The organism is Rhodococcus sp. no. 34 (assembly GCF_054589475.1).
Window position 1 is genome coordinate 87909 of record NZ_BAAILK010000026.1, and the last position, 52809, is coordinate 140717.

44 protein-coding genes, 2 pseudogenes and 1 riboswitch are annotated in these 52809 nt (G+C 64.1%); of the genes and pseudogenes, 26 read left to right on the top strand and 20 right to left on the bottom strand.

Features of this window, described 5'->3' with window-relative positions; genetic code table 11:
* Positions 1-822, bottom strand: an 822-nt coding sequence (locus ACYP01_RS09560; RefSeq protein WP_459679647.1) for a sensor histidine kinase, incomplete at its 3' end; no start/stop codon positions are given.
* Positions 823-931: 109 nt separating this feature from the next.
* On the opposite strand from ACYP01_RS09560, the gene ACYP01_RS09565 reads away from it, so the two are divergent.
* From ACYP01_RS09565 to ACYP01_RS09580, 4 genes are all read left to right on the top strand, one after another.
* Positions 932-1714 carry an ABC transporter ATP-binding protein gene (locus ACYP01_RS09565; protein WP_042452563.1) on the top strand — a complete coding sequence of 261 codons (783 nt, stop codon included), beginning with the start codon at positions 932-934 and terminating at the stop codon, positions 1712-1714.
* Complete coding sequence (locus ACYP01_RS09570; protein ID WP_459679650.1) at positions 1714-4197, top strand: FtsX-like permease family protein; 2484 nt, start codon at positions 1714-1716, stop codon at positions 4195-4197. The genes ACYP01_RS09565 and ACYP01_RS09570 overlap by 1 nt, the downstream gene beginning before the upstream one ends.
* Before the next feature lie 21 nt (positions 4198-4218).
* Positions 4219-4851: a methyltransferase domain-containing protein gene (locus ACYP01_RS09575; RefSeq protein WP_459679652.1), complete on the top strand. Its 633-nt coding sequence runs from the start codon at positions 4219-4221 to the stop codon at positions 4849-4851.
* A gap of 89 nt (positions 4852-4940) precedes the next feature.
* A complete protein-coding gene (locus ACYP01_RS09580) occupies positions 4941-6776 on the top strand; it encodes an acyl-CoA dehydrogenase (RefSeq protein ID WP_007734578.1) in 1836 nt (611 codons plus the stop codon).
* 85 nt (positions 6777-6861) lie between these two features.
* On the opposite strand, the gene ACYP01_RS09585 is transcribed toward ACYP01_RS09580, so the two are convergent.
* A complete protein-coding gene (locus ACYP01_RS09585) occupies positions 6862-7491 on the bottom strand; it encodes a hypothetical protein (RefSeq protein WP_232319055.1) in 630 nt (209 codons plus the stop codon).
* Positions 7492-7670: 179 nt separating this feature from the next.
* Here ACYP01_RS09585 and ACYP01_RS09590 point away from each other — a divergent pair, with 179 nt between their 5' ends.
* Together ACYP01_RS09590 and ACYP01_RS09595 are read left to right on the top strand one after the other, a co-directional pair.
* Positions 7671-8393, top strand: a complete 723-nt coding sequence (locus ACYP01_RS09590) for an ATP-binding cassette domain-containing protein (protein ID WP_007734574.1) — start codon at positions 7671-7673, stop codon at positions 8391-8393.
* A gap of 5 nt (positions 8394-8398) precedes the next feature.
* Positions 8399-10411, top strand: a complete 2013-nt coding sequence (locus ACYP01_RS09595) for a YhgE/Pip family protein (protein WP_459679655.1) — start codon at positions 8399-8401, stop codon at positions 10409-10411.
* 2 nt (positions 10412-10413) lie between these two features.
* On the opposite strand, the gene ACYP01_RS09600 is transcribed toward ACYP01_RS09595, so the two are convergent.
* On the bottom strand, positions 10414-10986 hold the full coding sequence (locus tag ACYP01_RS09600; RefSeq protein ID WP_042452576.1) for a nucleotidyltransferase family protein: 573 nt from the start codon (positions 10984-10986) through the stop codon (positions 10414-10416).
* 65 nt (positions 10987-11051) lie between these two features.
* Between ACYP01_RS09600 and ACYP01_RS09605 the strand changes: the two genes are divergently transcribed.
* From ACYP01_RS09605 to ACYP01_RS09615, 3 genes are all read left to right on the top strand, one after another.
* On the top strand, positions 11052-11297 hold the full coding sequence (locus ACYP01_RS09605) for a helix-turn-helix transcriptional regulator (protein WP_007734566.1): 246 nt from the start codon (positions 11052-11054) through the stop codon (positions 11295-11297).
* Positions 11294-11782: a hypothetical protein gene (locus ACYP01_RS09610; RefSeq protein ID WP_459679658.1), complete on the top strand. Its 489-nt coding sequence runs from the start codon at positions 11294-11296 to the stop codon at positions 11780-11782. The genes ACYP01_RS09605 and ACYP01_RS09610 overlap by 4 nt, the downstream gene beginning before the upstream one ends.
* Before the next feature lie 85 nt (positions 11783-11867).
* Positions 11868-12851, top strand: coding sequence for an LLM class F420-dependent oxidoreductase (locus ACYP01_RS09615; RefSeq protein ID WP_007734562.1), 984 nt, complete (start codon positions 11868-11870; stop codon positions 12849-12851).
* 4 nt (positions 12852-12855) lie between these two features.
* On the opposite strand, the gene ACYP01_RS09620 is transcribed toward ACYP01_RS09615, so the two are convergent.
* Entirely contained in the window at positions 12856-15078 is a 2223-nt protein-coding gene (locus tag ACYP01_RS09620; protein WP_459679660.1) for a VanW family protein, read from the bottom strand.
* A gap of 294 nt (positions 15079-15372) precedes the next feature.
* Entirely contained in the window at positions 15373-16728 is a 1356-nt protein-coding gene (locus ACYP01_RS09625; protein ID WP_003945465.1) for an acetyl-CoA C-acetyltransferase, read from the bottom strand.
* Positions 16729-16858: 130 nt separating this feature from the next.
* Here ACYP01_RS09625 and ACYP01_RS09630 point away from each other — a divergent pair, with 130 nt between their 5' ends.
* Both ACYP01_RS09630 and ACYP01_RS09635 read left to right on the top strand, forming a co-directional pair.
* Complete coding sequence (locus tag ACYP01_RS09630; RefSeq protein ID WP_459679663.1) at positions 16859-18205, top strand: 3-oxoacyl-ACP reductase; 1347 nt, start codon at positions 16859-16861, stop codon at positions 18203-18205.
* Positions 18205-19068: a MaoC/PaaZ C-terminal domain-containing protein gene (locus ACYP01_RS09635; protein WP_099696980.1), complete on the top strand. Its 864-nt coding sequence runs from the start codon at positions 18205-18207 to the stop codon at positions 19066-19068. The genes ACYP01_RS09630 and ACYP01_RS09635 overlap by 1 nt, the downstream gene beginning before the upstream one ends.
* A 111-nt stretch (positions 19069-19179) precedes the next feature.
* On the opposite strand, the gene ACYP01_RS09640 is transcribed toward ACYP01_RS09635, so the two are convergent.
* Both ACYP01_RS09640 and ACYP01_RS09645 read right to left on the bottom strand, forming a co-directional pair.
* Positions 19180-19779, bottom strand: a complete 600-nt coding sequence (locus ACYP01_RS09640; protein WP_003945885.1) for a TetR/AcrR family transcriptional regulator — start codon at positions 19777-19779, stop codon at positions 19180-19182.
* Between the two features lie 72 nt (positions 19780-19851).
* Positions 19852-21030: a glycoside hydrolase family 3 N-terminal domain-containing protein gene (locus ACYP01_RS09645; protein ID WP_019747138.1), complete on the bottom strand. Its 1179-nt coding sequence runs from the start codon at positions 21028-21030 to the stop codon at positions 19852-19854.
* Between the two features lie 101 nt (positions 21031-21131).
* Between ACYP01_RS09645 and ACYP01_RS09650 the strand changes: the two genes are divergently transcribed.
* From ACYP01_RS09650 to ACYP01_RS09665, 4 genes are all read left to right on the top strand, one after another.
* Positions 21132-21599 (top strand): universal stress protein, encoded by a 468-nt coding sequence (locus ACYP01_RS09650; RefSeq protein ID WP_003945900.1) that lies wholly within the window; start codon positions 21132-21134, stop codon positions 21597-21599.
* A 45-nt stretch (positions 21600-21644) separates the two neighbouring features.
* Positions 21645-22733: an isochorismate synthase gene (locus tag ACYP01_RS09655; protein ID WP_459679668.1), complete on the top strand. Its 1089-nt coding sequence runs from the start codon at positions 21645-21647 to the stop codon at positions 22731-22733.
* A 129-nt stretch (positions 22734-22862) separates the two neighbouring features.
* Positions 22863-23036: a DUF2613 domain-containing protein gene (locus ACYP01_RS09660; protein WP_003945488.1), complete on the top strand. Its 174-nt coding sequence runs from the start codon at positions 22863-22865 to the stop codon at positions 23034-23036.
* A 43-nt stretch (positions 23037-23079) separates the two neighbouring features.
* Positions 23080-27414 carry an alpha-(1->3)-arabinofuranosyltransferase gene (locus tag ACYP01_RS09665; protein WP_459679671.1) on the top strand — a complete coding sequence of 1445 codons (4335 nt, stop codon included), beginning with the start codon at positions 23080-23082 and terminating at the stop codon, positions 27412-27414.
* A 23-nt stretch (positions 27415-27437) separates the two neighbouring features.
* Here the strand turns inward: ACYP01_RS09665 and ACYP01_RS09670 are convergent.
* Positions 27438-28487 (bottom strand): annotated as a pseudogene (locus ACYP01_RS09670) (acyltransferase family protein); the annotation flags it as partial.
* A 216-nt stretch (positions 28488-28703) separates the two neighbouring features.
* On the opposite strand from ACYP01_RS09670, the gene ACYP01_RS09675 reads away from it, so the two are divergent.
* The gene (locus ACYP01_RS09675) at positions 28704-29837 is read left to right on the top strand and encodes a PorA family protein (RefSeq protein ID WP_064443181.1); all 1134 of its coding nucleotides are present in this window, start codon (positions 28704-28706) and stop codon (positions 29835-29837) included.
* A 169-nt stretch (positions 29838-30006) separates the two neighbouring features.
* Positions 30007-30963, top strand: a complete 957-nt coding sequence (locus ACYP01_RS09680; protein WP_064074119.1) for an ABC transporter substrate-binding protein — start codon at positions 30007-30009, stop codon at positions 30961-30963.
* On the opposite strand, the gene ACYP01_RS09685 is transcribed toward ACYP01_RS09680, so the two are convergent.
* Positions 30944-32170 (bottom strand): lipopolysaccharide biosynthesis protein, encoded by a 1227-nt coding sequence (locus ACYP01_RS09685; protein ID WP_116057169.1) that lies wholly within the window; start codon positions 32168-32170, stop codon positions 30944-30946. The genes ACYP01_RS09680 and ACYP01_RS09685 overlap by 20 nt on opposite strands.
* 33 nt (positions 32171-32203) lie before the next feature.
* On the opposite strand from ACYP01_RS09685, the gene ACYP01_RS09690 reads away from it, so the two are divergent.
* Positions 32204-33943 carry a hypothetical protein gene (locus ACYP01_RS09690; RefSeq protein ID WP_162114339.1) on the top strand — a complete coding sequence of 580 codons (1740 nt, stop codon included), beginning with the start codon at positions 32204-32206 and terminating at the stop codon, positions 33941-33943.
* On the opposite strand, the gene ACYP01_RS09695 is transcribed toward ACYP01_RS09690, so the two are convergent.
* Positions 33890-35104 (bottom strand): glycosyltransferase family 4 protein, encoded by a 1215-nt coding sequence (locus tag ACYP01_RS09695; RefSeq protein WP_058227317.1) that lies wholly within the window; start codon positions 35102-35104, stop codon positions 33890-33892. The two genes, ACYP01_RS09690 and ACYP01_RS09695, sit on opposite strands and share 54 nt — an antisense overlap.
* A gap of 173 nt (positions 35105-35277) precedes the next feature.
* On the opposite strand from ACYP01_RS09695, the gene ACYP01_RS09700 reads away from it, so the two are divergent.
* The 5 genes from ACYP01_RS09700 to ACYP01_RS09720 all read left to right on the top strand — a co-directional run bounded on the left by ACYP01_RS09700 (position 35278) and on the right by ACYP01_RS09720 (position 40888).
* Complete coding sequence (locus tag ACYP01_RS09700; protein ID WP_003945692.1) at positions 35278-36048, top strand: class I SAM-dependent methyltransferase; 771 nt, start codon at positions 35278-35280, stop codon at positions 36046-36048.
* Between the two features lie 4 nt (positions 36049-36052).
* Entirely contained in the window at positions 36053-36940 is an 888-nt protein-coding gene (locus tag ACYP01_RS09705; RefSeq protein WP_459679675.1) for an ROK family protein, read from the top strand.
* A gap of 139 nt (positions 36941-37079) precedes the next feature.
* Positions 37080-38267: a phosphotransferase family protein gene (locus tag ACYP01_RS09710; protein WP_007734522.1), complete on the top strand. Its 1188-nt coding sequence runs from the start codon at positions 37080-37082 to the stop codon at positions 38265-38267.
* Between the two features lies 1 nt (position 38268).
* Positions 38269-39438, top strand: coding sequence for a hypothetical protein (locus tag ACYP01_RS09715; protein ID WP_459679678.1), 1170 nt, complete (start codon positions 38269-38271; stop codon positions 39436-39438).
* Positions 39439-39442: 4 nt separating this feature from the next.
* Positions 39443-40888 carry an aldehyde dehydrogenase gene (locus tag ACYP01_RS09720; RefSeq protein ID WP_459679680.1) on the top strand — a complete coding sequence of 482 codons (1446 nt, stop codon included), beginning with the start codon at positions 39443-39445 and terminating at the stop codon, positions 40886-40888.
* 332 nt (positions 40889-41220) lie between these two features.
* Here ACYP01_RS09720 and ACYP01_RS09725 read toward each other — a convergent pair whose 3' ends face one another.
* The 5 genes from ACYP01_RS09725 to ACYP01_RS09745 form a co-directional block, all read right to left on the bottom strand.
* Positions 41221-41922, bottom strand: coding sequence for a (2Fe-2S) ferredoxin domain-containing protein (locus tag ACYP01_RS09725; protein WP_459679682.1), 702 nt, complete (start codon positions 41920-41922; stop codon positions 41221-41223).
* Positions 41919-42980, bottom strand: coding sequence for an ABC transporter substrate-binding protein (locus ACYP01_RS09730; protein ID WP_459679685.1), 1062 nt, complete (start codon positions 42978-42980; stop codon positions 41919-41921). Before ACYP01_RS09730 ends, ACYP01_RS09725 begins: the two co-directional genes overlap by 4 nt.
* The gene (locus tag ACYP01_RS09735; protein ID WP_042452609.1) at positions 42977-43795 is read right to left on the bottom strand and encodes an ABC transporter ATP-binding protein; all 819 of its coding nucleotides are present in this window, start codon (positions 43793-43795) and stop codon (positions 42977-42979) included. The genes ACYP01_RS09730 and ACYP01_RS09735 overlap by 4 nt, the downstream gene beginning before the upstream one ends.
* Positions 43792-44799 (bottom strand): FecCD family ABC transporter permease, encoded by a 1008-nt coding sequence (locus ACYP01_RS09740; protein WP_459680227.1) that lies wholly within the window; start codon positions 44797-44799, stop codon positions 43792-43794. Before ACYP01_RS09740 ends, ACYP01_RS09735 begins: the two co-directional genes overlap by 4 nt.
* Positions 44800-44916: 117 nt before the next feature.
* Positions 44917-45052, bottom strand: a riboswitch (cobalamin riboswitch).
* Between the two features lie 16 nt (positions 45053-45068).
* Complete coding sequence (locus tag ACYP01_RS09745) at positions 45069-45677, bottom strand: TetR/AcrR family transcriptional regulator (protein ID WP_073511967.1); 609 nt, start codon at positions 45675-45677, stop codon at positions 45069-45071.
* A gap of 52 nt (positions 45678-45729) precedes the next feature.
* Between ACYP01_RS09745 and ACYP01_RS09750 the strand changes: the two genes are divergently transcribed.
* Genes ACYP01_RS09750 through ACYP01_RS09760 form a run of 3 tightly spaced genes read left to right on the top strand, consistent with a single transcriptional unit; the run spans position 45730 to position 47957 of the window.
* Positions 45730-46668: an alpha/beta hydrolase gene (locus ACYP01_RS09750; protein WP_007734503.1), complete on the top strand. Its 939-nt coding sequence runs from the start codon at positions 45730-45732 to the stop codon at positions 46666-46668.
* A gap of 10 nt (positions 46669-46678) precedes the next feature.
* Entirely contained in the window at positions 46679-47626 is a 948-nt protein-coding gene (locus ACYP01_RS09755; protein ID WP_042452614.1) for a cation diffusion facilitator family transporter, read from the top strand.
* A gap of 28 nt (positions 47627-47654) precedes the next feature.
* A complete protein-coding gene (locus tag ACYP01_RS09760) occupies positions 47655-47957 on the top strand; it encodes a hypothetical protein (RefSeq protein ID WP_459679689.1) in 303 nt (100 codons plus the stop codon).
* A 58-nt stretch (positions 47958-48015) separates the two neighbouring features.
* Here ACYP01_RS09760 and epsC read toward each other — a convergent pair whose 3' ends face one another.
* The 5 genes and pseudogenes from epsC to ACYP01_RS09785 form a co-directional block, all read right to left on the bottom strand.
* Positions 48016-48594: a serine O-acetyltransferase EpsC gene (gene epsC, locus ACYP01_RS09765; RefSeq protein ID WP_003945907.1), complete on the bottom strand. Its 579-nt coding sequence runs from the start codon at positions 48592-48594 to the stop codon at positions 48016-48018.
* A gap of 5 nt (positions 48595-48599) precedes the next feature.
* The gene (gene cysK / locus ACYP01_RS09770) at positions 48600-49535 is read right to left on the bottom strand and encodes a cysteine synthase A (RefSeq protein WP_003945916.1); all 936 of its coding nucleotides are present in this window, start codon (positions 49533-49535) and stop codon (positions 48600-48602) included.
* 181 nt (positions 49536-49716) lie between these two features.
* Positions 49717-51546 carry a phosphoenolpyruvate carboxykinase (GTP) gene (locus ACYP01_RS09775; protein WP_003945806.1) on the bottom strand — a complete coding sequence of 610 codons (1830 nt, stop codon included), beginning with the start codon at positions 51544-51546 and terminating at the stop codon, positions 49717-49719.
* A gap of 277 nt (positions 51547-51823) precedes the next feature.
* Positions 51824-52162 (bottom strand): DUF6802 family protein, encoded by a 339-nt coding sequence (locus tag ACYP01_RS09780; protein WP_007734497.1) that lies wholly within the window; start codon positions 52160-52162, stop codon positions 51824-51826.
* Between the two features lie 134 nt (positions 52163-52296).
* Positions 52297-52809: pseudogene (locus ACYP01_RS09785) on the bottom strand (hypothetical protein); the annotation flags it as partial.

Consider the following 52809-nt stretch of genomic DNA (forward strand, 5'->3'; position numbering starts at 1 on the left):
CAACGTCCGGAGTTCGCTCAACGCCTCGGTGGCCGCATCCTGGGCCCGATGCAGTTGTGGCAGAGCCTGGTCCGGATTGTTCTGCAACGACCGCTCGGCCATCCCCAACATCATCACCACCGCGACCAGACGGTTCTGAGCTCCGTCGTGCAGATCCCGCTCGATGCGCTTGAGTTCGGCCGAATGCGCGTCGAGCGCCGCAGCGCGGCTGGCCGTCAGGGCGGTGACGCGCTTCGAGAGGTCCGAACGCGTGTCCGGCGCAAGCAAAGTCGTGGTCGACCAGCTGATCCATTTCGCCATCGCGGGGATCAACCACCACGCGATCAGGAAGTACAGGATGCCGATCAACGGCATTCCGGCAGCGCCCAGCCACGACGTCACGGGGTACGGGTTGTTGACGGGTTCGCCCGCGGGCATCTGCTGCCAGTACAGCGGGACGGCAATCGCATTGAGCGCACCGAGTGGCAGAGCAATGGTCAGCATCGCCGCGACGAAAGCACCCAGACCATGAATCGACAACCAGGCCGCGTCGCGCCTCGTCGACTGATCGGTGAGGAACCGGCTCCAGTCCCCGAATGTCGGATTGCTGGGCATCGGTGGGTATCGCTGCAGAACAGGGCGTCCGGTGTACGCAGCGGTGCGTTTGCGAGCCAGGCCGGCCCACCACCGGAGCACTCGCACGTACGACGGCAACAGCAACCAGCCGACGATCAGAATCGAGAGCGACAACAGAATGAGACCGACCATCAGCAAGAACAGGGAAACCACAGCTGCCGCGCCCTCGACGAGCACGTACACCGCAGCCCTGGTTCTCTTCTTCACTGCCCCAGCATGCCGCACCACACCGCACGATCCACTACAGCTGGCTACACCATTGATTCGGGACTCTGCTGGATGTCGACGAATGCCGAATCTCCATAGCGTTCTTCCCATGAAGAATCGACACTCGGTCCTCGCCTCGCCGGCCCCTGGTGCCACGGGAGCTCGAACATCTGCCGTGCGACTAGAAGGGGTCAGCAAGGTCTACGGCAACGGCCGCGGCGCCGTGACCGCCCTCGACAACGTCAGCCTCACTCTGCCGCGCAGCACCTTCACCGCAGTGATGGGCCCATCCGGCTCGGGCAAGAGCACTTTCCTGCACTGCGCCGCCGGGCTCGACCGACCGAGCAGCGGATCGGTGTGGCTGGGCGATACCGAAATTTCACAGCTGAAGCCGAAGGCCCGCAGCATCTTCCGTCGCGATCACATCGGTTTCGTCTTCCAGGCCTACAACCTGCTCGGCGCTCTCGACGTCGAGCAGAACGTCACGCTCCCCCTACTCCTCGCCGGGCGACGAGCCGACAAGCAGTACCTGACCTTCGTCCTCGAATCCGTCGGACTCGGATCACACCGAAAGCGCAAACCCTCCGAGTTGTCCGGCGGTCAGCAGCAACGCGTCGCCATCGCACGCGCCCTCGTCACCCACCCCGACGCACTCTTTGCCGACGAACCGACCGGCGCCCTCGACTCCCGTAGCGCCAAGCAGGTTCTGGAGTTGTTGCGCCGGACAGCCGCCGAGTTCGACCAGACCATCGTCATGGTCACGCACGACCCGGTGGCCGCGTCGTACGCCGATCGTGTGCTGTTCCTCGCCGACGGGAAACTTGTCGGGCACATCGACCGCCCGACCCCGCAGCAGATCGCCGAGCGCATGACACACCTCGGGGACTGGTGATGATGAAAGCGCACACCTTTGCGCACCTGAAAGCGCATCGCTCCGGTTTCGTCGCCGTGTTCGTCTCCGTATTCTGCGCAGCGCTCCTCACCTGCGGTCTGGGTGTGCTGCTGGAATCGGGAGTGCGAGGCGGTGTCTCACCACATCTCTACGCCGGTGCCGACGCCGTCGTGAGTGCACCACAGGCGCTCGAGGTCAAGGAAGACGCCGATCAGCCCTTTGCCGAGCGAGTTCTCCTCGACGGCGATACGGTCCGCAAGCTCGACACACTCGATGTCACGGTGGTTCCCGACATCTCCGTCCCGGTCAGCACGGCCGAGGGCGTCGTACTCGATGCACATCCTTGGAACACAGCACAATTGGCGCCGTACTCGCTCACCGAGGGGAGCGCTCCGCAGAGCCGCGACGAGGTGGTCTCGACCACGGGCGCCGCGCTCGGCGAGCGAATCACGCTGGCTCACGGCGCGGTAACGGACGAGTACACCGTCGTCGGCACAGCTGATTCGGCTTCGGTGCCGTCACCCGACCGTCCGGCACTCGTCTTCCTCGACGACGCAGAGGCCGAACGGTTGTGGCCGCACCAGAACGCTGTCACCGCAGTCGGATTGATCGCTCCCGAAGGCGTGGATGCTGCCGCTCTCGCCCGCGATGCACTCGCCGGAACCGGTGCGGAGGTCTCGACCGGCACTGCACGCGGAGGCATCGAATTCCTCGACGCCGGTGCTGCGCGGACGCAGTTGATCGTGCTCTGCGCGTCGTTTGCCGGTCTCGCGTTGATGGTCAGTATGTTCGTCGTTTCCAGCACGCTGTCGCTCTCGATCAACGCCAGGCGCCGAGAGTTCGCTCTGTTGCGGGCAATCGGGGCCACCACGCGGCAAGTGCACGTCATGATCGGACGTGAAGTGCTGCTCGTTGCTGCTGCGGCGGCAGCTCTCGGCGCGGTGCCCGGATACCTGCTCGCCCGAGTACTGGGCGCACAGTTCGCCGACGCCGGGGTCATGCCCACCGATTTCGCGCTGGCCTACAGCCCGCTTCCGGCGATCGCAGCTTTCCTGATCTGCGTACTCACTGCCCGCGCGGCAGCGGCGATCGCGGCACGACGACCGGCGAAGCTCGACCCCGTCGAAGCGCTTCGCGAATCCGAAAGCGGCCCGGCGAAACTGAGCCGCGGACGCATCGTCACCGGGCTGATCTTCGGCGCCGCCGGCCTCAGCGCCTGCGTCCTCCCTGCTTTCCTGCCCGGCAGCGTGGCGGCCGCTGGAGCCGGTTCGAGCGCACTGTTGTTGATCTTCTCGGTCGCGCTGCTCGGCCCCTTGTTGGTGCGCGGCATCATCAAGGTGATCGGCGGTCCGCTGCGCCGCAGTGGGTCGGCGTCCAAAGTTCTCGCTGCCGCCAACGCCGAATCCAATTCGAGACGGCTCTCGTCGGCGGTTGTTCCGTTGGCTCTCGCAATCGCGCTCGGCTCGGTGCAGTTCTTCAGCCAGAGCACCGTCGCCGCCGAGGCGACCAACCAGTCGATCAAGGGCGTCACCGCCGACCTGATCGTCGGCGCACCAGCCGGTATCGCTCCCTCGCTCCTCGAGTCGATCGCATCGGTGCCCGGAGTGAGTGCGGCAAACCCGGTGGTCCGCAGTCAAGTCCTCCCGGTACCCAGCGGTGAGGAAGGCGGCTCAGCCGACAGCGCGATCGCGGCCCAGGGCATCGACGCCGCCAGCGCCGACGCGACCCTCGATCTCGCGGTGACCGAGGGCGACCTCAGCGCTCTGACCGGCGATACCGTTGCCGTGAGCGAAGACGGCGCCTTCACCCTCGGAGCCAAGGTAGGCCAGCGCGTCGACCTCTATCTGGGTGACGGAACACTGGTACATCCCATGGTCGTCGCAAAATATGGTCGCGGCCTCGGATTCGGGGACGTGACCATGCCGATCGAGACTTTGCGTCAGCACTCCACCGACGCTCTGATCGACACCGTTCTGGTTGCTGCCGAACCCGGACGGTCGGCCGAAGTCCAGCAGTCGTTGCGCTCGTTCCCCTCGATCGCCGCGATGAACCAGGACCAGTTCGGGGCCGCGGGCGAAGATCAGCGTCGTATGCAGTCGTGGGTCAGCATCCTCGCCGTCCTCGTCCTGCTCGGCTATCTCGCAGTCGCAGTCGTGAACACCCTGGTCGCCGCCACTGCCGAGCGTTCCCGCGAGTTCGCGCTCCTTCAACTGGTGGGCTCGCGGACGAGGCAGGTCCGAGCAATGATGCGGATCGAGTCGTTGATGGTGGTGGGAATCGCCATCGTGGTCGGATCACTGATCGCCCTGCCGCCTCTGATGGGCATTGCCGTAGCGGTGTCCGGGCAGCCGATCCCGGCGATTTCACCGGCGATTTACGGTTCCATCGTCGCGGTGACCGCTGTTCTGGGATTTGTCTCCATCGCGATCCCGACGCGCGCCGCTCTACGCAAGAACCCGATGGACGGAGTGCGTAACCACTGAGTGGCACTACCGTCGTCATCTATGGATGCGGCGGCCTGGGACAAGAAGTACGAAGAAACCGAGCTCGTCTGGGGCGCTCCTCCCAACGAATTGCTGGTGGAATACGCGACGGCCCTCCCCCACGGCCAGGCACTGGACCTGGCGTGCGGCGAGGGCCGTAACGCGTTGTGGCTCGCGACTCGCGGTTGGGAGGTCACCGGCATCGACTACTCGGCCGTCGCGATCGAGAAAGCCCGCACGATCGCGGCCCGCTCACCCCGATCGGTTCTCGACCGGCTCGACTACCGATGCGGCGACGTCACCGTCGCGGATTACGCCTCGAGGAACGGGCAGGGATACGACTTGGCCCTGCTTCTTTACCTTCATCTGCCCGCACCACGACGCACCCTGGTTGTGAACCGTGCCATAAATTCTCTGAAACCTGACGGAATCCTCATGATTTTGGGTCACGACCGAAGCAACATCGACTACGGCGTCGGCGGGCCACAAGATCCCGAAATCCTTTACACACCAGAAGAATTGATGCAGGAGTTCCGCGGAAAGCTCGAGTTCGAGATCGCCGGAAATCCCCACAGGCACACCGAAACGGGAATCGCGGTCGACGCGCTTGTCATCGGACGCAAATCCGGTGTTGGCAATGCAAAGAACGGCTAGTAACATGTATTAAGTTACCGACGAGTAATAAACTTCGGGCGGTACTAGGAGTGCTGGACCGCACCACCTCACTGGGAGAAGCAGAAGACATGGGCCATTACAAGAGCAACGTTCGGGACCTGGAGTTCAACCTCTTCGAGGTTCTCGGACTGGAGAAGCCACTGAGCGAAGGCGCTTGGGGCGACCTGGATGCCGACACTGTCCGCAACATGCTGGCAGAGGTCGCACGCCTGGCCGAGGGACCGCTTGGCGAATCTTTCGCCGATGCGGACCGCAACCCCCCTGTCTTCGATCCCGAGACGCACACCGTTGCACTTCCGGAATCCTTCAAGAAGTCGTTCAAGGCTCTGTGGGATGCCGAGTGGTACCGCATGGGATTGAGCGAAGAGGTCGGCGGCGTGCCGGTTCCCCGCTCCGTCGTGTGGGCCATCGGTGAGCTGATCCTGGGCGCACAGCCTGCAGCGCACATGTACCAGGCCGGACCCGCCTTCGCGGACGTGCTGTTCAACAACGGCACCGAAGAGCAGAAGAAGTGGGCCGCCACCATCGTCGAACGAGGATGGGGCGCCACGATGGTCCTCACCGAGCCCGACGCCGGCTCCGACGTCGGTGCCGGACGCACCAAGGCGATCAAGCAGGACGACGGCTCCTGGCACATCGAGGGCGTCAAGCGCTTCATCACCTCGGCCGACTCGGACGACCTGTTCGAGAACATCTTCCACCTCGTTCTCGCTCGCCCCGAAGGCGCCGGACCGGGCACCAAGGGCCTGAGCCTGTTCTTCGTCCCGAAGACGCACTTCAACTTCGAGACCGAAGAGTTCGGCGAGCGTAACGGTGTCTTCGTCACCAACGTCGAGCACAAGATGGGCCTGAAGGTCTCCGCCACGTGTGAGGTCACCTTCGGCGGACACGGCATCCCCGCACAGGGCTGGCTGGTCGGCGAGGTCCACAACGGCATCGCCCAGATGTTCGACGTCATCGAGCACGCTCGAATGATGGTCGGCACCAAGGCAATCGCCACCCTCTCCACCGGTTACCTCAACGCTCTCGATTACGCCAAGCAGCGCGTGCAGGGCGCAGACCTGACCCAGATGACCAACAAGGCAGCACCGCGCGTGACCATCACGCACCACCCCGACGTGCGTCGTAGCCTGGCAATGCAGAAGGCATACGCCGAAGGCCTGCGCGCGGTGTACCTCTACACCGCAGCTCACCAGGACGAGGTTGTCGCCCAGCTCGTCTCGGGCGCAGACAAGGACACCGCGTTCCGCGTCAACGACCTGCTGCTCCCGATCGTCAAGGGCGTCGGCTCCGAGCGTGCGTACCAGTACCTGACGGACAGCCTGCAGACCCTCGGTGGATCCGGCTTCCTGCAGGACTACCCGATCGAGCAGTACATCCGCGACTCCAAGATCGACTCGCTGTACGAAGGCACGACGGCCATCCAGGCTCAGGACTTCTTCTTCCGCAAGATCGCTCGTGACCGCGGCGTCGCGCTCGCTCACGTTGCCGGACAGATCAAGACCTTCATCGACAGCGAAGCCGGCAACGGTCGTCTGAAGGCGGAGCGCGCACTGCTCGCCACCGCACTCGAAGACGTCCAGGCCATGGCCGCCACGCTCACCGGCTTCCTCATGGGAGCTCAGGAGCAGCCCACCGAGCTGTACAAGGTCGGCCTCGGCTCCGTCCGCTTCCTGATGTCCGTCGGCGACCTGCTCATCGGCTGGCAGCTGCTCCGCCAGTCCGAGATCGCTCTCGCAGCACTCGACAACGGCGCTTCCGACAAGGACAAGGGCTTCTACGAGGGCAAGGTCGCCATCGCTTCCTTCTTCGCCAAGAACGTCCTGCCCGAGCTCACCGCTTCACGCGAGATCATCGCGAACACCGAGAACGACATCATGGAGATCGACGAAGCAGCATTCTGATTCGTTCCTGATTCATGAAAAGTGCCGGTCCCGAGAACGTTTCGGGGCCGGCATTTTCATGCTCAGCAGTCCATGGAATCCGAGGTCATCTGCGCTCGACGGTCGGGCAACTGATCTGTGCGGACAGTACGGACGTCGTCGGTTGTTCGCCGGGCCGTGCCGCCGTTCCCACCAGGGAAAGCGCCACGCGCCTGCGGTCCGGAGAACTGACGATTTCGATGGAATTGTCGACGCCGCCACCGAAGGACACGAACTGTCCGCTCTGATCCGAGAACATCATCGTCGCCCCGGACTGACCTGGTTCCGGTTTTTCGTTCACGTAGACCTGCAACTGGAAATCACGCCCCGGATATTCGCCGCCGCCGTCGTACTCGTAAAAGGAACTGGTGTGCACCTCGTAGGCCCACTGGCGGTGACCGGCGGGCAGCGAATCCGCCCAGTTGTGCTCGAAACACGTGACGGATCCGGGCAGCGAGACATTGGCTGCGCCGCTCCACCCACCGGACAGGGTGATGGCTCCGTACGGCGCTGCTTCGGACTCGTGCCGATCGGAAGGCAAGGGCGGAACGGTCACGGGTCCGACATTGCGACCGGTGAACTCGAAAAGCCTCTCGCTCGACACGAACGGGGGCGACTCGCGCTCACCGGCACAGGAGACAACCGACAGGGTGGCCATGACCAGCACCGCGCACATACCGCGCCTACGAACCGGCACCTCGACTCCCCCGTTCCGTTTCCAACAGAATACATACCGTTCGGTCTTCAAGTTGTCGAACGTGTCCGACACATCCCATTCATGGGACCGCTCGCCCGCTACCGATGTGATTGGGTGAGCACGAACGTCCACTGAACCAGCACTCGGTTCTTTCGCAGGCCGAGTAGATCAACAGACAGGTGATCATCGTGGTCGCACCAGAGCACGCACAACCCGATTACGCCCCTGACCTGGCATTGACCGCCACGGACTTGGCGCTCGACGGCCCATGGGGGCCGGTGTTCGGACCCGTCAATCTCGAGATTCGTGCGGGCGGTGTGACCATCCTCGAAGGCTCGGCCGGTTCAGGACGTACGTCCTTACTTCTGACACTCAGCGGACGAATGAAAGCCAGTTCCGGCTCACTGTCCGTCTTCGGTCGAACGCGTCCCCGCGAGATCTTCGAGATCGCCGGGGTCGCCGGGTTCGAGGACATCGACGAGCTTGCCGAATCCGTCACCGTCCGCGATCTGATCACCGAACAAATTCGCTGGGATGCGCCCTGGTACAAGCTCATCGGACGCGCCGGAGACCGCGAACTCGAAGCGGTGTGCGCTCCCGTCTTCGGCGATCATCCGTTACCTGCGCTCGGCCGGTACGTCAGCGATCTCGGGGAACTCGAGGCGATCCTGCTGCGTATCGCCGTCGCGAACACGAAAAAGCCGGCCCTGCTTGTCGTCGACGATCTCGAACAAGTGCGGCGCGACTCCGAACGCGCATACCTCGTCGAGCGACTCGTCGAGATGGGGAGCTACCAGACCATCATCGCGTCGACCGTCAACCCGCTGCCAGACGGATCACCCATCGATGCCGTCACCCTGCTCCAAGAAGTCACCAATCCCGACCAAGAAGGGGCGAGGTAACCGCGATGCTCGCTGGAATGTCTCTCGGAACCGAACTCAAGCGGTTCTCCCGCGGCGCGATGCCCAGGATCGCACTCGTCACCATCATCTTGATGCCACTGCTGTACGGCGCGATGTACCTGTGGGCGTTCTGGAATCCGTTCGGTGAGGTCAACAAGGTCCCCGTCGCGCTGGTCAACACCGACCGCGGCGCGATGGTGCAGGGTCAGGAGCTCAACGCGGGCGACGAGGTAAGCCAAGCGCTGCTCGATTCCGGTGAGCTCGATCTCCACCTGGTCTCGCAGCAGGAAGCCGCTCAGGGAGTCTCGGACGGCACGTACTACTTCTCTCTCACATTGCCTGAGAATTTCAGCGAGGCCGTCGCCTCCCCGACGACCAAGGACCCCCACAAAGCTCAGTTGCAGTTCACCTTCAACGACGTCAACAACTACCTCGGCACCATCATCGGCCAAAACGCCGCCCAGCAGGTCCTCAGTCAGGTCAGCGACAAGATCGGCGCGCAGTCCGTCGAGACAGTTCTGGTCGGATTGACCGATGCGGGTGCTGGTTTGAAGCAGGCCGCCGACGGAGCGCTCCAGCTCTCGGCCGGAGTGAACACTGCCAACGCCGGAGCCGGCGAATTGGCGTCGGGCTCGAAAACTCTGGCCGACAACATGGTTACCGCACGTGACGGTGCAGCCACTCTTGCCGGCGGTACAGCGCAACTCTCGACTGGCATCAACACCGCCACGGACGGCGTCCTCGCACTGACCGACGGTCTGGGGCAGCTCGATCTCGGAGCCGTCCAACTTGGCGACGGCGCAAGCCAACTCAGTGGTGGCGTCACCCAGGTCGTCGACCAACTGAGTGTCCTCGGGAACACACAAGCAGACGTCGCACAGCTGGTCGGGCAGGCAGTGGCCAGCCTTCGACTTAACCCGGATCCCGTCAGCCAACAGATCGCCAATGCCCTCGCGCCTGCCCAGGACATACTGCGCACTCAGGGTTTCGGTGAAGCGACCATGGGCCAACTGGGCGAACTCAAGAGCGGTGCACAACAACTCGCCTACCAACTCGACGATCCGTCGAGCACCTTCCGAGCCGGGCTCAGCGCCGCGGCCAACGGCGGTGGTGAACTCCGCAACGGCCTGGTACAGCTGCGTGACGGCGGTCAGCAAGTCAACGACGGCGCTCAAACCCTCAGTAGTGGACTGGTTCAACTCACCGACGGAAGCGTTCAACTCTCCGATGGTGCAGCCAAACTCGCAGACGGCACCGAGCAACTCCGTGCCGGGTCTGCCGAACTCGCGACCAAACTCACCGAGGGCGCCGGTCAGGTCCCCAGTTGGAGCGATCAGCAGCGAACCGCAACCGCTCAAACCCTATCCAGCCCGGTCGAACTACAGGAGACGTACGAGAACCGGGCAAGCACGTTCGGTACCGGTTTTGCTCCGTTCTTCCTGCCCCTCGCGCTGTTCGTGGGCGGCATCATCACCTGGATGCTGCTCAAGCCGCTCCAGAACCGGCCCATCGCAAACGGACTCGGCGCGCTGCGAGTGGTCCTCGCCTCGTACTGGCCGGCATTGCTCATCGGCATCTGCCAGGTGATCGTGATGTACCTGGTCGTGCACTTCGCCGTCGGTCTGCACCCCACGCATGCCCTCGGTACCGTCGGGTTCCTGATGCTCATCACCGCCACCTACATGGCGTTGATCCAGGCATTCAACGCCATCTTCGGAGTCTCCGTCGGACGCGTCATCACCCTGGCGTTCCTGATGCTGCAACTGGTTTCGGCCGGCGGCATCTATCCCGTCGAAACCACCGCGAAACCGTTCCAGATCATCCACCCGTTCGACCCGATGACCTACGCGGTGAACGGGCTACGACAACTCACCGTCGGCGGTATCGACTCGAGACTGTGGGTCTCGATCGCCGTCCTCGGCGGCCTTCTCGTCGCCTCACTCGGCGCCAGTTCACTTGCTGCACGCCGAAATCGGCAATGGACCGTGGACAGGTTGCATCCGCCGATCGAGGTCTAGGTTTAGGTCTCAGGCCAAGGCTCCACGGTCAGTGCAGGCCATTCCCTGCGCCACCGTGCCGCCTTGGCCTCGTAAACCTCTCGCGGCGCCAGCACCGGGTTGGGGCGGACGATCATGTCGAAAAGATCGTCGTATCCATGCGGGGCATACACGTCCAAGGTCCCATCCGATCCCTTGGTGATCCCGAAACAGCAAGTTGTGGAAGCGAAGTGGTCGACAGCGTCGCGGCAACTGGTGAACGGAACGCCGGGAATCCCGAAATGCTGCTCGTACCACAGGTGCACGCGGGCTTCGTTGCGTACTTCGACATCGGCATCCACATCGGCGAACAGTTCTGCCGCCGAACGAATCACACGGTCCTCCGCGTCGTAGCTCAGATCGCCGGCGTCGAAGTAGAACAGGTCGTAGTCCTTGATTCCGGCGCCGAGATCACGGCCGTCGATGTGATTCCAGACGGTTTGGAAGAGCCCACCCGCCGTCAGGTACCACTCCGGCAATCCCAGCTTCGGCGCACGATCCACGATCGTTGCGACCACCGGATTGGCCAAGGCGATCTCGAGAAATCGTTCACGCATGCTCTTCAGCCTCTCATATGACAAGCAAACTTGACATCTAGTGACAAGTATTCTTTACTTTTTGCATGACTGGAAAGGCCGGCGACAACAACGTGCGGGAGCACCGACGCCTCGCCGGCCTCACCCAGGCGCAACTGGCCACGGCAGGTCAGGTGAGCAGACAGAGCATCGTCTCCGTCGAACGCGGTGACTATGCACCGAGTGTCTACCTGGCACTTCGCCTGGCCCTGGCGCTGGGGACCACCGTCGAAGCGCTCTTCCCCTTACCCGAATCGGAACTCACCACAGAAATTCCAGAGGAGACGGCATGAGCACCATGATGAAGGCAATGCGGTTCGTCGGAGATCTGGACGACGACTTCTACAAGGACGAGCGTCAGCGCGACGTCTGGAACGAAGCCTCGGCGGTGGGACTCCAGAGTGTCTTCTGGGCAGTATTCGTCAGCTCGGCGATTCTGCCCTGGGTCGCCGGCCGAACAGGGGCGTGGATCTCGCTCGCCCTGCTGATCGTTGCGTTGTTCGGCTCGTTGATCACGATCATCTATGCACTTCGGTGCGACGTCGATGTCTACGTATTGTCCAACTACAACCGCCCCCGGGTCGTGATCGGCATCGCGCTGTACCTCGTCGCCGCAGTCGGCATCATGGCGCGTCTCAAATTCGATTCCTACGAAGAATCGTCTACCTGGGTCGGCGCTCTCGTCGGCGGAATTGTCGGTGGCGGCATCGCAATCGCGGCAGTCAAGCTTCACCAGCAGCGAGCCAAGCGACGCGAAGCGGCCGAAGAACTTCTCTGACTTCCGGAAGTCTGCCCAGCACAACGGAATCCATAGAGTTGGTAAAATCGTGCCAGGTCAACCGATCGCGAGTAACGTCGAAACGGTGAGCACTCGCCTCGGATACCAGATGCCCAACTTCAGCTACGGCGGTCCGGTCAAGGACCTCTTCCCCACCGTCATAGCGCAGGCCCGCGAAGCCGAAGCCGCAGGCTTCGACACTGCATTCGTGATGGATCACTTCTACCAACTCCCCGGAATCGGAGCGCCGGACGCCCCGATGCTCGAGGCCTACTCGGCGCTCTCCGCGCTGGCGACGGCCACCGAGACCATCCAGTTGTCTGCACTGGTCACGGGAAACACCTACCGCAATCCGCCCATGCTCGCCAAGACCGTCACCACCCTCGACGTGGTGAGCGGCGGTCGGGCCATCCTGGGCATCGGCGCCGGTTGGTTCGAACTCGAACACAATTCGTTCGGATACGAGTTCGGAACGTTCACCGAGCGCTTCCAGAAACTCGACGAAGCACTGCAGATCATCGCGCCGATGCTCCGCGGTGATCGCCCCACCTTCGACGGCAAGTGGTACCACGTCAAGGACGCCATCAACGAGCCTCGCGTCCGCGACGACCTGCCGATCCTGCTCGGCGGTGGCGGTGAGAAAAAGACGTTCGGCCTCGCCGCTCGCTTCGCGGATCACCTCAACATCATCTGCGACCCGTCGGAACTGCCGCGCAAGATGGAAGCACTTGCGGCACGCTGCGACGAAGCCGGTCGCGATCCCGCAACCCTCGAGACCAGCTTCCTCACGTTCATGATGATCGACGAGGACGGCGACAAGGCTCGCGCCCATCAGCGAACGTTTCTCGCGGAGCGTGGCCTCGACATCACCACGGCGCCGGAAGACGTGGTCGCCAAGGCCACCGAACGCCATTTCGTCGGCAGCCCGGACGACGTCGCCGAGCAGGTTCAGACGCGCATCCTCGACCACGGCATCGACGGCGTCGTGATCAACCTGATCACCAACGGCGAAGAGCCAGGCATCGTCGACCTCGCGGGCCGCACCCTCGGCCCACTCGTCGGCAAGTAGTTCCCTACTCGCACTTCACGATCGGCACCGGGTCGTACTTGACGGTTCGGGTGTTCGAGGAAATCTCGGCGCCACTCGCGTGGTCGGTGATCACGCGAGTGTCGCTGACCGTGAACCCGGGCGCACCGCTCGAAGCCACACAGCCAGGCCCCTCCGGCAAGGTCACGGTGTTCGGCGACGTCGGCGACGTCCGCGGGCCGGTCGTCGACGTGACATCGACAGTTTTGGTTCCCCAGATCCGAACGGTGATGTTCGACGACGTCGCAATCGTCTCGATCATCACGCCGGTCTTCGCCGGATTACGGAACTGCAGGTCGATCGCACCATCGAAGATGGTCGCCTCACGAGCCTCGGGGTACCGCGAGATGTAGTAACTGTGCTCGGTGTGCGCGACGTCCTCCATACCTGCGAAATACGTCGCGTTGTAGAGCGTCGTCGCGAGCTGGCTGATACCGCCGCCGACAGCCTTGTCCGGGCGACCGTTGTTGATGATCCCCGACTCGATGTATCCCTGCGCCGCACCGCGCGGGCCCGTGTACTCGTTGAGCGAGAACGTGTCACCGGGCTTGATCACGGCCCCGTCGATCTCCGACGCGGCCAGGCCGATGTTCACACCAGACGCGTATTCGAAACCACCGGTAGTGAATTCGCCGATCACCTCGTTGATGCCGAGGGCCTCCGCGGCTTCGGTGGTCAACGCCGGCGGGACCGGTCCGTACACGGCGGGCGTTGCCCGAGAAGCCGTGCTGCCCAACAGAACCGGAAGTTCCTTGACCGTGTCCGGCCAGTTGATCAGATCACCGACGACACCGGGCACAACCGACGGTTTGCCACCGGCGAAGGTGAACGACGCGTCCTTGGGTTGTACTTCCGTCGACGCCAACTGCGGAGTCAGAATCTTGATCGCAGCATCCGTGTTGTACTGCGGAGTCAGCCCACCCGAGCCGTCGGGTGTGAAGGTCAGAACCTCGCCGATCTGATCGACGCCGAGTGTCGCGACCTTGCCGTCACGGCCGTTGACCACTACGTCACCCGAGACAGCTGGAATAGCGATCTCCTGCAGCGCACGATCGACACCGGCCTGAGTGACCGTCACCGGAACCTCGTCGACCGGAAGATCGACGACGCCACCATCGGACCATTCAGCGGCGAAGGTCGAACCCGCCTGCTGCGTTTCGAGCGCCTGACCGGCAGCGGGCGAAACACCAGTCGCCTTCCCGTTCTCGAACACGACTGCACCTTCGACGGGCGCACGATCGCTGTTCGCCGCGAGCTGCGCCATCGACGCATCCAACGCACCCTGGTCGATTGCCGACACCACGGGCACCTCGCGGGAGCCGAAGAACGACGTGATACGGGTGATCGGGTTGATGGGCTGAGCGTTCACGCCCGACAGCGTCGCCGACCAGTCGACGTCCACACCCGCAGACGCGGGAACGATCTCGGAGTCGACGCCGCCTGCATGTACCGCTACCGGTTCGACGAGCCTCGGGCCGAGTTGGGCGCGCAGCGTGGCTTCCGCGTCGGCGGGCGTGAGATCACCGATGTCCACCCCGGCGACCTGAGTGCCGCGTGGTGTCTTCCCGGACGAGGTGAAGATGTCCACTCCGTAGGCAATCGCTGCGACGGCAAAGATGGCGCCGACTGCTATCGCCGGTTTGACCCACTTGCGGGAAGACTGCGAAGCGGGCGCCACCGGTTGTTGCGGCGCCGGGGGTGCAACTACCTCTGCTTCTCGGACAACAGGCTCGTACTGCTGCTGGATGGGTTCGAGTTGCTGGGTGTCGTACTGCTGCACGAACTCGGGACGCGGCGGCTTCGGGGGAACCACCACTGCCGGGGGCTCGAACTGCTCTGTCTGCTCGTCGAAGGCTTCTGTCGCCGGAGCCGAGTTGACTACTTCCGTCGGCGGTGCGTCCTCCGCGGGGACGACAGGGATGACGGTGGTGACCTCGTTTGCCGATTCGTCGACTGTCGCTTCCGTGGAATCGCTTGCTTCTTCGTCGACAGGCCTTGGTGCTTCGGCTGGTTCAGGTTCTACTGATTCAGCCTCGACAACGGCCTCGGTGTCCTCAGGGGCCTCGGGTTCCTCGACCGGCTGGGGTTCCTCGACCGACTCGGTCTCTTCGACCGCCTGAGGTTCCTCGACCGACTCGAGTTCCTGTTCCGGGAGGGACGAGTCCTCGCTGTTCGTCTTCTCGACGGACGGACCCTCTTCGTCACTCACCTGTTGGCTCCTCGCTGCATCAACCGTCGCTGCGGCGCTCACCGACAACTCAATACAGGATATCCGGACATACGAGAGCCCCGCGCTGCTGCCAGGTCGGGGGTCAGGCAGCAACACGGGGCTGTCATGAATATCGGTAGCTATTCTGCAGCGTTACACGCCTGCGCGAAAAAGTTTGCAAAGAGTTCGGGGATCCGGCCACCCCTCGTGGCCGGATCCCCGATTACGCATCCCCTCGCGACGATCACTGCAGGTGAGCGCAGTTTTCAGTCGCATGGGGAGATTGTGGAGCGGTTACCGCTCGATGATCGCCGTGACACCCTGGCCACCGGCCGCACAGATCGAGATCAGGCCGCGGCCCGAACCCTTCTCCGCGAGCATCTTTGCGAGGGAAGCCACAATACGTCCGCCGGTCGCCGCGAACGGGTGACCTGCAGCCAAGGACGATCCGTTGACATTGAGCTTGCTTCGGTCGATCGATCCCAATGCGCCGTCGAGGCCGAGGCGTTCCTTGCAGTACTCGTCCGACTCGAAGGCCTGCAGGGTTGCGAGAACCACCGAAGCGAAGGCTTCGTGGATCTCGTAGTAATCGAAGTCCTGCAAGGTCAGACCGTTGCGGGCCAGCAAACGCGGGATCGCGTACGTGGGAGCCATGAGCAACCCGTCTTTGCCGTGGACGTAGTCGACGGCAGCGGTTTCGGAATCGACGAGGTGCGCCAGAACCGGAAGATTGCGCTCGGCTGCCCACTCGTCGGTGGAGAGGAGCACTGCAGAAGCGCCGTCGGTGAGCGGCGTCGAGTTGCCTGCCGTCATCGTCGCGTCGCCGAGCTTGGTACCGAAGACGGGCTTGAGCGTCGACAGCTTCTCGACGGTCGAACCGGGACGGAGGTTGTCGTCGCGGGTCAGGCCGAGGAACGGGGTGACGAGGTCGTCGAAGAAACCGCGGTCGTAGGCAGCTGCCATGTTCTTGTGGCTGGCAGCGGCAAGTTCGTCCTGGTCCTCGCGCTTGATGCCGAATTCCTTGGCAGTGATCGCAGCGTGGTCACCCATCGACTTGCCGGTGCGAGGCTCGCCGTTGCGCGGAATTTCGAGGCCGAGCATGCCCGCACGGACGTTGCCGAGCAGCTTGATGCGGTCGCCCGTGGACTTCGCGCGATTGAGGGAGAGCAGGAACTCGCGCGCCTGATCGTTGACGCCGATCGGGGCGTCGGACGTGGTGTCCGTGCCGCCGCCGATGCCCGAATCGATGCGGCCGGCCGAAATGGCGTCGCCGACGGCGATGATCGACTGCAGTCCCGTGCCACACGCCTGCTGAAGGTCGTACGCCGACGTGTACGGGCTCAGCGCGCTGCCGAGAACGGACTCGCGAATGAGATTGAAATCACGGCTGTGCTTGAGCACCGCACCGCCGACGACCATGCCGAGCTTCTCGCCCTGCAGATTGAATCGGCTCACCAGACCGTCGAGCGTCGCAGTGAACATGTCCTGGTTGGACGCCTGTGCGTACGCCTTGTCCGAGCGTGCGAACGGAATGCGATTTCCGCCGACGATCGCAACCGGACGGCGCTGACCTGCAGAATTTGCAGCGGCTGCGGCCGGTGCAGTGCGCGGTGCGGCGGGCTTTGCATTTGAACGGGCTTTGCTTGTCACTTGCGTCTCCAAGGATGGTGCGATTACCTGTTGAAGACTATTCTTACTCAGTAGTAAGTTACTTGTCTATCGCCGCATTCTTTCGATTGCCCGGTGAGAGACAACCCGAAACACAACAGAAGGTAGGACCGTGGCAGCCAGCAAGGGAGCTCCCGACCTCTATTCACAGTTCCTCTCGTCCGCCCCCGGCGCATTCATCGCGTCGAAGGCCGGCCTGCCCAGGCCCGAGAACCTGCGTCGCTACAAAGCAGGGGAACCCGCACTCGCCGGACCTGTCCTCATCGGCGGCAAGGGTCGACTCGCAGAACCACTTCGCGCACTGCTCTCCGACTACCCGGCGGCTCAGGCACACGACAGCAGCTTCGGTGGACTCGTGTTCGACGCCACCGGAATCACTCAGGTCAGCGAACTCGAGCAGCTGTTCGAGTTCTTCCAGCCCGTAATCCGCAACCTCGCACCGTCGGCTCGCGTCGTCGTTCTCGGCACGACGCCGGAAGAAACGTCGAGCGTCGACGAGCATGTCGCGCAGCGCGCTCTGGAAGGCTTCACCCGCAGCGTCGGCAAGGAGATCAAGCGCGGCTCCACCGCTCAGCTGGTCTACGTCTCCCCCAAGGCATCCACCGGACTCTCCGGCGTGGAATCGACTCTGCGCTTTCTCCTTTCGGCAAAGTCCGCCTTCGTCGACGGCCAGGTCATCGTCGTCGGCGCTGAAGATTCCGTCGCGCCCGCAAGCTGGGACAAGCCGCTCGAAGGCAAGGTTGCCGTCGTCACCGGCGCAGCCCGCGGTATCGGCGCCACCATCGCCGAGGTCCTGGCCCGCGACGGCGCGCACGTCGTCTGCGCTGACATCCCGGCCGCCGGCGAAGCGCTGTCCGAGACCGCGAACAAGGTCGGCGGCACGTCCCTCGCCCTCGACGTCACGGCAGCCGACGCAGCCGAGGTCCTCGCAGCTCACCTCCTCGAGCGTCACGGCGGAGCGGACATCATCGTCCACAACGCCGGCATCACCCGCGACAAGACCCTCGCCAACATGGACGAGGGCCGTTGGAACATGGTCATGAACGTCAATCTTCTTGCACCGCAGAAGATCACCGAGCACCTCGTCGAGAAGGGCGCTCTCAAGGAAGGCGGCCGCGTCGTCGACGTCTCCTCCATCGCCGGCATCGCGGGCAACCGCGGCCAGACCAACTACGGCACCTCCAAGGCCGGCGTCATCGGTCTCGTACACGCCGAAGCTCCCGTCCTGGCGAAGAAGAACATCACCATCAACGCCGTCGCACCGGGCTTCATCGAGACCGCCATGACCGCAGCCATCCCCTTCGCCACCCGCGAAGCCGGCCGCCGCATGAGCTCGCTCCTGCAGGGCGGCGAGACCGTCGACGTCGCCGAGACCGTCGCATACTTCGCCAGCCCGGCCTCCAATGCCGTTACGGGACAGGTCGTTCGCGTCTGCGGCCAGAGCCTCCTGGGCGCATGATGGCAACAAAGACTGTCGCGCTCACCGAGCAGCCGAAGACCCTCGACATCTACTCCCGCGCAGTACTGGGATTGTTGCCGTGGAACAAGTCCAACTCGCGCTCGGTGCCACAGCAGACCTTCACCCTCACCGGATTGAAGGTCGACACCGACAATCTGGCGGCGTACTGCCGCGTGACCGGACTGCGGTTCGGCGACACTCTGCCGATCACGTACCCCTTCACCTTGGCCTTCCCGACCGTGATGAAGCTGATGGTGTCGAAGGACTTCCCCTTCGCCGCCGTCGGCTCCGTTCACGCCGAGAACGTCATCGAATCACTGCGGCCCATCTCCGTCAGCGAACCGCTGGACCTCTCGGTGCATGCCGAGAACCTGCGTGAGCACCGCAAGGGCCTGCTGATCGACGTGGTCACCGAAATTCGGGTGGGACGGGAACTGGTCTGGCGACAGACCTCGAGCTTCCTGAACCAGCAGAAGACCTCCCTGTCCGGCCAGCCCGGTCCGGAGCCCAAGGCCGACGAGGTCCCGCCGATGCCGATGAGCACCATCCGCGTCGACCAGACCACGATCAGCAAGTACGCCGCTGTCTCCGGCGACCGCAATCCGATTCACGTCTCGTCTCTGGGCGCGAAGGCTTTCGGTTTCCCGAAGACCATTGCTCACGGAATGTGGAGTGCCGCGGCAGTTCTGCGGACTGTCGAGGGGTCCGTCGCGGACAAGGTCACCTACAGCGTGCGTTTCGGCAAGCCGATTCTGCTACCGGCGACGCTGAATGCCTACGCTGATCGCACCGACGACGGCTGGGATCTGTCACTGCGTCACCCGAAGAAGGGTTACCCGCACGTCACTGCGACGCTGCGCTGACCTTAACCGGGTTTGGGCTGGTGCGTTTCCGACCCCGCCCCGACAGTGTGAACGTATCGCTCCCCTTGTTCAACAAGGGGAGCGATACGTTCACGCGATGTGACTGGGTGGCTATTCGGACTTCTTCTTGCCCGACAGACCGCGCCACGCGAGGGATTCGAGTAGATCCGCTGCGGCATCCACTTCGATTTCCCCACCCGCGACCCGGTCGGCTACTGCCTCACCGGCGCCGACGAGCGCGATGGCAATGATCCCGTAATCGTGCGCGGCATCAGGATCCTTGGTGCTGGACTCGAGCAGATGCGCGGTCAACTCGATCAACCGATCGCGACTGGACTGCACGGTGCCCGCAAAAGCCTGCTGCCCGACGGCCTGACGGTAGAGCACCATCCACGACTTGCGGTTTGCGCCCACGAACCCGAGGAAGCCCTCGAGAGCGGCGCGCAATTGTTCACGCGGAGTCAGGTTCGGCGCGCCCGCCGGGGCGAGCGCTTCGAGGAAGCGGAGCCCTTCACGATGAATGCACGCCGCGAACAACTCTTCCTTCGAGCCGTAGTACAGGTACAGCATCGGCTTCGAGATCTCGGCCTTGGCCGCGATGGTGTCCATCGAAGTTTCGTGAAACCCCCTGTCGGAGAACACGTCCACAGCCGCGTCGAGCATCTGCTGCTCACGCACTGCGCGTGGCAGTCGCTTGGTACCGCCGGCCATGCTTCCTCCAACCACAGGGTAAATGTCGATCTTACTCTACGGTAAGATTGTGCGTCGAATCCTGACTTCGACTCAGCAGGTCACGGCACCTTTGGCGGTGGCAACTGTGACGACGGCCTGATCGACCCGTGCCTGCGGAAGCTCACCCGACGCGACGGCCTGCTCGAGATGGTCGAGCACCCGTGGAACGTCATCGGTGGTCAGCCACAGTGCCTGATCGACTCCTGCCACCAGCGCAGCCTGAACCGCGTCGGCAATATCGTATCGGTCGGTGATCGCCTGCATGCCGCTGAGGTCGTCGGTGAATACCGGGCCGGTGAACGGCGCTGCGCCGTAACCCACTCCGTCGCGAAGCAACGCAACGGCGGCGGGGCTGATGCTGGCAGGGGTACCGGGCTCGGTCAGACCGGGAACCTCGAGGTGCCCCATCATGACGCCTACTCCGGTTCCCGACAGCTCACGAAAGGGAATCAAGTCCGACGCGATCAGATCCTGCAAGGGCGGCGTTGTCACTTCACCCCGGTGCGAGTCTCCCGACGCGCTGCCATGCCCGGGAAAGTGCTTGATCACCGGGAAGATTCCGGCGTCGCGCATACCCTGCGCGTACGCACCGGCGTACGCAACCACGGTCTGGGGGTCGTCGGAGTACGAGCGGTCACCGATCACGGAGTCGTCGGGTTGGCTGCTGACGTCGACGTCGGGGGCGTAGTTGACGGTGATCCCGAGATCCTTCAAACCGCGTCCACGCTCGAGTGCCATCTGGTACGTCTGTTCCACTGTCATGGTCTGCGCCGTTTCCCTGGCCGACGGATCGGGCCCGAGGATGTCCGCGACGCGCGAAACCCGTCCACCTTCTTCGTCGATCGTCACCATCAACGGCAACTTCGACGCCGAAGCAACCTGCGGCACTTCGCGATTGGTGAGCATCGACTGATCGGTCCAACTTCCGACGAATATGCCGCCGATCTCCTCGTTCTGCACTATCGACAACGCGTCGTCGGTCCCGGTGACGCCGACGTTGAGCAGCTGGGCAAGTTTCTGACGCAAGGACAGCGAGGCTAGAAGGTCACTACCGCACGACGCGGCGACGGGTGCGGAGCTCGATGCCGCAGGCGTCGACGTGATCTCGGAGGTGGTGCTGGTCGGGGCGCTCGAAACCGGATCGGCGGTCCCGTTTTCGCCCGAGCATCCCGCAACCAACCCTCCGCACAAAGCAATGGTCGTCGCAGCCTTCAGAAACTTGATCCGCATACCTCGACCGTAACGGACCCGGTACCCATACACTCCCTCACGGGCACATCGGGACGGTAGCCTGGAAGAGAACCGATTCCCCCGCTGACGAGGAGGTCGTGATGCCACAAGGTCTGATGCTCATCGCGTACGACGGTTCCGACAACGCCAAGCGTGCAGTCGACTATGCGGGGCGTTTCCTCTCCGCCAATCGTGCTGTTCTCGTCACTGCCTGGGAGCCCATGGTTCGCCAGGCCGCTCGCATGTCCGGCCTGTCCGGGGTGATGCAACCGGAGTGGGTTCCCGACGACGACGTCGAGGACATCGCGTACACCGACGCCAAAGTCACCCTCGCCGAGGGCGTCGCACTGGCCGAGGCCGCAGGCCTGACCGTCGAAGGCAGAAGCGCCGAGTGCCGATCCGCGATCTGGTCTGCAATCTGCGAAACCGCAGACGAATTGGACGTCGACATCATCGTGACCGGCACCCGTGGCACTACGGGTTTGCGGTCGCTACTGCAGAGCAGCGTCGCGGATCATGTTCTGCGTCACAGTCATCGGCCGGTGTTGATCGTCCCTCCGGGGAAGTGACCTTCGCGCATTCCTGATCCGTGGCCGACTAGTGTCGAAAGCACCATGGACGGTTTTGTTCTCTCGCGCCCCGATCACAGCGTGGTCACCCGCGGCGTACGACGCAGCTTCGACAGCTCCGACGCGGCCACCCACGCTCTGTCGGCAGGTACGACAAAGCTGATCGTCGGAGCTCTCCCCTTCGACCCCGCTGCCGCAACGGCGTTGTACGAAGCTGCCGAGGCGACGATCGCGTCGCGGCCGTGGCAACCGCGCGATCCCCAGGCCCTGCCCACGACCCGGGTTGACCGGGAGATCCCGTCGTCGTCGGAGCATCTTCGTCGAGTGGAAAAGTTGATCGGACGCCTCCGCAGTGGAGAGATCGACAAGGTTGTCGCGGCTCGCACTGTGGAACTTCGCACGCAGACCCCGATCTCCCCAACCGCGCTCGCCGCACGCATGGCGGCGCTCAATCCCGTCGCCAACACCTTTGCCGTCGACCTCTCTGCTGCGGGAGCCGAATTCGAGGGCCGCAGCCTGGTCGGCGCGACGCCCGAAGTATTGGTCAGTCGACGCGGGCGCGTCGTGACGTGTCGCCCGTTGGCCGGGACCACCAAGCGATCCGCCGACGCCGATCAAGACCGCGAGGCAGGCGAAAGCCTTCTGCATTCGACGAAGAATCTGGCCGAGCACGCCTTCGTGACGTCGTGGATCCGCGAGGTCCTGCAACCGATGTGCAGTGATCTGTCGGTGCCGGCAACTCCCGAACTGACCAATACTCACGAGGTCTGGCACTTGGCCAGCCCGATCCGCGGCACACTGCGAAACGACACCACTGCGCTCGACCTCGCCATCGCGCTGCATCCGACGCCCGCGCTGTGCGGAACACCCACTGACGCGGCACTGAAAGTCATCCGCGAGACCGAGGAGCCGCGCCGTTTCTACGGCGGCGCCGTGGGATGGTGCGACGAGGCCGGTGACGGCGATTGGGTGGTTGCCATCCGCTGCGCCGAGATCGGTGCAGACGGCTTCACTGCCTGGGCCAGCGCGGGTGGTGGAATTGTCGCCGAATCGGATCCGCAGGACGAACTCGACGAGACGTCCACGAAACTGCGCACTCTGTTGACCGCGCTTGGTGCCGAAACCCTCGACTGACCAGCACGTCACGAGGGTAATCGTCCGGATTCTCGAGTGCGGGTGATACCTTGACCCGAGCAGTTCGTACGGGCCGGTAAGTCCGTCCGACCGCGAACGACCGACTAACGACCAATTGGGAGATCCGCGATGACGAAGTTCCTTGTCCCCGGTGTGGCCAGCGCTGTCATCGGCGCCGTTCTGGGTGCCGGCGTCATCTTCGGTGTCACGGCCGCCGCGTCGGACAACACTCGTCCCGAGATCGACCGCAGCGGAAACGCAGATTCTTCCGTGCTGAACCAGGTTGAGTACGGCAGCCGCTGAGAGCGCAGGCCTCGCGAGTTCCCGTTCTTCCGCCGACGCAGCGGTGTCTTCGGTAGACACCGCCCCGTCGGCAGAGCCCCTGTCGAAGCGGTGGCTGTTCGGAGCCTCCGTCGTAGCGTTTCTTCTCACTTTTCTGCAATCGCCGGGTCTGATCACCGCTGACACCAAGTACGACCTGACGCAGAATCCGTTCGGTTTTCTCGAACGCGCGTCGCATCAGTGGAGTAGTCAGGCCCCGCTCGGCCAGGTTCAAAACCAGGCCTACGGATATTTCTTTCCGCACGGGCCGTTCTTCGCGCTCGGCGAGTTGGCGAACGTTCCGCCGTGGGTCACCCAGCGCATCTGGTGGGCGCTGCTTCTGATCGCGGGTTTCTGGGGCATCATCCGCGTTGCCGAGGCACTCGGTATCGGTAGCCGTAGTTCACGCGTCATCGCAGCGGTTGCCTTTGTTCTCTCTCCCCGCGTGCTGACCACGCTCGGTTCGATTTCCTCGGAAACCCTTCCGATGATGTTGGCGCCGTGGGTGTTGTTGCCGGTGGTTTTGGCCTTCGGCCCTGTGCGTGGAAAAGGAGTCCCTGGACTCCCTGACCACTCACGGGGGTTGAGGCGGTTAGCCGCACAATCCGCGCTTGCCGTCGCGCTCATGGGTTCGATCAATGCCGTCGCCACTGCCGCGGCCTGCCTGGTCGCGATCATCTGGTGGCTCTCGCACAAACCCAACCGAACATGGCTGACGTTCACCGGGTGGTGGGCGCTGTTCGTCGCTCTCGGCACACTCTGGTGGATCGTGCCGCTACTGCTGCTCGGCAAGATCAGCCCACCGTTCCTCGACTACATCGAGTCCGCCGGTGTCACCACACAGTGGGCGTCGCTGGCCGAGATACTTCGCGGCACAGACAGTTGGACCCCGTTCGTCTCCCCCGAACGCATTGCCGGCGCCGTCCTGGTCACCCAGCCCGCAGCAGTTGTCGCCACCGGTCTGGTTGCCGCCGCCGGCCTCGCCGGGCTCTGCATGCGGTCCATGCCTGCTCGCGGCCGGCTGACGCTCATCCTGTTCGTCGGTATCACCGGCCTGGCCGCGGGATACGTTGGTGAACTCAGCTCACCGGTGTCGGAGTCGGTACGCCTGTTCCTCGACTCGGCGGGCGCTCCGCTGCGCAACGTCCACAAGCTCGAGCCGTTGGTCCGTCTGCCGCTGGTGCTCGGACTCGCACACCTGCTGGCCAAAGTGCCACTACCGGGATCGGTTCCACTCCCCCGATGGCGCCGCGCGTTCGCCCATCCCGAGCGCGAACCGATGGTCGCACTGACCAGCCTGATCCTCGTTGCCCTCACCCTCTCGACCGCCTTGGCCTGGACGGGAAAGCTCGCTCCCCGCGGTGCGTATCCGGACGTCCCCTCGTACTGGAACGAGGCGGCGCAGTGGCTCGAGGACAACACCTCCCCCGGATCGGAAGCCGAACGTGCCCTGGTCGTCCCGGGAGCGCCCTTCGGCAGCCAGGTGTGGGGTCTGACGCGTGACGAACCGCTTCAGGCGTTGGCGAGTACGCCGTGGGCAGTACGTGACTCGGTCCCGCTGACCCCTCCCGGCGCCATCCGAGCGCTCGATTCGGTGCAACGTCTCATCGCCGACGGACGTCCGTCGGACGGCCTCGCACAGACCTTGCTGGGGCAGGGCATCCACTACCTGGTGATGCGCAACGACCTCGACGGCGAAACGTCGCGCTCGGCCAGGCCGATACTCGTGCACCAGGCGGTCGAAGGCTCGCCGGGGATCAAGCGAGTCGCCCACTTCGGTGAAGACGACAGCCCCGAACCGATCGAAGGGCTGGTCGCGGACAGCGATCTGCGGCCCGGTTACCCAGCCATCGAGATCTTCGAGGTCACCCCGCCCGACGGCACCACGGCGGTCAGCGGCCCGTACTCCGTCGACCTGAACCAGGTTCCGCGTGTACAAGGTGGGCCGGAATCGTCTGTGCGACTTCACGAAAGCGGGCTGGTTCCGGGGACCGGGCCGATGATTCTTGCCGCCGACGCCGAAGCTGCGGGACTGCCCGTCGATTCGGTCACCGTCACCGACACACCGCGCGATCGAGAAACCGATTTCGGTCAGGTCGACAACCACAGTTCCGCCCTGCGCACCCCCGACGACGCTCGTCGTACCTACAATCTGGTGCCCGACTACCCGGTTGCGAACACGCCTCTCGTGGAAGGCCGTTGGAGCGGAGCTTCGATCACCGTCTCCAGCGCCGCCTCGGATGCCACCCAGCTGGGCGGCACTTCACCGTCGAGCAGTCCCGCGTCGACGGTCGACGGCGATCCCGCCACCGGCTGGTTCAGCAACGGCATCGAGCGAGCCCTGGGCCAGTGGTTGCAGATCGACTTCGACACACCGATTTCCAGCGGGTTGCTTCATCTGACCACCAGTGCCGCGGCAATCGGTGCTCCCGTCAAATGGCTCGAGGTCTCGACACCGAACGGCAGCACAGCGGTGAAGGTGGAGCGTCCCGGTGAGCCCATCACCGTCTCGATCCCGGGCGGTACCACTCCGTGGGTACGCATCACAGCGACTCACACCGAAAACGGATCGCCTGGAACACAGTTCGGCATCAGCGAACTCTCCGTCGAAGACTTCTCCGATCGCAGCGCACCGAAGACCGTACCGATCCGTTTCGACACGGTCCTGCCGAATACGCCGACGGGCGCATCCGTGAACGCCTGGAATCTGAGCCAGGAGTTCCCCGGTCGCAACGCGTGCGCGGACTCGACCGACCGCGTGCGGTGCAGCAATGCATTCATGGCGATACCCGAAGAGCCGAGCCGTTTCCAACGCACACTCACGGTGCCCGAAAATACAGTCGTTGCACCGACACTGACCGTCCGGGCGCGTCAGGGCAACGCCCTCGAAGATCTGCTTTCCGTCCCCGGCCGAATCACGGCTTCGGGTTCGAGCGACATCGGCGACACACGCGGATCTGCCTTCGCTGCCACCGACGGCGACGCACGCACCACGTGGTCGGCGCCGCAGAGCACCACCGAACCGGGCGGCCCGAAACCGACGCTGACTCTCAATCTTCCCGAGCCGACCCTGGTCACCGGCCTGGACATCACGCGGGGACTCGGCACCCTGCCGTCGCTGCCGACCAGCGTCGCGGTGAATCTCGGCAACGGGCCGCAGGTGCGAGAGCTGCCCGAACCCTCGGACGATACGCCTCGAACCATTCGAATTACCCTCTCCCCCTTCGTCACCGACAAGATCGTCCTGAGCATCACCGATTGGGAACCGGTCCTCGATCAGACGGCGCTCGGCTTCGCCCAGGCGCAGCCCACCGGCCTCGCCGAGGTCGGCGTCATCGGTGCCGACGGAACCCCGATCGCCGGTTCGGGAGTGCAGGGCTCGGACTCATTCGACAACCGCACCGTCACCGTCACCTGTGGCGATGGCCCGACCATTTCGGTTGCCGGACAGCAATTCCCCACCTCGATCACGGCGACGGCGACGCAACTTCGGACCGGCGCACCCGTCGAGGCACGTGTGTGCGGTCTGGACGCTTCGGCGACTTTGCCGGCGGGACAGCCTGAAGTGGTCGTCGAACCAGGCCCCGCATTCTCGGTCGACAATCTCGACCTGACGGCGGTCGGTCCTTCAGCCGCGCAGCGGAATACACCGCTCGAATCGACCGCGTGGACGGCGAATCACCGCGAACTCACCGTCACGAACTCGTCCATCGATCAGCTGATCGTCAATCCCGAGAGCACCAGCATCGGTTGGATCGCCACCGCGCCGGACGGTTCCGAGCTGACGCCGGTGGTCGTGAACGGTTGGCAGCAGGGCTGGATCGTGCCGGCAGGCACCGCGGGAACCGTCACCATCGACTTCCCCAGCGACCGTTGGTACCGCCTCGGCATATTCGGCGGGCTCGTGTTGCTGATCCCGCTGCTGTTCGCGGCACTTGTCCCTACGCGCCGAGAGCCCAAGTCCCTCACACCACCCCGTCCGTGGCGCAGCGTCGCGGCAGGATGGGTGGGCGTGCTCGCGGCGGCCACCGTCATCGGCGGCGGAGTGGGAGCGGCGATCGCAGTTGTGTGCTCGATCCTCGGACTTGCCGCGCTGCGAATCTTCGGCCCGGCTCGGACCGCACGCATTCTCGTCGGCACCGCCGGCGTGGCCGCGATGATCGGCATCACGCTGCTCTCGACCGGACCGTGGCGAGCACCGGGCGGCTATGTGGGCGACTCGTTCGCGATTCAGTTCTCGATGTTGGTGGCCTTGGTCGTGACCGGGTTGGCCGCGTTGCCCTTTGCCGGTTCACCGATATGGCGGCGCTTCTCCCAGCGCGTCACCGCGACGCGCGCCGGTTCCTCCACCAAGGCGTAACTGGCCGAGGCCACAGCGACGCTCAGGACGACCGTCAGCGCCAGGACGTAGAAGAAGCTGCCCGAGAACGGAACTATGCCGAACACGGGGAACACAGCGTTCAGTACGGCCAGGTGCCAGATGAACAGGCCGTAGGACCAGCGTCCGATTGCCAGCGCCAGCGGGCTCGCCAGGAATCGATGCTGCGATTGATCGCGCAACACCAATGGCGCGATCAACGAAAAACTGATGATCGCGCCGAGTGCAATCTTGATCGCGTACTGCCACGGCTCCGGCCGCACCAGACCTTCGGGCCCGGCCAGATCGGTGCACGAGAGAACGAAGGCCACAAACGCAACAAAAGTCAGGAGCGCCCGCCGGTGCGCGAGGCGATGCATCCACGTCGACGGGCCCACGGCCAACTCGGCCAGCACCATGCCTGCGCCGAACCACGGCAGGTAGCCCGGCAGCCAGTTGTCGTGGTGAATGGCGTCCGGAGTCGGGATCGGAATGAAAGCCCACGTCAGCGCCAACACCGACACCCCGAGCAGAAGCGGTAGCCGGAACCGGGCCGAGTTTCCGCGTAGTCGCACCATCAGATACGCGAACAGCGGCAGCAGAACATAGAACGCCACCTCGACCGACAGGCTCCACATCTGCGTGAGGCCCTCGGTGAGTGTCAACGGCACGAAGACCTGCGCCAACCCGAGATTCGCCAACCACACTTGGTAGCCCCCGCCGGCACCGGGCAGGAACAGCAGGATCAGGACCACCGCCACCCAGTACGCCGGCAGAATGCGCGTCGCGCGGGAGATCCAGTACCGGACGGTCGACTGCGGCTGCCCGATTCCGCGGGCCTTTGCCGCGTGGGGGCGCCACAGGAGAAATCCGGACAAGGCAAAGAACACCGCTACGGCGAGATCGAGTCGACCGAACGCGCGCCCGATCGCGCCGGACTGCGCTTCACCGGTTTGGAACGCGACATGGGTGACGAGGACACCGAGCGCCGCCAATCCACGCATACCGTCCAAAGCCGGAACGAAGCCCCGAGCCTGTGGCGGGACCGTCTGAGGGGAATTCGTGGAACTGATCATCACGGATAAGTGTGCACCCCAGGCCGATTGAGGGAAACCACCAGGGACTCACAACAAAATGCCTGGCCAATTCATGCCCTCATGCGACAAACCGGGCCGGTGGACTGTTAGTGTTCTGCCACACATGGTGTCCATCGGGGGCCCCATGCGATCTGCGCAGCTCATATTGTGCCGGTTGGGGAACCTCGAAAGACTTAACGGGTTAGGAGTCACAGCATGGCGGAACGCTCAGGGCCGAGCCGGATACTTCCTTGCATTCTGGTGGGCCTCGGTGCCTTCCTTTTGGCCATCGCCATCCTCATTCCTACCTACACGGTAGGCAAGCTGGAGAAGACGCCACTCGACCTCGAGGTGACCACCGTCGCCACAGGCACCGGTAGCGTCCTCAACTCGGCGGCCCTCCTCGCCGGTAAGGCGCAGGTCGACAACAACGTGCCGATCGTCGCTCAGCGCTACGTCACCACGCAGGACCCGTCCGACGCCGACATCATCACCGTCGAAGCCGGCCAGACCGTCCGTCGTACCGACAAGCAGGGCGACACCGGACTGCTGACCGCAACCCTGGACCGCGTCACGCTCGATCGCGTCAGCTCGATGCCGACCAACGATCCCGTCGGAACCGTCCAGACGTCCAGCGACCAGCCCGCCGAAGAAGTTTCCCGCGACGGTCTGCAGTACAAGTTCCCGTTCAACACGGAACAGAAGAGCTACCCCTATTTCGACCTGAACGCTCGCGCCACGAAGGACATCGACTTCGTCGAAGAGACCGAGATCAACGGTCTGAAGGTGTACCACTTCCAGCAGACGATCGATCCCGTCGACCTGTCGAAGGTCGTCAACTCCCCCACCAACAAGCTGAGCCTGCCCGCCGACACCTGGGGCGTTCCCGGTGGCGCTACCCCGATCACGATGACGCGTTGGTACACCAACGTCCGTGACCTGTGGGTCGAGCCCAAGACCGGTGTCGTCGTCAAGGGCCAGGAGCAGTTGCACCAGTACTACGGACGCAACAAGGACTCGGTCGACGTCGAGGTTCTCAAGGTCACGCTGCCCTTCGACGAAGCAACCATCGAGTACCAGGTCCAGCAGGCACGTGACGGCATGGACAAGCTCTCGCTGTTCGGCCGCACAGTCCCGATCGTGGCAGGTGTCCTCGGTGTCATCGCGCTGATCGCCGGTATCTTCCTCGGCATTCGCGGCGGCAAGGGCGGAACTCCGGCCCGCGCTGCACACGGCGGAACGAACCAGAATCCCAGCGGCCAGGGCTCGCCCGAGCCGGCTCCGGGTGAGCACGACTGGACCTCGGACGACACTCAGGTGATCCCGCGTCCGGATCTGCGCAAGGACTGATTCAGACAGTAAGCAGAGCGCCCCTTCCACACGGAAGGGGCGCTCTGCTGCGTTTCGGGGCTTTGTTGCCGGATCGGCGTACGGATTGGCGCAACGGGTCGTTCCCTCCGCGTGGTCGCGGGCTTAGCGTTTTCTGGAAGTCCAGACCACCCCGAACACGAGGAGCCACATGCCCGCATCAACAGTTCTGGGTTCGCACATCTGTGTCAGCGATCTGACACGTCGGAGATTTGTTGTCGGCACGGCTGCATTCTCCGGGCTGTTCGCCGCCGGTTGCGCGAGGTCCGCCGGTACCGAGGGCGATTCGGCCGGGATGCGCACGGTCACGACCTCGCTCGGAACCTACGACATTCCGGTCACCCCGAAGCGCGTCGTCGCCATCGACTCCCGACTCGACCTCGAACCAGCCGTTGCGATGGGCCTGCCGGTCATCGCGTACAGCTTCGACGCCGCCGAGCCGTGGGTTCCGGCCGATCCCACGGCACAGGTGTTCGAGGCACCGGTCAACGTCGAGGCAATTCTCGCGCTGGAACCGGACCTGATCATCTGCACCGACATCGGTGAGGCCTCCGACATGTGGCCGCTACAGCAGTTGAGCCAGACAGCGCCTGTGCTTCCGATGGACTTCACGCGCCCGTGGCGCGAGAACATCGATCAGCTGGCGAGTTGGCTGAATCGCACCGAGAACCCCGACGTCCGTCAGGTCATCGGAGCGTACGAGGACAAGGCAGCCGGATTGAAGGAACGTCACGCCCCGAGCTTGGCGAGCAAGCAGATCGTGCTGCTGAACTACGTGAATCAGAAGGTCAACGGCGTCAACCGCAAGGGCATCTCCACACAGGTGGCCGAAGACCTCGGCGTCCAACTCCAGTGGCCGGTCGAGGGACAGAAGGAGATCTCTACCGAAAACCTCGTGACTGCCCTCGACTCGGCCGACGGAATGATCGTCACCACCGCGCCCGGCGTGGATCCCGTCAGCGACGACCGCGCGATGTGGAACCGTATCCGCGCAGTACAAGGCGACAACGTCGTCTACACGGGTGGGAACATCAACTACGGATCCGTCTACACCGCGATGCGTACGCTCGACTACTTCGACGATCTGTTCACGCGTCTGGAGAACTGACGCCGGTGTGAGGTGCCGGCCGGGCGCGGTCGGCACTTCGCACTGCGGCGACGGACACCGCCAACGCCGTCGTCGACGCAACCACCACGGCGACGCCGATCAACTCTCCCGGCGTCTTCGCCCACACCAGCATCACCGTCGCCTCCACGGCCAGTCCTGCCCACGCCAGAACGGCCACTCGTGTGCGTTCTGACGCGATTGCGGACAGCAAAGCACCCTGGAGTACCGCCAGCGCTGCACCGTGCAGGGCGAAGGCCCACAGCATCGGAGCCACGGCGGCGTACGCGTCGCCCACGAGCATCGGCACCAGCGGGCCGGCAACCGCCGCCCCCAGAACCAACACGGCGCCGATACCGACGAGCACCGCCAACGCCGAGCGAACCGCTTGCGCCGAGTGCGCCGGATTCGCCATCTTCGGGTACAGCACGACGCCCACTGCCTGTGGCAGCCAGAACGCCACCTTCGTCGCGACGGCGCCGAGTGCGTAGACACCGGCGTCGTACTCACTGAGGACGACACGGACGATCAGCAGGTCCAGCGAAGACAACGCGATCAGCGCGAGCTGAACCTGAGACGCCGCGAGCACGGAGACGACGCCGATACGCACCGGACGGTCCTCGCTCACCGAGACGGTTCGGTCGACCACTCGAACTATCGCCACCAGCAACGCAGTTCCGGCCGCGCCCGCGACCAATGCCGCGCCTGCTCCGCCGCCGAAAGCCAGAACGATCACTGCCGGAAGGACTTTCATCACCCCGGCCCCTGCCAGTACGGCGCTGAGAGTGCCGAATCGACCGTGTCCTTGCAACAACCCCTGCTCCGTGGCCAGCAGAACCAACATGGGCGCAGTCACCAATGCCGAGAACGACGCCACGATTCCGGTGTCGAGCAGCCACGCCATCGCCGGAGTGAGCGCCACCGCGAGGACGGCGACGATCGCGGTGCATCGATACCCCAACGACCGCAACGCATCTGTGCTCTTGCCACGCACTGCCTCGCGGGCGACCACCGTCTGCAACGCCAATGCCGGAACCGCAAGCACCAACTGGGCGGCAAGCAGACTCGCGAACTCGCCGTAGCCGACCGGCCCCAACCATCGGCTGGCCAACCATGCCAACAGGTACGACGCGACATTGGCCGTCATCGATCCCACCAAAACCATGCCGACCCCGGCCGCGGCGGCGCGATCGAGTGGTTGGCGAGGCATGGCAGTAATGATGCACCACGTATCGTGCGCGTCATGACAGTGCAAGCCGGATACCGCCGTTACCTGCCTGCGGCGTACAGCCTGGCGCTGGCACTGTTGATCCTCGGACCGCTGCTCGGCCCCGGCTACCTCCTGCTGCGCGACGCCGTCAGCACGCCGCGCTCGTACCTGACCGACTCCGCTCTCGGACTCACCGATGCCGCGGCCCGCGCCGTTCCCCAGGACGCGCTGATCGCAGCGTTGAGCACCGTGATCGACGGCGGACTGGTGGTCAAGTTCATCCTGCTCGTGGCGCTCTGGCTCGCCGGTTGGGGTGCGGCACGCATGGTCGCCGTCCTGCTGCCGACGGCCGGTGTCGGTCCACAACTCGTCGCGTCGACAGTGATGCTCTGGAACCCCTACGTGGCCGAGCGCCTGTTGCAAGGACATTGGAGCCTGCTGACCGGTTACGCCGCACTGCCGTGGATCGTGTGTGCCGGAATCGGAGTTCGCCGAGCCACGCCCGGGTCCTGGTGGGCGTCGGCCGCGTCACTGGCATTCGCGGGCCTGACACCTACCGGCGCTCTGCTCGCTCTGACGGCCGCGCTGGTGGTGGTAGCCACCCCAGGAGGCCGAACCTCGGCCATGCGGCGTGTCTGCGGCACTATCGGGCTGTTCCTCGTCGCCGCCTCGCCGTGGTTGGTCGCCACCTTCGTATCCGGAGCAGCAGGCGACGGTTCCGATCCGGCGGGAGTTGCCGCCTTTGCCGCCCGAGCAGAACCGGGACTCGCGACGCTGGGCAGCCTCGCCGGTCTCGGCGGTATCTGGAACTCGGCAGCGGTACCGTCTACGCGCACAACACTCTTCGCATTGGTGGGAACGGTTCTTCTGCTCGTCGTCGTGTTCGCCGGTATGCCCGCTCTGTGGCGCCGACGCCGGAATCCTGTTGTCAGTGGACTCGGACTACTCGCCCTGTTCGCGGTGCTGGCTCCGACCATGGGCGCTACCCCGTGGGGTCTCGACGCCGGCCGATGGTCGGTCGAGGTGTTCACCGGCGCCGGTCTACTGCGTGACGCGCAGAAGTGGGTCGCGCTGGCCGTCCCGTTCTACGCACTTGCTGCGGCCGCCGCGGTGATGTGGGCGGGCAATCGGTTCTCCCTCCCCCGCCCGGCATTCTCGGGTGCCGCCGTCGTGGTGACAATCGTGGCGCTACCGGATCTGGTGTGGGGCGTCGGCGGCGCGTTGAAGCCCGTGCACTATCCCGGGTCCTGGACCGTGGTGGCCGAGCAACTACGAGACGAAACCGGTGACGTTGCAGTGCTTCCCGCCGGGATGTTCCGCGCCTTCCCCTACAGCGGTGATGCGCCGGTACTCGATCCAGCACCACGCTTCCTACCCCTCGACGTGCTGCAGACCGGCCAACTGGTGGTTGCCGGTGGTGCTGTCGGCGGCGAGGGGACTCGGGCAACTCGGGTCGAGGACCTACTGCTGGCCGGCGGAAGTCCTACGCAGTTGGCCGATCTCGGAGTCGGATGGGTACTGATCGAGCGCGGGACACCAGGTCAACTCGGCAACTCGGCAACCACGCTCGACGGCTTGGAACAGGTCTTCGCCGACGACGATCTCGCGCTATTCCGAGTACCGGGAGATGTTGCCGCGCAGGAAGCCTCGACCAGTGCCCGAACTGCCGTCATCGCTGCGCATCTCGCCTGGATACTGATGGGTGCGATCGCGCTGATCTCAGTCGGACTGAACCAGAACCGAATTCGACTCGCGAGGCGCGGCCAGTCCTGAGACCCACCGACCGTCCTTGTGCGCGGTCAGCACCTCGAGCACTCCGGTGCCGGTCTGTTCCCAGGAGAACTCACCGGACCACACGCGAGCTTTCTCACCGAGCACCATGCGAAGTTCGTGGTCGCGGAGCAGAGTGCCGGCAGCCTGCGTCAGATCGGCGATGTCGCCGTCGGCGGCGTTCTCGCCCCCGACCAGAAGGCCCGTCACTCCGTCGACGATCGAATCGGTCAGACCCTTCGAACTGCGGTAACCGATCGTCGGAACACCGTGCTGCGCAGCCTCGATGACCGCCAGGCCCCACCCTTCCTTCCGCGAAGGCATGAGGTGGATCCACGATTGCGCCAGCAGTTCGTGTTTGCGAGCCTCGTCGACGTGGCCGTAGAACGAGACGGCGTCACCGATCCCCAACTCGGCGGCGCGATCGCGCAGGTTCTGCTCCCACCAACCACCACCGATGACGTCGAGATGGATGTCCGGAAGCGTCGGCCGCAGGGCTGCGACCGCTTCGAGTGCGTCCTCGATCTGCTTGTGCGGCACCAGCCGTGAGAGAACCGAGATGGTGGGACGCTCGGCCCTGGTGATCGATCCGCCCGCGTCGACGCCGACGGGGAGCCGATCGGCACCGTTACGCACCACGGCAATTCGTTCGCGCTCGACACCGAGGTCCACCAATTCTTCCGCTGAGGGAAGCGACACCGTCAGATACTGACTACGTCGATGGGTGCGCGGTGACAATCGCGATTCGACCCACCAGCCGATCCGGCCGACGAGCTTGCCTGCCACCGGCCACTGTTCGCGATGGCAGTGATGGACCAGAAGCGTGACCGGCGCACCCGCCACGGTCTTCGAGAAGAAGGGGATGCCGTTCTGGGTGTCGATCACCGCGTCGGGGCGAATGCCCTTGAGTGATCCGAAACCCAGACGTCCAGCGGCAATGGCGGCCAGAGCGCGGGGGTACACGCTGAAACGTCCACCGGCCCGGCTGATCGTGATGCCGTCGCGGACCTCCGACGCGGGCGCCCCGGGATACGACGCCGTCCGCAGCGTCACCTTGATACCGCGCTCGGCCAACTGGGATCCGACCTGCTCGAGGTAACGCTCGCTTCCACCGCCCTGGGGATGCCCGGTATCGCGCCAGCAGAGCAACAGAACCTCGCGCACGTGCGTTACTCCCTGAGTTGGTCGGTGGCCACCCCGGTTCGGGCGATCCTGCGGGATGCCCCGCCTGACCGGCCGGTAACCCTGCCGAACACCCTAACTGTTCGAGCGTCCGTATTGCCGCGCTCCTGACGGTGTTCGTGGACCGGGCGACCCAGTGGCTAAAGTTGCTACCCGTGACCAAGCCCGCAGTGACCCGCATTTTCGGCCGACGGGCAACCCTGAAACGCTCGTTCGGCCTGCTCAGCGACTTCCGCCACGAGCAGTCCGCGCCCGACATCTTCTATGGCGCGCTTGCGCGCGACTCCGTCGAATTGATCTCGGACCTGCACGAAGGTCACACCGGACGATCCCTGGACGGTCTCACTGTCCTCGACGTCGGCGGTGGTCCGGGCTATTTCGCGGAGGTCTTTCAAGCCGCAGGTGCCCGCTACATTCCCGTCGAACCCGATCCGTCGGAGATGCACGCAGCGGGTCTGACGGTGGGCGGAGCGGTGCGTGGATCCGGTTTGGCACTGCCGTTCCTGGACTCGTCCGTGGACATCTGCTTCTCTTCCAACGTGGCCGAACACGTCAGTGAGCCGTGGTTGATGGCCGAGGAAATGCTGCGCGTGACCAAGCCCGGCGGCTTGATGGTTCTCTCGTACACCCTGTGGTGGGGCCCGTTCGGCGGCCACGAAACCGGGCCGTGGCACGCACTGGGGGGCGAGTACGCAGCCAAGCGGTACCTCCGCAAGACCGGGCGCGAACCGAAGAACAGATTCGGGGTGTCGTTGTTCAAAGTCGGCGCCACGGACGGCTTACGCTGGGCCCGTGGAACCAGCCAGGGCACGTTGCTCGCCGCGATCCCGCGCTACCACCCGTCGTGGGCATGGTGGATGGTCCGAGTCCCCGGTCTGCGGGAGTTCCTGGTGAGCAACCTCGTCGTCGTTCTCGAAAAGCGATAGCGACATGCGCCTCGCACTCGACATCGGTGGCACCAAGATGGCTGCCGGCGTCGTGTCCGAGGACGGTCGCGTTCCCGTGTTCGACAGCGTTCCGACGCCGCAGACCGACCCGTGGGGAGCCTGTGCGGCACTGCTCGAACGAGTCGCAGACGGCCGAGACGTGGACGGTGTCGGCATCGCGTGCGCCGGGCCGGTGGACACCGTCGCCGGTGTCGTCGCTCCCATCAACATCACCGAGTGGGCACACGGATTCGAGCTGGTAGCAGGCATCCGCAGCGTCTTTCCCGACGCCGGCACCGCCCTCGCCATGGACGGAGCCGCAGCGGCTTTGGCGGAGTTCCACCACGGCGCCGGGCGCGGAACCCCGAACCTCCTGAGCCTGGTCGTCTCGACGGGAATCGGTGGAGGAATCGTTCTCGGCGGTGAGATTGCTCGGGGTCGCACGGGGAACGCCGGTCACATCGGCCACCTCGTCGTTCCAGGATCTGCCGAACCGTGCAGCTGCGGGGGCGTCGGCTGCCTCGAGACGGTGGCAAGTGGACCGTCCGCGGTGCGATGGGCTCGTAGCCAGGGCTGGTCGGGGAACACCGGCCGTGAACTAGCCGAGGGTGCACGCAGCGGCGACGCGATCGCCGTGGACGCGCTTCACCGTGCAGGCACGGCGCTCGGTGGTGCCATCGCCTCGGCGGCTGCCCTCCTGGACGTGGACCTCGCGGTGATCGGCGGCGGTTTCGCCCAGTCGGGTACACCGCTGTGGGAACCGATGCTCGACGCGGCTGCCCGACATGCCCGTTTGTCGTTCGTCGCCGGGCTCCGGATCGTTCCCGCCGAGCTCGGTGGCGCCGGAACTCTGACCGGTGCGGGCTTGCTCGCGCTCACCGCCGTTATCTGACACGCGTTCTTCCCCGATAAATCCGCAGGGAGTCCCACTAAACGGGTGCCACCTGTTCCCAATTTCTGTAACGTGTTTTAGTGTTCTGACTCACACCGTTACGGGCATTGCACGTGACGCCTACGGGAAGGAGGTGACCGTGAGCCCAGACGCTTCCTCATCTGACGTTGCCTCGACTGCTTCTTCGACCGATGAAACCGAGCATCACGCCCAGGTCGCCCGACCAAGCGATTCCCTCCGCGACACCGAAGACCTCCGTGAGCGCCTGGAACGGTGGATGGCCGGCAAGGTGCCGAGTGGCTCCACTGTGACCGTCGCCGACGTCACCTTGCCCGCAGCCAACGGCATGTCCAGCGAAACCATCCTCTTCGACGCCACCTGGGACGGCGAACATCATCCCTTGGTCGCTCGGGTGGCGCCGACGGAATCGACCATGCCGGTCTTTCCTGCCTACGACCTCGAATCCCAGTTCCGCACCATGGCTCAGGTGCGCGAGCACTCGGCAGTGCCCGTACCCGCGGTGTACTGGTCGGAATCCGACCCGGACGCGTTGGGTGCGCCGTTCTTCGTGATGGAACGCATCTCCGGCGACGTGCCACCGGACGTCATGCCGTACAACTTCGGATCGTGGGTCACCGAAGCGTCTCCCGAGCAGCGAAAGACCCTGCAGCGCAGCTCGGTCGACGTCCTGGCTCAGTTGCATGCCATCGACAAACCTGGTGAGCGTTTCGACTTCCTCCGACTCCCGAATTCGGGAACGACTGCACGAGAAGCATTCACGGCGCACATCGCCGAGCAGCGCGCGTACTACGAGTGGGTGGTCTCCGACGGCATCAGATCACCACTCATCGAACGTGCCCTCGACTGGATCGAGGAGAACAATCCCGCGGACGATTCGCCGGCGGTGCTCTGTTGGGGCGACTCGCGCATCGGTAACGTCATGTACCAGGACTTCGCGCCGGTAGCCGTACTCGACTGGGAAATGGCAACTCTCGGCCCGCGGGAGATGGATCTGGGCTGGATGGCATTCCTGCACAGGTTCTTCGAGGACATCGCCGGACTGGCGAACCTACCCGGTCTTCCCGACTTCCTTCGACTGCCGGATCTCGCGCAGACCTACGCCGAGATCACCGGCCACACCCCACACGATCTGGAGTTCTACGTTACCTATGCCGCACTGCGTCAGGCGGTCATCATGTGGCGAATCCAGGCTCGCGCCATAGCTTTCGGCCAGTCACAGCGACCCGAAGACCCCGACGACATGATCATGCACCGCGCTTCGCTCGCCGCGATGCTCGACGGTACCTACTGGGAGAGGTTGGCCTGACATGCTCTCACCGATGGACGACTATCCCGTTCACCAGATCGCCGAACCGATCCGTCACGTAGCCACCTCGGATCGAAACTTCTACGACCGCTACTACTTCAACTGCTACCCCACCGAATCCCCCGACGTGTTCCTCATCGTCGGACTCGGCCAGTACCCCAACCTCGGCGTCATGGACGCCTTCGCGGTACTGCGCCGCGGTGACGACCACATCGTTGCTCGTATGTCGAAGGCTCTGGGCGCCGACCGCACCGACACCACCGTCGGACCTTTGCGCATCGAAGTGCTGGAAGGACTGCAGAAGCTCCGCGTCGTCCTCGAACCAGGCAGCGAATACGATCTCTCCTTCGACATCACCTTCGACGCCACCATCCCGGCGGCGCTCGAGCCCAAGCACTTTCGCCGTCAACTCGAACGAGTCACGTTCGACACCTCGCGCTTCCTGCAGACCGGAACCTGGACCGGATCGCTCACCGTCAACGGGGAGGACCTCGCGATCGACCCGAAGACGTGGCGAGGGAACCGCGACCGCTCGTGGGGTGTGCGTCCGGTGGGAGAGGCCGAACCGCAAGGCAGACGCGCGGTCGACGGAATCCAGAACTTCTTCTGGATCTACGCGGTCATGCAGTTCGACGAGTTCACGATCTCGGTGATCATGCAGGAAGACGAGCAGGGCAGGCGCATCGTCGAAGAAGCCATGCGAGTGTGGCCGGACGAAGCCAGGGACAACGAATGGCTCGGCCGACCCGAACACGAACTGACGTTCTGCCCCGACACCCGCGACGTCACCGGGGCGAGAGTCACCTTTCACCGGCCGGGCGGTGAAGTCCTGACCGTCACCTGCGAACTGTTGCTGGCCAACTACATCGGAATCGGCACCGGCTACGGGCTCGAACAGGACTGGCGTCACGGAATGTGGCAGGGCGAACTCGTCGTACAGGGACTGCGCCACAAGGTCCACGAGATCGAACCGTTCCAACGCATGTTCTCCCCCGTCGACAATCTCGCGTCCTTCACTCTCACTGAGGGCACGAACACCAACACCGGCACCGGTCTTTTCGAGGTAGCCGCCATCGGACCGCACGAGAAATACGGATTCACCAGTTTCACCGACACCGCACAGGCAGACGACGCGTATGCCCTCGCGGCGACCGACAACACCGAGGAATGAATTGATGACTGACTACGACAAGCTCTACATCGGTGGAGCATGGGTGGCCCCGGCCACCGACCAGGTACTCGAAGTGTTCTCTCCCGCAACGGAGGAGCGCGTCGGCAGCTGTCCCATCGCAGCACCGGCAGACATCGACGCGGCCGTGTCCGCAGCCCGCGCGGCGTTCGAGGGACCGTGGTCACGCACCACCCCCGCCGAGCGCGGCGCGATCCTCGCCAAGGCCGCCAAGCTGATCGAAGAGCGCAGCGCGGAGATCAACCAGCTCATCTCCAACGAGATGGGCCAGCCGCCCGCCATGGTCGGCATGATGCAGCAGACCCCGTCGATGGCGACGCTGGGCTACTACGCCGAGCTGGCCGACAAGTTCGCGTGGGAAGAGAAGCGCACCGGCGCATTCGGGCAGACCAAGGTGACCCGTGAGCCCGTCGGCGTCGTCGCCGCCGTGCTGGCCTGGAACGTCCCGCTGTTCCTGGCGATCAACAAGCTGGCCCCCGCGCTGCTCGCCGGCTGCACCGTACTGCTCAAGCCCGCACCCGAATCCCCTCTCTCTGTCCACGTGATCGCCGAGATCTTCACCGAGGCAGGCGTTCCCGAAGGCGTCATCTCCGTGCTCCCCGGCGGAGCCGAGACCGGCGAATACCTGGTCTCTCACTCGGGCATCGACAAGATCACGTTCACCGGATCCAGTGCCGTCGGCCGCAAGATCGGTGCCATCGCCGCACAGAACCTCAAACGCTGCTCCCTCGAACTGGGTGGCAAGTCCGCCGCGATCATCCTCGAGGACGCCGACATCGCCGCCGGAATGCCGATGCTCGTCATGTCCGGCCTGATGAACACCGGTCAGGCCTGTGTCGCTCAGACCCGAATCCTCGCTCCCCGTTCGCGTTACGACGAGGTCATCGAGGGAATGAAGACCGCCGCAGGCTTCATGACCGTCGGCGATCCGTCCGATCCCGCAGCACAACTCGGCCCGCTGATCTCCGAGAAGCAGCGCGAGCGCGTCGAGGGTTACATCGCCAAGGGTAAGGAAGAAGGCGCGCGCGTCGTACTCGGTGGTGGACGCCCCGCCGGCCTGGACAAGGGCTGGTATGTCGAGCCGACGATCTTCGCCGACGTGGACAACTCGATGACCATCGCACGCGAGGAGATCTTCGGACCCGTTCTCTCGGTGATCCCGTACGACTCCGAGGACGAGGCCATCAAGATCGCCAACGATTCGGATTACGGCCTCGCCGGATCGGTGTGGACCACCGACATCGATCACGGACTCGAAGTTGCCGCGCAGATCCGCACGGGTACCTACGCGATCAACTGGTACGCCTTCGATCCCGGATCGCCGTTCGGTGGTTACAAGAACTCCGGTATCGGGCGCGAGAACGGACCTGAGGGCCTCGAAGCCTTCTGCGAGACCAAGTCCGTACTCATGCCGCCCGGCTACGTGGGCTGACCCACCCGGGAGTTGGCACCCTTTGCTGACAGTTGGCACCCGTTCCGACCTGCCGGAACGGGTGCCAGCCCCATGAAATGGGTGCCAACTCCCAGCGAATCCACAGATCCACCCGGTACCGTCGAAAACGAATCAGTCATCTCACAAAGGACATTCATATGCTCACCAACGCCATCAACGCTTTCCTCGCACTCTGGGGCAGCGCCTCCGTCGGCAGCAGTGGATACCAGATCCCGCCGGGAACCCTTCCCTTCGGTTCCTGAGACAGGACAACAGAACCCGCTGAGCGCACTTCGCGCCCAGCGGGTTCTTTGCTTTCACCGACCCGGTATCTACCGGTCCAGAACGTGATCCACCAATCGATCCTCGTGACCGGACACCAAGGCCTCGGCATCACCGGCGTCCACGTGCCCGAACCAGGTACCGCCGGGGTTCGCGATCACCAACGGCCCCAGGTTGCACGGGCTCAGACAACCGGTTCCGGTCACCTTCGACGAGGTACCTTTGGCCGCCGCACTCATCGCCCGGTGAAGCGGTCCTGCTCCGTACGCCATACAGCGAGGGCCCTTGCACACCAACAGATGCCTATCGTGCTGCTCGATCACGGACCAAGCCGGACTGCGATACGACGCCGGACTCGCGGCGATCGGCTTTCCCGCCGAGTCGAGTTCGTCGATCACCTGCCCGGCCACCGCACCTTCGAGCGTTTCCGTTTCATGGAGCGTCACTTCCAGTTCGGCGTCGATCCGGGTTTCGCGCCAGTTCGCAACCGCCTTGCTGGTCCACGTGAGCAGGTACCGATCCCTCGGCACCGCAACTGGAATCAACACGACCTTGTCGACGTCATCGACATGGGCTCGATCGAGTTCCTCGTGAAGGCTCGGCGAAGCGACATCGAGGTACGCAACGCGAACGTCGGCGTCGGTGCCCGCCTGAACAGCGTCGAACATCCGTCGCGCGGCCGACTCGTCGAGGCCGCTGACGGTCGGCCGCAGTACGACAATCACCCGACGCGAGCACCGGTTGTTGCTCATGCCGACGGCGCGGTTGTCCAGTCGATCCCGCTCGACGGAGCCAGCCCGAACTCTTCGATCTTCGCGCGCAACTGTTCCGCGCCGTAGATATTGGGGAACCCACTGGTGAACATGGCGAGCGGGAGTACGACGAAACGGTTCTGCTTGACTGCGTCGAGGTCACGCAGGCCTTCTCGGCTCTTGATCGCGTCGATCTTGCCCTGTACTTCGTCAGCGCTCTTCTTGTAGTCCATGATCACGATGACGTCGGGTTCTGCCTTCGCGACGGTCTCCCAGCTCGCTTTGAACCAGGTGTTGTCGACGTCGGCGAACACGTTGGTTCCCCCGGCGACGTCGATGATTCCGTTGGGGGCTCCGTTGCCTCCGCTGGTGTACAGATCTTCTTCACCGCTGTCGTAGATCAAAACCTTCGGCTTGTCGGCGGCATCTGGCGCGGACTCCAGACGTGCCAAACGTGAATCCAATTCGGTCAATGCCTCGGCGGCGGTGTCCTCGGTTCCGAACAGCTTTCCGTAATTGGTCACGTCCGCACGAAGGGCATCCCACGGACCCATCGTGCCGAGCGCGGAATCCGCTGCGGCACTCTGCCGACAACTATCGGAGATCACATATGAGTCGATGTTGTTGCTCTGCAGCGATTCCGGCGTCACACCGGAGGCGCCCTTGAACAAGCCACTGTAGGAGCCGACCACCAGGTCCGCCTGCTTACCCAGAATCGTCTCCATCGTGATCGTTCCGTCCAGGTGTGGGACGTCCGCAATTCCAGGGCCGAACATCGAGTCCATGACCGCGTCGTTGTTCGTGTTCAACACGACGGCAGCGAGACGATCCAGACCGCCGACTCGGAGAATGGTGCCGATATTGGCCGCATTGCTTGTGGCAACAACCTTTTCGATCGGAAGTTGGAAAGTGCTTTCCGTTCCGCAGTTCTCCAGCGTGACCGAAGTCTTGTCCGCGGCTTCGTCGACGGGCGCGGTTGCCGAGCATCCGGACACGGCCAACAACGCTGTCGCGGCTACAACCGCACCGAACGACGCGCGGGTCTTGACGTGTATCAAAGTGCACTCTCCGAAAATGTGTGTTGTGGTTGAGAATTTCGTGATTCGAATACGAGGTGTGAACGGCCTGTCGCGGGGTTCACGAGTTCGAAAGTCTCGACGCCGAAAACAGTTGCCACCACCGAGGTGGTGAGTACGTCGGATGGATGTCCGAACGCCCTGGCCACTCCATCCGCGAGCACGAGCACCCGATCGCACACTGCCGCAGCCAAATCGAGGTCGTGCAGTGCCATGATCACCGTCCGGTCCAACGACCGGACCAGATCGAGCAGTTCGAGTTGATGCCGGATGTCGAGATGATTGGTCGGCTCGTCGAGGATGAGCACACCGGCGTCCTGCGCGAGACCTCGGGCGAGAAACACCCGCCGACGCTCACCGCCGGAAAGCGTGTCCATCGAAGAGAACCGGTGCTCGATCATTCCGACCTCGCCCAGAGCACGATCGACGACGGCATTCTCGTGCTTTCCACCGACGCTCCAGGGCTTTGCATGTGGTGTGCGGCCCAGACTCACGTACTCGTGAACCAACAAATCGGCGGGACTCTGCTCTTCCTGCGCCACAAAGGAAATGGCTTTGGCCCTCGACCGCGCGGACATCGCGTGCACGGACTCGCCGCCGACACGAATGTCACCGCCGGCGATCGGCCCGAGACCGGCGAGAGCACGCAAGAACGTCGACTTGCCCGAGCCGTTCGGACCAACCACGCCGACCACTGCGCCGGCGTCGGCCGCGATGTCGACGCCTTTGACGATGGTTCGACGGTCGATGCGGACAACGACTCCGGACGCGGTCAGCGCCAGGGCTCGGGCGCTCACGAACTGCCACCGAATCGGTAGCGCCGACGGCCGAGAAGCAGGAGAAACAGCGGTGCACCGATCACCCCGGTCACCACGCTCAGCGGGATCTCGGTCGGCCGCAACGAGGTCCGCGCCACGACGTCGACCCACACCAGGAACGACGCGCCGATCAGCGCTGCCGCCGGCAACACCACTCGATGTCTGGCTCCGACAAGCATGCGTGTGACGTGCGGTATGACCAGGCCTACGAAGGCAATCGCGCCGGACACCGCAACCATCGTGCCGACCAACGCTGCCAGCACGCCGAACAGCACGTTTCGCAGGGTTCGGATGGGAATACCGAGCGAAGCCGCGACGTCCGGTCCGGCCGCCAGCGCGTCCAGCCAACCGTGCAGCGCGAACAACGCTGCCGTCAGCAGGAACACAACGATGACCGGCGCCCACAACTTGTCCCAGGATGCCCCGGCCAAACTTCCCAGGAGCCAGAACAATACGGACTGCGCGGCCTGGGAATCATTGGTACGCAGCACCAGAAAACTCGCGATCGCCGACAGGGCGGATGCGGTAACGGTGCCGGTCAGAACCAATCGCAGTGGAGTGATACCGCCTTGCAGCGTCGCGATGGAGAAGACGAGAATCGCAGCTCCCAACGCCCCGATCATCGCGCCGAAACTGAGCGCCCACACTCCCGCGCCGGCGAACAGTCCGGTGGTGATGACGGCGGTGGCACCGACACTCGCGCCGGACGACACTCCCAGCAGGTGGGGATCGGCAAGAGCGTTACGGACGAGGGTTTGCACCACCGCGCCGGCGACGGCAAGACCAGCGCCGACGGCCAGACCGAGCAGTACCCGAGGTGCTCTGATCCCCCACACGATCGCAAGTTCGGAACGCGTGACGGGTGGGCCTCCGAAGCGCGAGTGCACCACGTCCACCACAGTGGACACGGGGAGCATCTCGGATCCGAATGCCAACGCGCACACAGCAGAGAGCACGGCGACGACCAGCAGAGCGGGCAGCACGATACCCGGACTGAGCCGTCCTCGAGGCGCACCAGCCTTCGGCGAAGGCAGGTGGGTAGGTGGAGACAGAGCTCCGCCAACAGCATTCATGGTGTGACCGATCCATCCTCGTGGCATGACACAACGTCAACGAGGGTGGTATCTGGCTACGGTCGACGCATGGACGACCTCACAGTGGCGGGACCGCGCCGGAATTGCACCGACTTCCCATTACCTCGATGATGACGTCAGAACCATAACGGACCGCGGTCACCATTCTCGACACCGGATCAAGATTGCGACCCGATCATCGATCTCGCGTGCCGTACGACGGCTTCCGTTCGCACTCGAAGTTCTTCGGGTGAATCCGATTCCAGCACAACCCGATGCACCTGGCTGTCCACGGCAGTCACGGTCAGCCGCGACGTCAGCAACGCATCGTCCGCACTGAAACCGCGGCTCTGCAAGTACTCCGAAAAACCCAGTACCAGTTGCCGATTCATTTTTTCGACCTGCTCGATGAGCTCGCGCGTACGCGGAACCTGATCGTAGAGCAGGTGAAAGAACTCTCGTGGCTTACTGTTCACTTCGACAGCGCACTCCACCAACATCCGGACGGCCTCGTCCGGGGTGAGCTCACGCTCGACGATGTCGGCATGGCAGAGCGCAAAACTCTCCCGCGCAGCACTCACGTGACGGTTCGCCAACTCCGAGAGGATCTCGTACTTGTCGCCGAAATATTGGTAGAGCGAGCCCACCGACACCCCTGCTTCGTCAGCGATCCGGTTGGTGGTCGCTGCCATGGCTTCCGAAGCGAAAACGCGAGTAGCTGCCTCCAGGATCGCGTCGTAGGTAGCCCTCGAGCGCTGCTGGGAGGGCCTTTTCCGCCGAGTCGACACGGTCCTCCGATGCGAGTTGTCAGCCGCGACGCCGATACCGAGAATTGTGTAGGTGACCAGCGCCGATTACTCGAAGTTTATGCCCGACCGGTACACCGACCACATGCCGGCGCCGACCCCGACGTGGTGGGAGTGGAACGGCAACACCGTCCACGTCGCACGGGCAGTGGTTCCAGACGCGCCGGTTCGTGTTCTCGGCATCCACGGCGCCGGCGGCTACTCGGGCGCGTTGTGGCCGTTCGCCGGGATCGGCGTGAAACTCGGAGCCGAAGTCCTCTTCCCTGATCTTCCGCTGTACGGCGACACCGTCGTAGCCGATCCCGCCGGCGTCCGGTACGAGCAGTGGGTCGATCTCCTCTGCGATCTCGTCCGGGCCGAGAAGGCAGCCGACGATCGGCCGCTGGTGTTGTTGGGAGCCAGCATCGGCGGTCTGCTGGCCTACGAGGTAGCCGCGCGGACCGGTCTGGCCGACGCCGTCGTCGCTACCTGCCTGCTCGATCCCTCGGATCCATCGGCCAGAGCTGCCGCGGCGCGGTTCGGCCCGATGGGTGTCTACGGCGCTCCCCTGATGCGGCGCACCGAACGACTGGTGGGCCGTATCCGCGTGCCCATCCGTTGGGTCGCCGACGTGGCGAACATGAGCAGCAATCGGGAGCTCGCAACGCTGTGCGCAACCGATCCGCGCGGTGGCGGTGTTCGGGTGCCACTCGGATTCCTCAGCAGCTACTTCTCGTTCGAGCACACCGCACCCGAAGCATTTCGGACGACGCCCGTTCTGCTCACCCACCCGGCCGACGACCGATGGACGCCACCCGAACTGAGCCTGCAGTTCCTCCGCCGCATCAACGCACCCACCGAATTCGTGATGCTGGACGGGTGCGGGCACTTTCCCGTCGAAGAGCCGGGCCTGACGCAGTTCCACGACGCCGTCGCCACACTGCTGCACTCCGTCGCCGAGCGTCACCGCACGAAACCGTCGTCACCCGCCTAGCCTGAGAATCGTGAGCACCGAAACGGAAGCATCGGCCGACGAGAGCACCACGACGGTCGTACTGGCGTTTGCGGCGAACGCGCTGATCGCCGGTGCCAAGACGGCGGCCGCCATCGTCACCGGATCTGCATCGATGGTCGCAGAGGCCACCCACTCCTGGGCCGATACCGGCAACGAAGTGCTGCTGCTGATCGCGAACCGCCGCTCGAAAAGGGTTCCCGACCGAGACCAGCCACTCGGCTACGGCCGGGAGGCATACATCTGGTCGATGTTCGCCGCTCTCGGACTGTTTGCACTCGGCGCGGGTGTCTCGATCACTCATGGCATCCAGGAACTGTTCCATTCCGAACCGGCGTCCGACTTCGGTGTCGCCTACGCCGTCCTCGGCGTCTCGTTCATCCTCGAAGGCATCTCGTTCCGGCAGGCGTACAAACAACTCCGAAACGAAGCGTCCGCCGTGAACCGCGACGTCATGACCCAGGCACTCAACACATCCGACCCGACGACTCGGGCCGTGTTCGCCGAAGATGCTGCGGCACTTATCGGTTTGGTCATCGCGTTCGTCGGTGTTCTGTTGCACCAGGTCACCGGTTCACCCATCCCCGACGCCCTCGGCTCCATCTTCGTCGGCATTCTCCTCGGGGTCATCGCAATCATCCTGATAGATCGGAACCGCCGCTTCCTGGTCGGCGAAGAGGCCTCACCGACGCTGCGGGCAGCAGCCGTCGAAGCTCTCACCCAACTGCCCGAGATCAACCGAATCACGTTCCTGCGTATGGAATACCTCGGGCCGCGACAGGTCTACCTGGTAGCCAGCGTCGACCTGGTCGGTGACTACGCGGAATCCCGTGTGGCCCACACGTTGCGCGAACTCGAGCGCTCACTCGAGCAGAGCCCACGTGTCGTGCGGGCGATCCTGACCCTCTCGACCCCCGAAGAACCGTCGATCACAGTCTGAACTTCCGGCCGGGCGATAGGCTCGGGCGATGCGCACACTGATCGTGATTCTGGCGGTTCTGGGATTTGTAGTCGGGGGAATTCCCCTGGTGGGCAGTCTGATCGACGTGATTACCAGCCCTGACGAGACCATCGTCTATCAGGGTTCCTACGTACCGTTCCGGGACGTGCAGATGGCTCGGGACTACGAGTCGACAATAGCCACCGCCTACGAACCCTTAGACGGACCGCGCTGGCTCGTCCTGGCCTGCTATCCCTTGATCGGAGCAGCATTGGGCGCTGCGACGGCCGTCGTACTGGGACGTCGCGGGTGGCACCTGACGCGAGCCTGAACAGACGCCGACGGCCACCCGCCGTCTACACGAGGGTGGCCATCGAAGAAGGAGTGCTTCAGATGTACATCGCCGGATCGATGTAGCTGTTCGGGTCCACCAGTTTTTCCTTGGTGGTCCGTGGCCGCGCCACCGCCGGGATACCCGTCGCGATGGATTCGGCCGGAACATCTCTGGTGACAACGGCATTGGCGCCGATAGCGCTACCTTCACCGATGACGACAGGTCCGAGGATCTTGGCACCAGCGCCGACGGTTACCCGATCACCCAGCGTCGGGTGACGTTTGACCTGTTCGAGCGAGCGACCACCGAGAGTGACGCCGTGATAGAGCATCACGTCGTTACCGACCTCGGCCGTCTCCCCGATCACGACGCCCATGCCGTGGTCGATGAAGAACCGTCGACCGATGGTGGCACCGGGATGAATCTCGATGCCGGTGACGAAGCGTGTCAGCTGCGAGAGCACTCGCGCCGGGCCGCGTAGCGCAGGGACGGCCCACATGCGATGTGCAACCCGATGCGCCCAAATAGCATGCAGCCCTGAATAAACGAGCGCGTTCTCCACATTGCTGCGCGCGGCAGGATCCTGACCGCGCGCAGCCTGCAGGTCCTCGCGAATTGTCCCGAGGATACTCACAAGTCTCAGTCCCGGATGTGTTCGAACAGCGGGGTGGAGATGTAACGCTCGCCGAAGTCACACACGACAGCCACGATCAGCTTGCCGGCGTTTTCCGGACGCTTCGCCAACTCGAGTGCTGCCCAGACGATGGCGCCGGACGAGATGCCGCCCAGGATGCCTTCTTTGGTGCCGAGTGCGCGAGCGACCTCGATGGAATCGGGGAACGAGACGTCGATGATCTCGTCGTAGATCTCGCGATCGAGGACGTCGGGCACGAAGTTCGCGCCGATTCCCTGGATCTTGTGGGGGCCGGGCTGGCCACCGTTGAGGATCGGCGAGTCGATGGGCTCGACGCCCACGATCTTGACCTCGGGCTTGTACTTGCGAAGGGTGCGTCCGACGCCGGTGATAGTGCCGCCGGTGCCGATGCCGGACACGAAGATGTCGACGGCGCCGTCGGTGTCGGCCCAGACCTCTTCGCCCGTCGTTGCCTCGTGGATGGCCGGGTTGGCCGGGTTCGCGAACTGGCTGGCCGAGACAGCGTTCTCGGTCTGCTCGACGATTTCCTTGGCCTTGGCGACCGCACCGGCCATGCCCTCGGATCCCGGGGTCAGCACGATCTCGGCGCCGTAAGCACGCAGCATCACGCGACGCTCGGTGGACATGGTCTCGGGCATGGTCAGGATGACCTTGTAGCCGCGAGCAGCACCGACCATGGCGAGTGCGATACCCGTGTTACCGCTGGTTCCCTCGACGATGGTGCCACCGGGCTTGAGTGCACCGGACTTCTCGGCGGCGTCGATAATCGCCACGCCGATCCGGTCCTTGACGCTGTTGGCCGGGTTGTAGAACTCGAGCTTGACGGCGACCTGTGCGTCCAGGCCCTCGGTCAGACGGTTGAGCCGCACGATCGGGGTGCGCCCGACCAATTCGGTCACGTTGTTGTAGATCCCGCTCATATCTGGTCCTCCTGAGGATCGAGTGTGTCGACCCGCTCGCTGATCACTGCTTTACGGCTGAACTGCATAACGGCTGAACTGCTTAACGGCTACAGGCAAGGGCATACAGACGACCGATGCCGCATCGGTTCATCAAATTGAACCAATGCGGCATCAGGCCACTACATACGGGGGCGGTTTATCAGGCCAACCGCTGCTTCAGAGCTTCGAACTCGTCGCGAATGCCGGTCGGCAGCTTCTCGCCGACGAAGTCGAACCACTCTTCGATGAGCGGGATCTCGGCCTTCCACTCGTCGATGTTGACCGCGAGAGCCTCGGTGATGTCGGCGTCCGACACGTCCAGGCCTTCGATGTCGAGTGCCGATCCGGTGGGAACGACGCCGATCGGGGTGTCGATACCGGCAGCCTTGTGCTCGATACGCTCGACGATCCACTTCAGGACGCGAGAGTTCTCGCCGAAGCCTGGCCACAGGAAGCGTCCGTCGTCGCCGCGGCGGAACCAGTTGACGTAGAAGACCTTGGGGAGCTTGGACGCGTCCGCGGACTTGCCGAGGTCGATCCAGTGCTGGAAGTAGTCACCGACGTTGTAGCCGAGGAACGGCAGCATTGCCATCGGATCGCGGCGAACCGTACCGACCTGGCCTTCGGCTGCTGCGGTCTGCTCGGAGCCGACCGTTGCACCCATGAAGACGCCGTGCTGCCAGTCGCGAGCCTCGGTGACCAGCGGAACCGTCGTCTTGCGGCGGCCGCCGAACAGGATTGCCGAGATCGGCACGCCCTTCGGGTCGTCCCACTCGGGAGCCATGATCGGGCACTGCGACATCGGGGTGCAGTAACGCGAGTTGGGATGAGCCGCATGGGTGCCCGACTCGGGCGTCCACTCGTTGCCCTTCCAGTCGATCAGGTGCTGCGGGTCGCCTTCGAGGCCTTCCCACCAGACGTCACCGTCGTCCGTCAGAGCGACGTTGGTGAAGACCGTGTTGCCCTGGTCGATGGTGCGCATGGCGTTGGGGTTCGACGACCAGTTGGTGCCGGGAGCCACGCCGAAGAAACCGAATTCCGGGTTGACGGCGTACAGCTGTCCGTCCTCACCGAAACGCATCCAGGCGATGTCGTCACCGAGGGTCTCGGCGCGCCACCCGGGGATGGTCGGCTGGATCATCGCGAGGTTGGTCTTGCCACAAGCGGAGGGGAATGCCGCCGCGATGTAGTAGGCCTTGTCCTCGGGCGAGATGAGCTTGAGGATGAGCATGTGCTCGGCCAGCCAGCCCTCGTCGTGCGCCATTGCCGAGGCGATACGCAGCGAGTAGCACTTCTTGCCCAGGAGAGCGTTTCCGCCGTAGCCGGAACCGAAGCTCCAGATCTCACGATCCTCGGGGAAGTGGGTGATGTACTTGGTGTCGTTGCACGGCCACGCGACGTCTTCCTGGCCTTCGGCCAGCGGAGCGCCCAGCGAGTGCAGCGCCTTGACGAAGAACCCGTCGGTGCCGAGCTTGTCGAGAACCTTGCTGCCCATGCGGGTCATGACGCGCATGGAGACGACGACGTACTCGGAATCGGTGAGCTCGACGCCCAGCTTCGGGTCCTCGGCGTCGAGGGGGCCCATGCAGAACGGCACGACGTACATGGTGCGTCCACGCATGCAACCGCGGTACAGGTCACCCATGAGGGTGCGCATCTCCGCCGGGTCCATCCAGTTGTTGGTGGGACCTGCGTCGATTTCTTCCTTCGAGCAGATGTACGTACGCGATTCGACTCGCGCGACATCGGACGGATCGGAGTTGCCGAGGAAAGAGTTCGGCTTCTTCTCGTCGTTTAGGCGGGTGAAGGTTCCTGCCTCGACCAACTTCGTTGTCAGTCGGTCCCATTCTTCGTCCGAGCCGTCTGCGAAGACGACGCGATCAGGCTGGGTGAGTTCGGCAACCTCTTGCACCCATGCAAGCAGTTCCTTGTGCTGCGTGGGGGGCGTGCCGTCAGTTCCATTGAGACCGGGAATGGTCGCTGAGGTCATCAAACTCTCCTGGGGTGAGCCGGAACCGGGTTCTCGTGACACCGGATGCGAACTGCAGCGCCCCGATACCAGTCGATCCCGGTGTCCCCCTCTCGACGGGGTCCAGCCGCGTCATCCACTCACGTGGATTTCACGGACGCCGGGTGTCCTATGTATTGAGGTTAACGCTGGCTGTTCACCTGCAGGTAATCGGGTGCGGTCAGAAATGTCACAGAAACGATTCAGTTGGTGTGTTCAGGTGCCTACCCGGCGCTCAGAGCACATAAACGGAAGCTTTTCAGAGCGCTCCGGCATCGATTTTCTGCCACACGAGGGCGCCTTCGTCGTCTCGACTGCATTCCCAGGCCGAGTAGTCGCCGTCCGAGTCGATCATCGTGAGGCGATCGGCGCTACCGTCGCGATCGAAATCGGACACGATCACGACGGCGTCGTCGGAGTGGACGACACGGCTGTCGACCGTTCCGTCACCGTCCAAGTCGAAGGCGTCGAAGTTCAGGTCGCCGGCATCGACCGGTCCCGACGCGGGCCCGAAGGCCTCGGGCTCGATACGCCCAGGATCGAGCGCTTCGGCTTCGTGCCCGTCGATGTGTCCGGCCGTGATCAGAAATGCGTCCATTACTCCCCCTACTGGATGGTGACCTACTGCTTCGGCAACCCCTACCGAAACCGTCCGCTCAGTATTACCAGACCCCGACGATCAGTCGAGGCCGAAATTGCGGCACTGTGGAGAACTCTGCACTCGCGAAATGATCAGTAGGCGGCGTTCAAAACGGCGAGGTCGCGCTCGCACGACGCGAGCTGACCCGATCTGGCCGCGGCGAGCTCACGAAGTTCACCGTCGATCTCCACGATTCGGGCCTGCGCCGACGCCACCTGCTCGCGGCTCTCCGCCATGATCGCCGCTCCCAGATCCGCCTCGGCCTCGAGCAGAACACTCTGGACTCGCTGCTCCCACTGTGCGCGAACCGTCGACATCGATTCGACGATCCACGACCTGGAGTAGGCACGATCCGCCGTCAGCCCGCGAGTTCGCGCCAACCACCACGCCGCGGCGCCACCCAGAATCAACGTCACGGGGATACTTGCGAACTCCAAGGCCGGAATCATTTCCAGCGGAGTCACTGCGATACGGCCGAGGCCGAGACCCGCGGACGCGCCGACAAGAATTGTCACCCGGTCCTCGTTTCCGCGCTGACGGCGCGGCGGGCCCTCCGGAATCCGTGGGGAAGGCATGTATCCGGTCGTGCCCGCCACTTCCACCGC

What these genes read in the sequence shown, in the direction of transcription:
- ACYP01_RS09725 (WP_459679682.1), bottom strand. Translation starts at nt 41,922, where the DNA reads ATGAGCAACAACCGGTGCTCGCGTCGGGTGATTGTCGTACTGCGGCCG.
- ACYP01_RS09680 (WP_064074119.1), top strand. Translation starts at nt 30,007, where the DNA reads ATGCCCGCATCAACAGTTCTGGGTTCGCACATCTGTGTCAGCGATCTG.
- ACYP01_RS09580 (WP_007734578.1), top strand. Translation starts at nt 4,941, where the DNA reads ATGGGCCATTACAAGAGCAACGTTCGGGACCTGGAGTTCAACCTCTTC.
- ACYP01_RS09645 (WP_019747138.1), bottom strand. Translation starts at nt 21,030, where the DNA reads ATGCGGATCAAGTTTCTGAAGGCTGCGACGACCATTGCTTTGTGCGGA.
- ACYP01_RS09690 (WP_162114339.1), top strand. Translation starts at nt 32,204, where the DNA reads ATGACAGTGCAAGCCGGATACCGCCGTTACCTGCCTGCGGCGTACAGC.
- ACYP01_RS09610 (WP_459679658.1), top strand. Translation starts at nt 11,294, where the DNA reads ATGAGCACCATGATGAAGGCAATGCGGTTCGTCGGAGATCTGGACGAC.
- ACYP01_RS09635 (WP_099696980.1), top strand. Translation starts at nt 18,205, where the DNA reads ATGGCAACAAAGACTGTCGCGCTCACCGAGCAGCCGAAGACCCTCGAC.
- ACYP01_RS09720 (WP_459679680.1), top strand. Translation starts at nt 39,443, where the DNA reads ATGACTGACTACGACAAGCTCTACATCGGTGGAGCATGGGTGGCCCCG.
- ACYP01_RS09760 (WP_459679689.1), top strand. Translation starts at nt 47,655, where the DNA reads ATGCGCACACTGATCGTGATTCTGGCGGTTCTGGGATTTGTAGTCGGG.
- ACYP01_RS09775 (WP_003945806.1), bottom strand. Translation starts at nt 51,546, where the DNA reads ATGACCTCAGCGACCATTCCCGGTCTCAATGGAACTGACGGCACGCCC.
- ACYP01_RS09605 (WP_007734566.1), top strand. Translation starts at nt 11,052, where the DNA reads ATGACTGGAAAGGCCGGCGACAACAACGTGCGGGAGCACCGACGCCTC.
- ACYP01_RS09660 (WP_003945488.1), top strand. Translation starts at nt 22,863, where the DNA reads ATGACGAAGTTCCTTGTCCCCGGTGTGGCCAGCGCTGTCATCGGCGCC.
- ACYP01_RS09575 (WP_459679652.1), top strand. Translation starts at nt 4,219, where the DNA reads ATGGATGCGGCGGCCTGGGACAAGAAGTACGAAGAAACCGAGCTCGTC.
- cysK (WP_003945916.1), bottom strand. Translation starts at nt 49,535, where the DNA reads ATGAGCGGGATCTACAACAACGTGACCGAATTGGTCGGGCGCACCCCG.
- ACYP01_RS09650 (WP_003945900.1), top strand. Translation starts at nt 21,132, where the DNA reads ATGCCACAAGGTCTGATGCTCATCGCGTACGACGGTTCCGACAACGCC.
- ACYP01_RS09570 (WP_459679650.1), top strand. Translation starts at nt 1,714, where the DNA reads ATGATGAAAGCGCACACCTTTGCGCACCTGAAAGCGCATCGCTCCGGT.
- ACYP01_RS09640 (WP_003945885.1), bottom strand. Translation starts at nt 19,779, where the DNA reads ATGGCCGGCGGTACCAAGCGACTGCCACGCGCAGTGCGTGAGCAGCAG.
- ACYP01_RS09565 (WP_042452563.1), top strand. Translation starts at nt 932, where the DNA reads ATGAAGAATCGACACTCGGTCCTCGCCTCGCCGGCCCCTGGTGCCACG.
- ACYP01_RS09655 (WP_459679668.1), top strand. Translation starts at nt 21,645, where the DNA reads ATGGACGGTTTTGTTCTCTCGCGCCCCGATCACAGCGTGGTCACCCGC.
- ACYP01_RS09685 (WP_116057169.1), bottom strand. Translation starts at nt 32,170, where the DNA reads ATGCCTCGCCAACCACTCGATCGCGCCGCCGCGGCCGGGGTCGGCATG.
- ACYP01_RS09595 (WP_459679655.1), top strand. Translation starts at nt 8,399, where the DNA reads ATGCTCGCTGGAATGTCTCTCGGAACCGAACTCAAGCGGTTCTCCCGC.
- ACYP01_RS09705 (WP_459679675.1), top strand. Translation starts at nt 36,053, where the DNA reads ATGCGCCTCGCACTCGACATCGGTGGCACCAAGATGGCTGCCGGCGTC.
- ACYP01_RS09675 (WP_064443181.1), top strand. Translation starts at nt 28,704, where the DNA reads ATGGCGGAACGCTCAGGGCCGAGCCGGATACTTCCTTGCATTCTGGTG.
- ACYP01_RS09600 (WP_042452576.1), bottom strand. Translation starts at nt 10,986, where the DNA reads ATGCGTGAACGATTTCTCGAGATCGCCTTGGCCAATCCGGTGGTCGCA.
- ACYP01_RS09715 (WP_459679678.1), top strand. Translation starts at nt 38,269, where the DNA reads ATGCTCTCACCGATGGACGACTATCCCGTTCACCAGATCGCCGAACCG.
- ACYP01_RS09780 (WP_007734497.1), bottom strand. Translation starts at nt 52,162, where the DNA reads ATGGACGCATTTCTGATCACGGCCGGACACATCGACGGGCACGAAGCC.